This window comes from Sinorhizobium sp. 22678, assembly GCF_052044265.1.
Classification (GTDB): Bacteria; Pseudomonadota; Alphaproteobacteria; order Rhizobiales; family Rhizobiaceae; genus Sinorhizobium; species Sinorhizobium meliloti_A.
The window spans coordinates 399056-442748 of sequence record NZ_JBQEMS010000002.1 but is presented as its reverse complement, the minus strand read 5'-3'; the positions used below and the strand labels follow the sequence as shown (position 1 = coordinate 442748).

The following is a 43693-nucleotide window of genomic DNA, read 5'->3' as shown; positions in this document are numbered from 1 at the left end:
AAGAAGCTGGGCGACCTGTTCGGCAAGGCCGGGCGTCAGCAACTCGCCGCGCTCAATGTGTCGGAGATCGACCGCATCCAGATCAACCGGGGGCTGGAGTTCATCGGCGACATCAACGGGCGGATCAAACAGTCGGAAGAGACGATCCGCGCGATGACGAAGACCAACAGCAATGTGAAGCTCTTGAAGACCATTCCTGGCATCGGGGAGTTCTTTGCCCGCCTAATTGACGCCGAGATCGATGACATTGGTCGGTTCCGTAGCCCGAAGAAACTGGCGGCCTATGCCGGGCTTGTGCCCTCGACCTATTCCTCCGGCGGCAAGACGTACCATGGCAAGATCATCAAGCAGGGCAACAAGTGGCTGCGCTGGGCCTTCGTCGAGGCGGTCGCGCCCGCCGTCGCGACGGACTCGCAGCTTCGAGCTCAGTATGAGCACCTGAAGTTCCGAGGAACGAACAAGGCGCGCGTTGCGATCGCGCGCAAGCTTTTGACGATCGCCTTCCAGATCCTGCGTGACCAGCGTTCCTACGAACGGCGCGGCGCAAATGGTGAGGAAAAGACATCGTCCACGATATCCCGGCTGTCCTGATGAGATGCTAGCGAGCCCGGCAAGACTGGGCTGCGCTCTTAAGGAGAATGGGAAGCCGGGAGCCGAACGCCACTATGTGACCGAAGCCGAAAGCAGACCGGCGTTAGGGTCACGGATTGGAGAATGGTTCAAGACCGAAGGACGGAACACCCCGTCCTTCGAAAGGAGAAGATTCGCCGATCGGCGAGAACGTCGGTCAAAAACCTAAGCGAACCAGGGAAAGCCACGCAAAACAAGCGTTTTTGTCCTTGTGTTCTTTCATTGGAGAGTCTCATGCTTTCAATCAATCGGCGAGCCGCGCTCGGCCTCATGGGCGCAACTGCGGGCAGCTTGATCTTGCCGCGCTTCGCGTTCAGCCAAGGCAAGCGCCCGTCCGTTACCGTCGCGGTGCAGAAGATCACCATCAACAATACGCTCGACGTCTGGAACGAGCAGTCGAATGTCGGTGAGCGCGTGTTCTTCCCGAACCTTTGGGAGGGCCTGATCCTGCGCGACTGGATGGGCAATCAGGGTCCGGTCCCCGGCCTTGCGACGGAATGGAAGCGTATCGACGACAAGACTCTCGAGCTGAAGCTGCGCCAGGGTGTGAAATTCCACAATGGCGACGAACTCACGGCCGACGACGTCGTGTTCAGCTTCTCCGCGCAGCGCGTGTTCGGGGACACTCAGCCCGCAGGCGGCAAGACCGTTTTCGAGGATGAGCACAAGCCCGCAACCGCCAAGGAGCTGCCGGCAGTCGTGCCGGGCACCGGGCGGCGCCTGTGGCCGGCGCTTGCCGGCGTCGAGGCCGTCGACAAATATACCGTTCGCTTTCATAACGCGACGCCGGACGTCACCATCGAGGGCCGCCTTTATGCCTTCGGCAGCCAGATTGCCAACCGTCGCGCCTGGGACGAGGCGGCGAGCTATATGGACTGGGCACGCAAGCCGATCACCACCGGCCCCTATATGGTCGGCGAACATAAGCCGGACGTTTCCTTGACGCTCGTCGCCTTCGACGACTACTGGGGCGGCCGCCCCCCGCTGGAGCAGATCCGTTTCGTCGAGGTTCCGGAGGTTTCATCCCGCGTCAACGGCCTGCTCTCCGGCGAATACGACTTCGCCTGCGACCTGCCGCCGGACCAGATCGCCGCGGTTCAGGCCGCACCCGGATATGAGGTCCAGGGCTCGACGATCCACAACCACCGCATTTCCGTCTTCAATGTCCAGAACCCGACCCTTCAGGACCCGCTCGTCCGCCGGGCGATGACCCATTCGATCGACCGCCAGGCGATCGTCGATGCGCTCTGGTCCGGTCAGACGACCGTGCCGGCCGGCCTGCAGTTCCCCTTCTACGGTGATATGTTCGTCGAAGGCTGGGCGGTTCCGGAATATAATCCGCAACTCGCCAAGGACCTCCTGAAGCAGGCCAATTACAAGGGCGATGCGATCCCGTTCCGGCTTCTCAACAATTACTACACGAACCAGACTGCGAACGGCCAGATCATGGTCGAGATGTGGAAGCAGGTCGGCCTCAATGTAGAAATCCAGATGAAGGAAAACTGGGGCCAGATCCACGACCCGTCCGGCACGAAGGGCGTGCGCGACTGGTCGGCCGGCGCCTCCTTCAGCGATCCGGTCTCCTCGATCGTCGCCCAGTTCGGGCCTAACGGCGAGGTTCAGCAGAAGAAGGACTGGGCAAATGCCGAGGCCAACCAGATGGCCCAGATCCTCGAAACGGAAACCGATCATGCGAAGCGCAAGAAGGCATTCGCCCGCATGCTCGAGATCTGCGAGCGCGAGGACCCGGTCTATCAGGTGCTTCACCAGAACGCGGTCTTCACCGGCATGAAGTCTTCGTTGAAGTGGAAGGCGGCGCCCGCCTTCGCCATGGACTTCCGCGCCGCCAACTGGGCGAGCTGAATTCGACCAAACCGTGTTCCGGCAGCCCGGCGGCTGCCGGAATTCCTTGAGGACCGAGCGGCGATACCGCGGTCGAAACACCGGGAATGAGAAATGGGCGCTGCCAAACCGGATCTCGTAGCGTTGCGGGACCTGAAGGTCGCTTTCGATGGAGTTCAGGTTCTGCATGGCATCGATCTCAATGTTGCCAAAGGAGAGGCTGTCGGCCTCGTCGGCGAGTCGGGATGCGGCAAGTCCGTGACCTGGCTCGCGGCTCTCGGGCTGCTTCCGGGCAAGGCGGCGGTCACGGGTTCTGTCCGGATCGACGGCCGGGAACGGTGCGGGGCACGCCGCGCGGCTCTCGAGGAGGTCCGCGGCGGGCGGATAGCAATGATTTTCCAGGACCCTTCGAGCTCTCTCAATCCCGTATTGCGCATCGGCCGCCAGATCGCCGAGGCGCTTTACATTCACCGCGGTCTTCGCGGGGGTGCGGCGCGCCTCGAGGCCCTGCGGCTGATGGACATGGTCGGCATTCCCGATGCGGCGCGGCGCTTCGACCTCTATCCGCACGAATTTTCCGGCGGGCAGTGCCAGCGCCTGATGATCGCGATGGCGCTCGCGGGCCAGCCGGACCTGCTGATTGCCGACGAGCCGACCACGGCGCTCGACGCGACCATCCAGGCGCAGATCCTCGATCTTCTGAACACGCTTCGGGCCGAGACCGGCATGGCGCTGGTCTTCATCAGCCATGATCTGGGCGCGGTCTCGCAGGTTTGCGATCGCGTATGCGTCATGTATGCCGGCCGGATCGTGGAAGAGGGAAGCGTGGCGCAACTCTTCTCGGAGCCGCGGCATCCCTATACGCGGGGACTGTTCGATGCCATTCCGCGCATCGACGGGCCGCGCGACCGGCTGATCCCTATCCGGGGGACCGTACCGAACCCGAAACATCTGCCTGCGGGCTGTTCCTTCTCGCCCCGCTGCCCCCGCGCCGTCGACGCCTGCGGGAGCGATTACCCGCATCTCCAGCCCCAGGGCGACGGGCGCCGCCTTGCCTGCATGCGCCCCGTACCGACGGTCACGCGCGGCGACGCCGAGAGAAGAATTCCCGAAGGGCTGATGTCGTGACTGCGCTCATCGAAGCGGACGAACTCGTGCGCATCTACGAAGTCCGGCGCGGGCTCTTCGGCCGCCCAAATCCCGTGCGCGCCGTCGACGGAATTTCGCTCGCGGTCATGCCCGGCGAGACGCTCGGGATCGTGGGCGAATCGGGGTCCGGCAAATCGACATTGGGGCGGATGCTTCTGGGGCTCGATCCGGCGCAGACCGGCGAGGTGCGCTTCGCGGGAAGCCCTATGCCGAAATACGGTACCGCCGGGTGGCGGGCGCTGCGCGCCAAGATGCAACTCGTCTACCAGGATCCGCTTGCGGCACTCGACCGGCGCCTGACGATTGCCGCGCAAATCGGCGAGCCGCTCGATATTCACGGGCTCGTCCCGAAAGAACACCAGGCCGCCCGCATTGCCGAGCTGATGGCGGCTGTCGGGCTTCGTCCCGACCAGGCCGGGCGCTTCCCGCACGAGCTTTCCGGCGGCCAGCGGCAGCGGGCCGTCATCGCCCGCGCCCTTGCTTCGCGGCCGAAGCTCCTGGTCTGCGACGAGCCCGTCTCCGCCCTCGACGTTTCGATCCAGGCGCAGGTCGTCAATATGCTGCGCGACCTCCAGGAAAAGAACGGCATCGCCATGATCTTCATCAGCCACGATCTGAAGGTCGTACGCAATATCGCCGATCGCGTCGCGGTCATGTATCTCGGCCGAATCGTGGAGGAGGCTTCTTCCGACGTGATCTTCCGGTCGCCGCAGCATCCCTATACGAAGGCGCTGGTTTCGAGCGTCCCGGTCCCGGGCAAGCCGCTCGAAGGCCGGGTGATCCTGCAGGGCGAGCCGCCGAACCCGGCCGACCGTCCCTCGGGCTGCGCCTTCCATCCCCGCTGTCCCGTTGCGCGTGACATTTGCCGCACGAGGGTGCCTTCGCTTCTCCGGACCGGCAACGGCCGGACGGCCGCCTGTCATGCCGTGGCGGGCGAAACCGCCTCGGTCGAGACCCTGAGGAGACGGGCATGATCCGCTTCGTTCTCGTGCGTCTGATGCGCGCCGTGATTACGATCCTGGCCGTGGTGACCTTCGCTTTCGTCGTGCTGCGCATGTCGGGCGATCCGGCCCAGGTGATGCTCGGTCCCGATGTGCCTCAGGACGCCGTCGGTGCGTTCCGCAAAGCCTGGGGCCTCGACCAGCCGATCTGGATACAATACCTCGCCTATATCAAGTCGATCTTCACCGGAGATTTCGGCGTGTCCATGCGCGACAAGGCCTCGGCGCTCCACCTGGTTCTGGAGCGGGTGCCCGCGACGCTGCAATTGACGCTTCCGGCGCTGATCCTGAAGCTGATGATCGGTATCCCCGCCGGCGTCTATGCCGCGCTCCACCGCCAGAGCTTCGCCGATCGCGGCGTGATCACGCTGGCGATCATCGGCTTTACCGTTCCGTCCTTCGTCATGGGCCTCGTGCTCGTACTGATCTTTTCGGTTCTTCTCGGCATGCTGCCCTCCGGGGGCCAAGATACCTGGATGCATGGAATTCTGCCCACGATCACGATGAGCATCGGCGGGATCGGCATTCTTGCCCGTTTCTCGCGCAGCGCCATGATCGAGGTGCTTGGGCAGCCTTATATCCGCACGGCCTCGGCGAAGGGGCTGAAATGGCGCGACGTCATCTGGAGCCATGCGCTTCCCAACGCCGCAGTCCCGATCGTCACCATCGTCGGCTTCATGGTCGGCTCGCTGATCGCCGGTGCGGTGGTGGTGGAGTCGATCTTCTCCTGGCCCGGTATCGGGCGGCTGCTGATCGTCTCGGTCAGCAACCGCGACCTCGCCGTCGTTCAGTGCATCCTGCTGATCATCGCTGCAGCAATGGTGATGTCGAACCTCGTCGTCGACCTGCTCTATGGCTGGCTCGACCCGCGGCTGCGTTCGCATGCCGGGCATTAGATCCAAGGAGATGCGCTATGGCTTCCGTTGATCTGGCAGAGAGATCGCCTCTTGCGGGATGGCTACGAGGCTCCCTTTCCTTCCTTCGCCGCAAGGTGCCGCTTTCGGTGGCCTTCGGCTTCCTCTGGCTCGCAGCGATGATCGTCATCGCGCTTTTTGCCGGCTATCTGCGGCCCTACGACATCACGGCGATGGATCTGACGAGCCGGCTGTCGGCCCCCGGAACGCTCAAGCACTGGCTCGGCACCGACGAGCTCGGCCGGGACGTGCTGTCGCGGCTGATCCAGTCGATCCGCGTCTCGCTGATCATCGCCTTCGGTGCGACGCTGCTTTCGGCGGTCTTCGGCACGGCGCTCGGCTTCGCGGCAGCGCGGTTTCGGGGCATGACCGAGCATCTGGTCCTCGCGCTTGCCGATTTCCAGGCGGCCCTGCCATTTCTCATCATGTCGCTGGCGGTGCTGGCCTTTTTCGGCTCCTCCATGGTGCTGCTCGTCTGTCTCATGGGCTTCTACGGCTGGGAGCGCTACGCGCGCATCGCCGCGGGCTTGCGATCTCGGCCGGGGCGCAGGGCTATGCTGCCGCGGTGGTCCAACTCGGCGCCACCCCGGCGCGGGTCTATCTCCGCCATATCCTGCCCAACGTCGCATCGACGCTGATCGTGTCGATGACGCTGACGTTTCCGGAGATCATCCTGATGGAAAGCGGGTTGTCATTCCTCGGTCTCGGCGTGCAGCCGCCGGAAACGAGCCTCGGCAACATGGTCGGCTTCGGGCGCGAATATCTGACCCGCGCTCCCTGGATCATGCTCGCTCCGGCTGCCGTCATCATGCTCACGACCCTTTCCATCTCGCTTGTCGGCGACTGGCTTCGCGACAAGCTCGATCCCACCGTGCGTTAAGGACCAATCCCATGACGAAAATCATCGGCCACCGCGGCGCCCGCAATCTCTGGCCGGAAAACTCGCTGACGGGTTTTCGCAATGCGCTGCGGCTCGGCGTCGATGCAATCGAGTTCGACGTGCACCTGACCGATTCACAAGAGCTGGTCGTCATCCACGACGCCACGCTGGACAGGACGGTACACGCGACCGGGCCGGTGCGCCGGATGACACCCGCGGTGCGGCTCGCGACGCCGTTGCGCGATTCGGACGAGAGTATCCCGACCTTGAGCGACGTGCTGGGCATACTTGCAGCCAGGGACGGACTTCACTTGCATGTCGAGATCAAGTCCGACGAAACGGGAACGCCTTACCCTGGCATCGCCGCCCGAGTAGCGCAGGAGCTGCGGCGCTTCGGCGTCGACCACCGCTCCCATCTCACGTCTTTCGACAGATCGGTCCTCGAGGATTGCCGCCTTCATGCGCCGCATGTCGCGCGTCTCGTCTCCGTCAATGCCGACTGGGCGGCGCCGCAAGGCGGTCTCGCCGCCGTTCTCGCGGCTACCCACGACCTCGTGGATATCGTAGCGATCCACCACGAATTGATGGCGGACGAGTGGGAACTCATCCGTAGCTCGGTGCCTATGGAGCGGCTTTGCGTGTGGACCCTCAACGAGGAAGCGGGCGTCCGCCGCTGGCTCGAAAGGGGAATCGGGCATCTGACCTCGGACAGTCCCGATCTGGCGCTCGCTCTACGTGACGCCGAAGTCGTATCGATGCGCTTAGAGGAAAAGGTGTAGCGGTTTCCGACAGCGTGTATTTTCCAGTCCGGTCGCAGCCGGTCATCTCAATGGGGACAGTCAATGAGCAATATCATCGCAACCGGCTTCAGTTCGGGTTCCGTCGACGGCGGACTGGAGAGCCTCGAGGCCGACCTGCGCCGACTGGGGGAACTCGGCGTCGACACGGTCGAGCTTGGCCTGACCAGCATCGACCTCATCGCCGGCGGAAGATTGATCAAGGAGCGCGTGGAGCGGCTTGTGGCGCTGACCCGCCGGTTTCCCTTTCGCTACACGGTTCACGGTCTCGTTTCCTCGAACTTCATGGATCCGGCAACGGCGGGCTATCAGCTGGAGGCGGCAAAGGCCCTGGTCGAGATCTGCGATCGCATCGGCGCCGGCATCATCGTCCAGCACGGCGGTCACCTGCGTGCCGAGCAGCTTTTCGAGCGGGCGGAGGCAGACCGGCGCGAGCGTGACGCTTTGTTCGAGCTCGCGGAATTCGCACGGCCCTACGGCGTGCGCATAGCGCTCGAAAATATCTTTTCGACGGCACCGGGACAGTATCGCCAGACACCGGCCGAGATCGCCGAGACGGTGAGAGCCGTCGACCATTCCAACCTGGTGGCGCTGATCGACTTCAGTCATGCCTATATCGAGTCCACCTATCGCGGTTTGAATTTTCGCGATCAAATCCGCGCCATGGCGCCCGTTGCCGGTCATCTCCACGTCCACGATTCCTTCGGCCGCCCGCAGGCCTTTTACCAGGCGTTCTATCCGCAGGAGGCGACGGCACTCGGCATCGGCGATCTGCACATGCCGCTCGGCTGGGGCGACATCGACTGGGAGGAAATTTTCCGTGAACTGACGTTCCTCCCGGAGACCGTGTTGATGATGGAGATCGGGCCGCGCTACCGCAACGAGCAGGCCGAATGCCTGAAACGTGCGCAAGGCCTGATGCGGTCCAATGGCGGCCGTACCGCAACGGCCGCCGAGTGATCGCTATGTGAAGTGCTCGTCACATGCGAGGCGGGGCTCGGGCGGAAGCCGTCCCCCGCCTTCCGCGTCCACTCCTTGGCGCGCTTTCGGGACAGTGTGTAGAGCCTGGCTCCACTCCGTCGCTCTCAACACCGCCTTATCCTTCGCGCTCCGGCGGAGTCCATCACCGATTCGCATCGTCTCATCATTTCGTTTCATGGACCCGTGCGCCATGCGGCCTTGACACCGCGTCAGTAGGATTTACTAATTCAGTTGTCAGACATCTTATAACTGGGAGCACGCTGCATGTTCCGCAGATCATGCAGCAAAGTCGACGTGCTACAGCGACTTTTCCGTGCTTGCGAGGCAAGCGACGCTGTAGGACTGACCGATCGAAGAGGAGGATTGCGTGAAAGGACTAATTGCAAAGGTCGCTATCGGCGTTGCCGCACTGGCGTTCGTAACCGCCGCACAGGCGGGTGAGACGCTCGACCGCGTCATGGGCAAGAAGGCCATGGTGGTCGCCACCAATAGCGGCTGGCCGCCCCAGAGCTATCTCGACGACAGCAACGAGCTGGTCGGTTTCGATATCGACGTCTCGAAGGAGATCGCAAAGCGCCTTGGTGTCGAAGTGAGCTTCGAAACGCCCGACTGGGCGACCTTGACCGGCGGCCGCTGGCAAGGGCGCTACGATTTGGGTGTTGGCTCCGTCACCCCGACAAAGGCGCGTGCTCAGGTCATCGATTTCGTCGGTATCTATTACTTCAGCCCCTATGTTTACGTGCTGCACAAGGACAGCCAGGCGAAATCCGTCGCAGACCTGAACGGCAAGATCATCGGCGTCGAAACGGCGACCACGTCGGAAGATTTCATTCGCCGCCGGCTCGAGATCGATGCGCCGGGCCTGCCGCCGATCGAATACAAGATCGAGCCGGGCGAGGTCCGCACCTTTGCCGATTCCATGCTGCCCTTCGACGATCTGCGTCTTGGCGACGGTGTGCGCCTCGATGCCGTCATCGCGCCGGAGCAGACAGCGCTCAACGCGATGAAAAACGGTTATCCGCTGCGCGTCCTCGAGGGCGAATATGCCTTCAGGGAGCCGTTGGTGGTCATCGCCGAAAAGGTCGATCCGGAGTGGACGAAGAAGGTTGGCGCCATCATCGACGAGATGAAGAAGGACGGCACGCTCGCGACGCTGACCACCAAGTGGTACGGCAAGGACTATAGCGCCGACTGAACCGATACCTGCGGGGGGCGGCTCGCTGCCCCTCCGCCTTGCCACCGCGGTCGACGGGCGAGAGAAAATGTCCTATCCCAATACCTATTACAAACAGACAATAGCCGAAACGAATGTCAGACCGGCCCTCTCCGGGATGGTCGAATGCGATAGCGTAATCATCGGCGGCGGGCTCGCCGGCCTGACGACGGCGCTGCAGCTGGCGCGCGCCGGACAGTCGGTCATCGTTCTCGAAGCCGAAAGCGTCGGTTTCGGGGCCTCCGGCCGCAATGGCGGTTTCGTCAGCCCGGGTTTTGCCACCGGCAGCGACAATATCGCCCGGATGGCCGGGACCGAAGCGGCGCGACAGATACACCGGCTTTCGATCGAAGGCGTCGAATTCGTTCGCGAAACGATCGAGACGCTGAAGATCGAGGAGGCGAGGCCGCAGCCCGGCATCACGAGCGTATTGCGCTACGACGAGGGCGGCAGCCTGAAGGCGCATGCCGACGAGATGAGACGCGTTTACGGCTATGAACTCGACTATCTCTCCACCGACGAGGTCCGTTCGGTGTTGAAGTCGAACCGGTATTTCCACGCATTGCGCGACCGCAAAGCCTTCCACATGCACCCGCTCAACTATCTTCGCGGACTGGCGCGCGAGATCGAACGCCTTGGCGGCCGGATCTATGAGGGGTCGGCCGCGACCGGAAGCGTGCTCGACAGTGCCGAGAAGACGGTGTCCACGTCGGGTGGAAGTGTCAGAGCGCGTCATGTCGTGTTCACCACCGGCGGTTACACGGGTCCTTTGAACGGCCGGCTGAAACGTTCGTTCCTGCCGATCGCGACCTACGTCATGCTGAGCGAGGAAGCGCCGGAACTCATCCGTACCGCCATCGCCACCACGGACGCGATCGGCGACAACCGCCGCGCCGGCGACTATTATCGCGTCGTCGAAGGCGGGAAACGCCTACTTTGGGGCGGGCGCATCACCACCCGCGCGGCTTCGCCGGCAGCTTTGGCCGGCGAACTGCGGCGCGAAATGGTCGGGACCTATCCGCAGCTCAAGGATCTGAAGACCGAGCTCGCCTGGTCGGGACTGATGTCCTATGCGCGCCACCTCATGCCACAGATCGGCGAGATGCAGGCCGGAGTATGGCATTGCACGGCCTTTGGCGGTCACGGGCTGAACACGACCGCCATCGGCGGAAAGCTGGTGGCCGAAGGCATCCTGGGTCAGTCCGACCGCTATAAGCTGTTCAAGCCCTTCGGGCTCGTCTGGGCCGGCGGCTATGCCGGGCTGGCGGTGGCCCAGCTCACCTATTGGAAACTGCAAGCTCAAGACTGGTGGCGCGAGCGCGCGGCCTGAATGCCGGAGAGAACCAAATGATCGGTCGTATGATTCTGACGTATCCGGATGCAGCGCGGCGCACCGGGACGTTTCTCCTGCTCGCGCTGATAACCCTGACGATCTACAGCCTGGGTGTAAGCCCGGCCTGGATCGGGCTCGTGCTGCCGACAAGCTCGGAGTGGCTGGCCGCCAATCCCGCGCTCGGGCGGCTGGTCAGCGCGGTGATGATCGCCGTGATAGCGGCGCTGAACTGGAAGGCCCTGCGGCAGCTGCCTCGCCCCTGGCAGGTGGTCGGCGTCTGGCTGGAGCTCTTCGCGCTGCTGATGCTCTTCTTCTATTCCTTCAATCTTTCCTTTGCCTTCATCGCAAAGAAGATCAGCTTCCTGATTTCGCAGGGCGTCGTCACCACGCTCTACATCTCGGTGATCTCGATCGCCGTCGCGACCGTCATCGCGCTTGTGGGCGCGATTGCGAAACTGTCGAAGAACGGTGTCATCTACGGCCTCGCCACCTTCTACACGTCGCTGTTTCGCGGCCTGCCGCTCCTGATGCAGATCTATATCATCTATCTCGGTTTGCCGCAGGTGGGCTACGTCATCAGCGCCGTGCCGGCCGGCATCCTCGCGCTCTCGCTGTGCTACGGCGCCTATATGACCGAAATCTTCCGGGCCGGGATCGAGAGCATCCCGCGGGGGCAGACGGAAGGCGCGACCGCGCTCGGCTTGAACCCGAGCCAGACGATGGGCCTGGTGATCCTGCCGCAGGCGATGCGTGTGATCATCCCGCCGACCGGAAACCAGTTCATCGCGATGCTGAAGGATTCCTCGCTGATCTCCGTCGTCGGCGTCTGGGAGCTGATGTATCTCGCCCGCACCCAGGGACAGACCGAGTTCCGCCACATCGAAATGCTGATCACGGCCTCGATGATCTACTGGATCCTTTCGATCGGCCTCGAATATATGCAATCGCGCATCGAAGCACGGTTCGGACGCTTCAATGTCCGTTGACGCGACTGTCGCGCCGGCCGCGGCCGGCATGCCGCGCAACCTGCGCGCTGCCGCCCTGGGCCTCCTGGCGTTCGCCGTCTTTTCGGGCACGGATGTGCTGGTGAAGCTTCTCGCAGAGCGCTTCGACGTGCCGCAGGTGACCTTCATGGTGACGCTCGCGGCGCTCGCGATGCTTGCCGTCTACGCCGGCGTCACCGGCACCACGGCATCGCTCAGACCGCGTCATCCGGGGCTTGCGCTCTTGAGGGCGTTCCTGCTCGCCGTCGATACGCTTCTGATCCACTACGCATTTTCGGTGCTGCCGTTATCGGAAGCCTATCTGCTCGCCTTCCTCACTCCGGTTCTTGTGGCGGTGCTGGCCTTCGCCCTGCTTGCGGAACGCCTGTCCATCGTTGCCTGGTGTGGCGTGGTCGTCGGCTTCCTCGGCGTTGCGGTTGCGCTCAGGCCGGGGATCGCGCCGCTCAATCCGGGCCACGCCGCGGCGGCGGGGTCGGCTCTCGTCTTTGCGCTCTCGCTCGTGCTGCTGCGGCGCGCCAGGGCGACGGAGAGCGACCTTGCCCTCGTCTCGACGCTGCTCGTCGTGCTCGCGGCGGTCGCGCTGGCGGTTGCGTCGATCGGCGGCGGATTGGCGCCGGTCAGGCCGGGCGATCTGCTGATCGCCTTCTTCGCCGGCCTCTTCATGCTCGGCGGTCATCTGCTGCTGGTGCGCGCCTTCCGCATGGGCGACGCCTCGGTGGTTGCGCCTTTCCAATACAGCCAGATCGTCTGGGGCTGCCTCTACGGGGCGCTGTTCTTTGCCGCCCCCATCGAACTGCACACGGTCGCGGGCGCCCTCGTCATCGTGCTTTCCGGCTGGCTCGTCCTGAAATAATCCTGGAGACAACAATGCCCACATCGATCGACATCGCTTCGCCGGAGATCACGCTCAGCGGCGTACATAAGTGGTACGGCCAGTATCATGCCCTTGACGATATCAACCTGTCCATCGCGCCGCGGGAGAAGGTCGTCATCTGCGGACCCTCCGGTTCCGGCAAGTCGACGCTGATCCGCTGCGTCAACCGGCTCGAGGCGCATCAGCAGGGCCGCATCGTCGTCGGTGGCGTCGAAGTCGGCGAAGATGAGCGCAAGGTGGATGCCATCAGGCGGGAGGTGGGAATGGTGTTTCAGCAGTTCAATCTCTTCCCGCACCTGACGATCCTCGAAAACTGTATTCTGGCGCCGATGTGGGTCAAGCGCTTGCCGCGCGCCCAGGCGACGGAGATCGCGATGGACTATCTCAACCGCGTGCGCATTCCGGAGCAGGCGAACAAATATCCGGGCCAGCTTTCGGGCGGACAGCAGCAGCGCGTGGCGATCGCGCGGGCGCTCTGCATGAATCCGAAGGTCATGCTCTTCGACGAGCCGACCTCTGCACTCGACCCTGAAATGGTCAAGGAAGTGCTGGACACCATGGTGGCGCTCGCAAACGAGGGCATGACGATGGTCTGCGTCACCCACGAAATGGGCTTCGCACGCCAAGTCGCCGATCGGGTGATCTTCATGGATCAGGGCCGCATCGTCGAAGAGGGCGAACCGGACGAATTCTTCGCGCATCCGAAGACGGATCGGGCGAGCCTGTTCCTCAGCCAGCTCCTGCACTGATGCATATCGCAGGACTGTGCGCTGCCGTCGCCGCTGGCGGTGCCGGTTGTCGGTGCAGGCACAGAGGGCGATACGGGGTCACGCATCGCCTCCCTCAGACCATGGGTTGAACAAACGCACTCCGGTCGTTTCAAAGTCTTTGGTGTTGCGGGTGACCAGGGTAAGTTGGTGTTGCGCGGCGATGGCGGCGATGAAGGCGTCCATCGCCCCGATGGGTCTTCCATCGGAGTCGGCGAGGGCGACGATGCGACCCCATTGATCCCCCGTTCCCGGCGATGGCACCGGCAACGCAGGCAAGCCGACGTCAGATCGATTGCGGTTCCTGCGGGAAGCCGCCGACATGCGTGCAGGTATTCGCGGCCAGGTCCCTGCCGGCTGCGAGGCATGCGGCAAGGGTGCGCCCTTCCAGGCGGGCGGCGATGAAGCCGGCGATAAAGCTGTCGCCGGCGCCGGTCGTGTCCACGACTTCGACCGGGCGAATGCCGGCAGACGCGATATTGGTGCCGTCGCTCGCCAGCGAGCCGAGCGCACCACGCGTCACCACCGCAAGGCGGGCTCCCCGCGCGAGAAATTCGCCGGCCAGCCTCTCTGCACTGCTTTCGTCCTCGCCGGCCGAACCGAAGGCGATCGAAAGGCCGTCGACGTCGAGATCTGCTGCTGCCGCATTGACCGAGACGTCCTGGGAGATGCTGACGCCTGCGGCAGATAGCGCACGGCGCAACAGGCCGCCGTCGTCCAGCCAGCCGATATGCACATGGTCCATGGTCTTCAGCAGCTCGATCTCGCCGGCATCGGGGCGGTATCCGGCACAGGCGCCGAAATCTTCATGGACGAAGATGCGGTCGCCGGCAGGTGTCACGTCGATATCCGTGTAGGCCGTGTTGGTGTCGCGCGCGAGCAGGTGGTCGACATTGACGCCGTTCGCGAGCAGCAGGCGGCGAACATGGGCGCCGTCGGAATCGCGGCCGACGGCGCCGAAATAGAAGGATCCGTGGCCGAGCCTTGCAAGTTGAACGGCGACATTGATTGCGTTGCCGCCGACATAGGATTGGCTAAGCGGCGCGCGATAGCGGTCGATGCAATTGTCGCCGACGGCCGCAAATCGGAATCTGGTCATGGAATTCTCTTGTTTCGCCATCAGGGCCGCGAATGCCGGAGCAGTCGCGGCCGTGCTAGTTCATTGGGCGTCTATGCTCAATAGGCTACGCGCTTGTAGTAACGCCGCGTCGTCAGCGGGTGGTTGCGCATCACTTCGAGATGCGCGCTGATGCGCTCGAGCACGGTTGCGAGAACGATGGGCGAAACGAGGCCGCGCACCTCTTGCGAAATGCCTGGCAGCGCAAAGTCCGCCGTGTCGAGGACGGTCAGCCTGTCCGTGTAGTTGGGCGCGAAATTCTGCACCCGGTCGGCCAGCGGCCGCAGCGCGTCCTCGCCCTTGAAGAGGATGACGCTGACGCCCTTTTCCACGAGCTCGAGCGTTCCATGGAAAAAGTCCGAGGCATGGACCGGGCGTGTCCGGATCCACTGCATCTCTTCGAGGATGCACATGCCGTAGTAGAATGCCTCGGGCCAGGCGTTTCCGGCGCCTGTGATGATGTGGTAGTCGGAGCCTGCCAGAACACGGGCGAAGATCTCGGCCTTGTCCTCGTAGCCGCGCTTCACTTCGAGGAGAAGCTCAGGAAGTCGTTCCAGTTCAGCGGCGATCTGGTCGTAGTTCTCGATCTCGCCGCGGTGACGCATGATAGACAGCGCGATGAACAGGGACTGCAGGTAGAAGGACTCGCAGGACGTGTCGTCTTCGGCGAAGTTGACGAAGGCATGGGTGCCACCCTTGCCGAGGGGCGTTTCCTCGTGACCCACCAGCGACAGGACTGTCGCGCCGGCCTCATTCGCCTTTGCCAGCAGAGCCACGCTCTCCTTGGTCGTGCCGGAGAGCGACGGTATGACGACGATCGACTTTTCCGTCAGGTTGACCGAACCGGTAATGAAGAGCTCGGCCGGCAGGTCGATAAAGGCCGGAAAGCGCGACCTGCGCTGGAGCAACTGGGCGGCCGGCTGCATGAGAATGGCGGCACCGCCGGTCCCGAGGAAGAAGACGTTCTCCGCGCCCTTTTCAAGGCAGGAGACGACGACGTCGTCCAGGCGTTGACGCAGGGCGACGGCGCCCGACTGGATGCGTAGAAATCTCTGTTCGTCAAAATTCAGCATGGTTCTCTCTCGACAGGTGGTGGCGATCGTCGGCTGCCGCCGACAATGTTGTAAGACAACTGACAACATTGTCTGAAAATGTCAAGGGAGATAATCGCCCGGATGCGCCTTCTGCCAGCGAGCTCCCGCAAGGATATAGGGTAGATGAACTGTCCCTTGACCTTCCTGGATTTGTCAGACAAGAAGGATCATATTTTGCAGTCATTTGGAGAGAGGAATTGCCCGAGCCGCTTCGCGACACGCGCACCCTGGTCATACAGCTTCGCGACCGCATCGCCGATCTGATCCGGGAGCAGGGGCTCGCTCCGGGCGACAAGCTTCCGACGGAGGCGCAGCTCACGGAGCGTTTCAGGATCTCCCGCCCGGCGTTGCGGGAGGCATTGAAACTACTGGAACAGGATGGCGTCATCTATGTCGAGCACGGCCGTGGCCGGTTCGTGTCGGCGATGTCTGCGGTCCATGTCGAAAGGCCGATCACCGTCTTCGAGAGCGTCACCGACATGACGCGCCATTATGGCTATGCGACCGTCAACAAGGTACTCTCGATCGCCGAGGAAATGCCCGACGCGGTCACGGCGGGGCAGTTGCAGCTTGCAAATGGCGAACGCGTCATCCGTCTCGAGCGGCTGCGTCTGCACAAGGACGAGCCGATACTCTATTGTCTCGACTACATTCCGCGCAGCATCATTCCGAACCGCCTTTATGACATCGAATGGGGCGGCTCGCTGCTCGATCTGCTCGAGCAGTACAGACACCGGCCGCGCATGTCCGCTGCTACGGTCACGGCAGTGATGCTTCCTGACGACGTGGTGGAGCGCAACGATCTGCGGGATTTCGGGCCGGCGCTGCTGATCCGCGAGACCTGTTTCAATGCAAGCGGCGTGCCGGTCGTTTATTCCGTCGACTACCACCGCGGCAGCCATTTTTCCTTCAGCCTCGCGCGGAAGTAGCGATCCGCGGTCGTACAGCGGTTGCGAAGATGATGGGGGAAGCGTCCCCTCCGCCCTTGCCCGTCGGCCCGATCAATGCGGCCCCGCGCGGGTCCGGCGCTTGTCCGTCGGTGGGGGCGGCTGGAAATTTCGCGCAGGCGCGGGTCGCCCCACATGGAAACCCTGGACGTGGTCGATCCGGAATTGACGCATGAGCGCGAGCTGTTCCTCCGTCTCGACACCCTCGACCAGGATCTTGTGCCCGCGGTTTCGCACCAGGCCGATAATGTCCCTGAGCATCGCCTTGCCCTTGGGCGTGTCGCAGTCGTGAAGGAACGATCGGTCGATCTTCACCGTATCGAAGTCGATCAGGCGCAGCCATGACAGGCCGGCGAAGCCGGTTCCGAAATCGTCGAGCCATATCCTGATGCCCAGCGTCTTCAAATCGGCGATGCAACGCAGGATATCGGAATGCATCTCCATCTCGAGCCCCTCGGTGATTTCGAAGGCGAGCCTGCTGCCGGCCACGCCGGTATCGCCGAGAATGGCTGCGACCGAAGCCGCGAAGCCCGGCGATCTCAGCTGGATCGGCGAGACGTTCACGCTGACGACGGGCACATGCTCGCTTGCCAGGAGTTCCTGGCACACCACGCCTATCACCCAGCGGCCGAGATCGAGGATAGCCCCGGTCCGCTCGGCAATCGGCACGAAGAGGCTCGGAGGGACGGACGTGCCGTCCAGCATCTTAAGCCGCATCAGGGCCTCGACCGCATCGACGCGGCCGGTGGCGACGTCACGTATGGGCTGATAGACGAGTGAGACGAGATTCTGGTCGATCGCAATTTTCAGGAGCGCGGCGATGTTCTCGCTCTCGTCGCTGCTTTGCGGGTCGTTCGGATCGAAGAGACGCGCACAGTTGCGGCCGTTCGCCTTTGCCCCGTAGAGAGCGCGATCCGCCTCATGGATCAGTCTCTCGAGCTTCGAACCGATCTGGTTGCGGGTGAAACCCGCGCCGACGCTCACCGTCACGATCGACATGCCGTCGCGCCGCTGTTCGTGCGGCAGAGCGAGGGTCTCGACGCTGTGCCGTACGGCTTCCGCCAGATCCGCCGCCTGCTCGCGCGTCTTCAGCCCTGCCAGCACGATGAATTCCTCGCCGCCATAACGGCCGATCGACCCATCGTAGGGCGCTATCGACTCCTTCAGCGCATTGGCAACGAGAACAAGGCAGCGATCGCCTTCCTGATGGCCGTAAAAGTCGTTGTACCTCTTGAAGAAATCGACGTCGATAAGGATTGCCGCAAAGCTCTTCCCGCCTCTTTGCCAGTCGCTCCAATAGTCCCGGAGCTTCTGGTCGACCGCGCGGCGGTTGTCGAGGCCCGTGAGCGAATCGGTATGCGACAGCCGAAGCAGCGCTTTTCCGCGATCCGAGGCCTCCTTCTGCTGGATCTTCGCCTCGAAGGCATTGAGAAAGACCTTGTAGCGCTCCCGGTTGAGCTTCCAGTTCACATAGGACGTGAAGACGAAGCACGAGACGTAGAAGGTTCCGAAGGCGACCTGATAGGATACGCTTTTCGGTATATAGAATGCCAAGGCAAGAAAGAACGTGGCGAGGACGATTCCTGAGGTTACGACCGACAGGCGAAAGTGAAAACTGAAGAATAGATTGGCGCCCATCATGAATATCGCGCCAAAGATCATATAATAGGAGATACTCTCGGCCTGGCTGGTCATCAGCGACGGGAACAGCCAACCCCAATAACCCGCCACCAGTGCGCTTGCGCAGGTGAGATCGAACCACTTCGTCTCGGCACCCAGCCGAAACAACACCTCGATGGCGGCAATCGCCGTCGCGCCCACCGCAAGGCGCGCCAGGATCGCATAAAACGCGACGTCGGGAACGAGCAGGATATCCGTGGCCGCAAACAGCAGATAGACGGCCACGGCCACCCAGAGGCCCTGGCGGCTTGCCGCCCGGCGCGCGACGTCGCCTTCTCTCCGATAGAGCGTTTGCAGCTCCACAGATTGCAGTCTGGGCGGCTGCGCCTGCAGATCGATCTCAATTCCCTCGGCCAACGTGTGCCTCATGCACCGGTCCCAATCGCTTTGCGCCGCCCGCCGCGAGGCTGAAACTCCTTGCGGCGATCGACGCGTCCTGGATCACGATGATTTAGATCGGTTCGACCTGAAACCATGAGCGTAATCGATTCCAAAAAGTTGAGACGCGGGATGCGGGCGGAAAACCGCACACACTTTTCCTTTTCCGGCTCTTGTCGCTTCACGCCCCATCCAATCCCAACAAGCACCCTACGAAGACAGTCAGGAACGTCCGGCACAATAGTCGAGGCAAATTAAGTTTTGCTGAATTGTCAAAGATCAGAAGAGTGCTCAATAGTGTATTGAAACAATCCAATACCTGTTTTTATTAACCATATTATTCGAAAACTTGAAACCCGGCTGGCGCGGTGCCGGGTCCTGGCATAATGTTAACAAACAGTTAACGGATGAGTAACGCGTGAGCCAATTTCAGATCGTACTAGACGGCGAGAGCCTCATTACGCCCGCCGCCATCGCAACCGAATTCAATTCCCAGAGAATCGAGTTTTACGAAGAACAGCTGGCGACAGCAAAGGCCGAGATTGCGCTGATTCTGAACATCGCGCAGCAACAGTTCGGACAGCGGCGAGACCCTGCGGAGATAATACATCGGATTGCCGGGTCTCTTCATGATGTGCGCAATAAATATCAGCCGAGCGTCTGGCAGGAGCTGATACCACTGATCCAGAATCACACGGTGTCGGACTTCTTCCTGCAGGACCCGTTTACGCGCTGGTCGTTCGAAAAGCCCCGGGGTTATTCCGGCGATGCCCAGTTGCTCGACTTCATCTATGGACATCCGAGCATTGCCGGGGATGTGGCAAGGGCCACGCCGCTCGGGCGAGCGCTCTACGATTACACCAAGGACGCCTCATCTTCGGTGGCCGTGCGGGAGCGGCGCGACCTGCTGACGCGCCATGTCGACGAGATCGCGGCGACACGGGGAGGGGAGGCCGAGATCCTGACGATCGCCGCCGGGCACCTGCGTGAGGCCAACCGCTCGGCAGCCTTGCGGGAGGGGAGCCTGAAACGGTGGGTCGCCCTCGATCAGGATCCGCTGAGCGTCGGTTCGATCGCGCGCGACTTCATGGGAACTCGCATCGAGGCAGTCGACGGGTCGGTCAAAAGTCTTCTGACCAGGTCACAGGAGCTCGGCCAGTTCGATTTCATCTATGCCGCCGGGCTTTACGACTACCTGACCGAAAAGGTGGCGGTGAAGCTCACCCGGAGATGCCTGGAAATGCTGAAGCCCAACGGGGTCTTCCTTTTTGCCAATTTCGCGCGCGACATCCATGTCGACGGCTACATGGAAACCTTCATGAACTGGGCGCTGCTGCTTCGATCGGAGTTCGACATGTGGCAGATCATTCATGCCAGCGCCGACAGGGAAGCCATCGAAGCGCGCGTGCAGTTCGGTGCGAACCGCAACGTCGTCTACGGGATCATTCAGAAGCGTCCCTAAAGCTGAGCGGGATGCGGAAAAAGCGTGTGCCGTTTCCGCCCGCATCCCGCTCCAACCTGTTGGTTTCGGATCAACATGATCGAGATGCCACAGCGACGGGCGCGCCCCGGCAGCACGCGCCGCTGTGGCGGGATGCAGACAGAAACCGGTTTCAGTGCTTCAATTTCGAGGCCTTCCAGCCATATGTCGACGGTTTCGCATGCAGATGGGCGGATGAGCCCGCGGGCAGCAGAGGTGTCAGGAGCGGCTGCGCAGCTGCCGTCAACCGAATCGCATCCTCCTGCGCCTGCATCTCCTGCTCCGGCTCGGGCTCCTGCTCCTCATCCTGCTCCTCCATGCCGGCGACACCCCTCAGGCGGATCAGGATCTCCTCTGCTCTCGTCTTGCAGAGGACGTGGTTCGCGTCGTCGGATACGATGTCGTGGAAGCTCTGGAAGGTGGCGATAGCGGCATCCCTTTGGCCCGAAGCCAAGCGCGCGACCGCGAGTTTGTAGCGCAGGATGCCTCGATGCGGGTAGCGGGCAAGCAGCTCTTGAAACGTCTTGCCCGCCTTGCGGTAGAATGCCTGCGCCATTTGCGTGTCGCCGAGCCAGTGGAGAACGTCGTCCGCGTTCGGCACTGCCGGCAGCAAGGTGCGATAAAGATGCTCCGCCTCCCCATATTCGCCCACGTCGCTCAAGAGATGCGCAAGGCGACAGCGCGCCTCGACATGTCCCGGAACGGTGCGGATCAACTGCCGATAGCCCGCTTCGGCTCCGTCGAAGTCGCCAAAGGCGTGCAGCGCCACCGCCCGCTCCAAGACGATGACCAGGCTGCGGCGATTGAGGCAGTCGCGCAGGTTCCTGCCCGTGAGGGTTCTGAGAAGCATACTGCGGAGGCGACGCCCACAGGCGTCGATCCTCTCTCCCTCGTCGGCGGGGTCGACGCGCGCAAACTCCCCTTCGGGAAAGGCATCGAGCAACCGTTCGAGCCGCGCCGAGGCCGCGCCGCAGCGGTCGAACCGGATGCTTGTCCAGTTTTCGGACGCGAGGATGCCGGCGAATGCGTCCGCCGCCTCGCTTTCAAGGCCAGGTGCGCAGAGAAAGCCGGTGCGTCCGGTTCCGTGATTGCCGATCATCAGAATTTCGTCGACGAAGAGACCCGTGTCCTCGTCCTGAGAGGTCGCCAGCTCGAGCGGCAGGAACGCGTCGTACCGTTTTCCGGCGGCGCGGCGTTTCCAGGCCAGAATGAGCCACCTCTCGCGGTGCGGAAGGTATTCCTGCAGCCAGGGCCAGGAGAGAAAAGCGTGCGCTTCCGGATCTGAACGATATATCTTGTTCCAGTTTCTATGATTTTTTTTAAATTCTTCGATGCAGTCGATAACGTGGACTGTCATTGTCGTCTCTTTGCGGCAATATACTCGATACGCGCCAAAATCGTTACGTTAGTGAATAATTGAATACAATAATGCTTCTGTTCAGTATACACCGTCCAACTGCGAAGGACAACTACCGAGTGCCGGTATTCGGCTGCTCCCCTATATCGAGCGCTCGTCGAAGTTCGGCCTCGATCGAATGAACGTCCACAGACGTCTGCTGATATCGGTGATCTCGCGAACCGCATTGTCGAGACGCGCCAACTCGCGGGCATCGAGCTGCTCGACCTTGCCGTAGCGCACGTCCTTCTCGCCTTCGACGAGCCGCATCAACTGCGTGCTCGAAATCTCGCCCTGCTCGTCGACGGAGTAGATGCAATGATTGTACTTGTTGCGCATCTTCGATTGCTGCTTCAACCGCACGGTAATGGCGAGCACCTCGTCGCGAGTCGCCGCCGGGATCCGCGGCAGCTTCGCCAGGCGCTCTGTCAGATCGATACGGGCGCGCGTCGTATTCAGCGTCAGGAAAACGACGATGGCCGCGTCCTTTTCCACCCCCAGAAGGTGGGCGATCACGTAGATGAGCAGGCTTTCGGTGTTGGTCCACACGTAGTTCAGGCGACCAACGAGCAAAAGCACATCCTGTGCAGCCGCCATGGCGATCTCCAAGCGGTCCCGAGAAAGATGCGCCGGAACCGGATTTGCGCACTTGCATATTCCGCCGATCGAAACCGGCTTCCATAGACGTCCTGCATTCAGGTCTCCTTGAACGCGCGCGACATGCTGTCTGTGATGGGCTTCGTCAGATACTCAAAGAAGGTGCGCTCCGATGTGGTGATCAACACTTCGGCGGGCATTCCGGGCACGGGGTGAAAGCCGTGGATGCGCCCGATCTCGCTCGCCGGCACTTCGACGCGCACGATATAGACGTCGCGCTGCTGGCCGCCGGCTACTTCCTCCTCGATCGAATCCGCCGAGACGTAGAAGACCTTGCCTTTCAGCACCGGCGTCGTGCGGCGGTTGAGTGCCGAAAGCCGGATCGTGGCGTCTTCGCCGACCTTGAGCTGATCGATGGCGGTGCGCAGCAGCTGCGCCTCGATGATCAGCGGCACATTGGCCGGCAGGATCTCCATGATCGGCTTTCCGCTTGCGATGACGCCACCGGCCGTGTGGAAATAGCTGCGTACGACGGTGCCGTCGACAGGCGAACGGATGGTGGCGCGGCCGAGCACTTCGGACGCCTCCCGAACCTGCTCGCGTACGCTGTCGAGATCGGCCTCGGCCGCTTCGAGGCCGTCGAGCGCCGCCTGTTTGTTGGTATTGACGGCGATGACCGCCTCCTGTCGGTAGCGGTCTATCTGCGTGTAGCTCTCCTTGACCTCGGATTCGAGCCGGCCGATCTCGCCGATCGCATCGGCGATCGCGCGGTCCAACGCCATGAGTTCCGGGCGCCGGATCAGGCCCTTGTCGGCGAGCTTGCTCTTGGCCTCCCGCTCCTCGTTGAGAATCTCCAGCTGCCGGTTGAACGATGCCTGCTGCAGAGCGTATCCCCTGGCCCGGAATTCAAGCGAACGAATGTTCTGGTCGATCAGGTTCAGCTGGTCGCGCAGCTTGATCTTCTTGCTCTGAAAATTGACGTTCTGGCTTTCCATGATGGCGCGAATGTCGGGGTCGTCGGCCTGCCGGGCGACGATTTCGGGTACGCTGAAGGCATCTTCGCCCACCGCCTCCGCCCTCAGCCGCCCGACGACTGCCTCCAGGCGGAGGCGCTTGAGGTTGAGCATACGGGCGTTGGCCCGGGCGACCGTCTGATCGAGCTTCACGAGAATGTCGCCGGCCTTGACCTTGTCGCCCTCGGCGACCAGCAGTTCCTCGATGATGCCGCCCTCCAGATGCTGGACGATCTTGTTGTTGCCGTTGGCGACGAAGCTTCCCTGGGCGATGATTGCCGCGGCGAGCGGTGCCGCGAAAGCCCAGTAGCCGAAGCCGCCGAAGGAGATCGCGATCAGCGCCAGGCCAACCAGACTGTGGCGCCTGATCGACCGGGGGACCTCGGCATACCACTCCGCCGGATTTCGAGGTTCGGTGCTCCGCCTGTCGCTTTGCATCGTCAGTCTCCGTGAATGCGGGATTGCCCGCGGTCGCCTTCGGCCTTTGCGCCAAGCGCGGCGAGCACCTCGTTTCGGGCGCCGAACATCGCCACGGTGCCTTCGTGCAGCACCATGATCTTGTCGACACATTGCAGGAGAGCAGGGCGCTGCGTGATGGTGACGGTGGTGATGCCCTCCTTCCTCGCATGCACCAGCGCGCGGGCAAGTGCGGCCTCGCCATTGCTGTCGAGGTTCGAATTCGGCTCGTCGAGGACGACGAATTTCGGGTTGCCGAAGAAGGCGCGCGCCAGAGCTATGCGCTGTTTCTGACCGCCCGACAGCGGGGCGCCGTCAGCGGCGACCACGGTCTCGTAGCCTTGCGGAAAAGTTGCGATCAGTTCGTGCACGTCGGCGAGCACCGCCGCCTCATAAACCATGCTATCGTCCACATCCTCGCGCATGCGGCAGATATTGGCCTTGATCGTTCCCGGAAAGAGCTGAACGTCCTGGGGAAGGTAGCCGATGCTTTCGCCGAACTGGCGCTGATCCCAGTTGCGCAGATCCATGAGATCGAGGCGTACACTGCCGGATGTGGGCAGAATCGAGCCGACCAGCATCTTGCCGAGGGTGGTCTTGCCGGAGCCGGAATTGCCGATGACCGCAAGCGATTCCCCCTTTGCCAGCGAAAAGGAGATGCCGTTCAGGATCACCCGCTTCTGCGGCGGCGGGACGAAGAGGATGCGCTCGACGTCGAGCCTGCCTTCCGGCTTCGGCAGGCGCAGCCGCGGGAAGTTCAAGGGCGAGGTGAGCAAGAGCTGCCTGATGCGCTGATAGGCGGCGCGGGAGTGATTGAGCTGGTTCCAGCCCTCGATGGCTCCTTCGACGGGCGCGAGCGCACGCCCGGCAATGATCGAAGCGGCGATCACCATGCCGCCGGTCAGTTGCCCTTCCATCGCCAGATGCGCTCCCCAGCCGAGAAGCGCCACCTGGGTGAACATCCGCACGGCCCTGGATGCGCCGGTGAAGATTATGTTGCGGTCCTGGGCGTAGACCTGCGCCTTGAGCGAGGCCGCCGTCTCCTGGCCCCACATTCTGACTGCTTCCGGAATCATCGCCAGCGCATTGATGATCTGGGCGTTGCGGGCCATCGAATCGAGATGGAAATTGGCCCGGCCGAGGGAGGCATTGGCTTCGCTGAATGGTTTTGTCGTCGCTTTCTGATTGAGATAGGCGATGACGATCAGAACCGTACAACACAGGATGACGATCATGCCGAGTTGTGGCTGTATGAGGTAGACCACGACCACGAAGAGCGGTGTCAGTGGAGCGTCGAGGAAAGCGGTGAGCGTGCCGGAGGTGATGAAGGCGCGAAGCTGCTGCAGGTCGCCCAATATCTGGTAGTCCCGGCCGCTTCCGTGCAGCGAGGCCCGGGCTGCCGCACTGAGGATCGGTGTGCCGAGCTGGACCTCGATTTCGACGGCGGTGCGCATCAGGATGAAGCGGCGGATCGCGTCGAGAATGACCTGGAGCGCCACGGCGCCGAGCACGGCGACCGTCAGCATGACCAGCGTGTCCTGCGAGCGGCTCGTCAGGACCCGGTCGGAGATCTGGAACAAATAGATCGGGATGGCCAGGACGAGGACGTTGATGGCCAGGGTGAAAGCGATGACGATCAGCATGTTGCGCCGGACAGCGGCCATGCCGTTGTGCAGGCTGGCAGCGAAGTTCGCCGGTCCCATGCGCTTGTGAAGCGTGCTCCTGCCGCCGCCGTCTTCGCTCGCTTTCCCTTCACCTGTTGCGCTGCGTTCAACCGGGCGAAGGTCGCCCTGCTTCATCGGGCCCGGGTCATTTTCGATCGTTCGCGGCAGTCCCGGGGCCTGTCGTCTTTCCACCTTGGGAACGTCGCCCTCGTCGCGGCACGCATCGGCCGATGCCGATGCTTGCTTTTGCTCCGAGAACCTTGCCGCGTCTGCCTTTCCGTTCGGCCCTGGCGGCCTTTCGAAGGGTGCCACAGCCTCCGCTTCGGCTATATCGGGCAGCTCCAGCCGTGCGACATCCTGGCGCTGCGGCTTGCCTCGCCCGGCATACCACTTCGACATGTCGTTCATGCTCGCTCCCCTGCGCTTGGCCCTTGAAGTTTCGGTCAGGACCGTCCAACGGATCTCCGTTCGAAGCTGTGCAACCCTGAGAGCTCGAAGCGGATCGGCTTCAAGCCAGTATCGTATGCATGACGTCGCTCCACTGGCTGCCGGACAGGTCGGTGCCGTGATCGCCGTCCATGTCTCCGCCCTGCGGCGCCGTATCCTCGCCGATAAAGGCGATGAGTTCGGTCGTCAGACCGCCACTGTCCCGCTGAAGGTCCGGCATTCCGTCGACTATTCCCGATTGGATGAGCACTGCGTCGGAATAGGTCTCGCCGCCGACATAGGTCGTCCCGCCGGAGTCGATGATCTCTGCGACGTTGAAGACGCCATTGTTTCCCGTATGCACCGCGACCGAGGCCTCCGGTCCGTCTTCGAGCAACTTGCCCGCGGCAAACGAGACGGCGTCGGCGTCGCCGAGAATGCTGACCTGTTGGACGATCGTGACGTCATAGAGATTGCCGGTGATGAACAGGATGTGCAGGTCGGCATAGCCTTCGAAAGCATTGTCGCGCAGGAGTTCGTCCGGCAATGTGCCGTCGCCCTCGTGCATCTGGTCGGCGGCCTCATGAAAGTAGTCCGGCATCGCCTCGAAGCGGACGCCGGAGCTCACGTTTCCGATCGAGGCCATGTTCCAGACGAGATTGCCGCCCGTGTCCAGCGCGATGCCTTTGCCGGCGGATACGCCCGCGATGTCGTCATTGTCGTAGAGGATGGAGATCTGGCTGATGACGTCGAGATCGATCAGCCGGCCGCCGACGAGGATCAGATCGTAATGCTCGGTAATGCCGAGAAACGATGCGACGTTCACTGCCGTGTTGCCGCCGCTGAGCACGGTCGTCTCCGCACCCGTCCTGGTGACGGTCAGGCTGTCATTGTCGCTGGCGAAGTTGTACTGCTCGACCCAATGGACGATGGAAAGATCGCCTTCGACGACGTTCACGCGCCAGCTTGTCGGGAATGTCGAAGATTCGGCCGGAATCTCCGCTTCCTCGGGCAGGCATGCCCCGGTTTCTCCGCCACCGAAGCTTGCTATGTTCAGTGCGACGGTCGTGGTCATCGTCGCGCATGTGCCGGAGATCGCGCCGTCGAGCGTGTCCCTGTCGGCATAGACGTAGGATTGCGAGATGACATCGATTTGGTGGTAGTCACCCATCACGGCGGTCACGGGCGGGGCCTCGACTGCGCCGACAACGCTGGCAACATTGGCGACGACATTGGTCCCCGCATGGATGTCGAGGTCGCCGTTCTGGAGCGGCTCGTCGAGGGGCGTCCCGGCGGGGTGAGCAGTGTGCTCTCGCCCCGGAAGGTTGTCGCGCAGTTCCGGCGCGGCGTCGGCGCGGGTGCCGTTGACATAGGTGCCCTCGATGCGTTCTGCGACGAGAACGGCATCGCCCGCCTCGTTCTTCACCAATTCGTCCGGAGAGGCGGATTGCGGAAGGTTCTCCGGTCCGCCTGTCGCGGGCGCGGTCGGAACGGCCTGTTGGCTGGCGTCCGCCATGGAGGCAAGTGCTTCAAGGTTCGCAGCCACTGCGGCGAAAGAGGCGGGCGCATCGGCGGCGCCGATCTGCGCGAAGGGCGAGGCTTCAAGGGCTTCCGCGAGAAAGCCTTCGAGCGTCTGGTCCACATGCGTCAGGTTGCGCGGCTCCGCAAGCATGCCGGTCAGGTTCACGACATCGTCGTCATGAAGGGTGCTTGCCTGATAGATATGGCTGAAGCCCGCGTCGGGAGCCGCAGGAGGCATCGTATCCGACGCTTCGGGGCCGTTGCCGGAAATGCCGTGGTTCTCCGTGGACCGGACATCCACCTGTCCGGCTTGCGCCGCGGCGGCCGGTTGGTCGAGGTGATGCCGTGACGGGGCGGCATGATCGGCGGAGTCGAGCCGGGCGATGTCGTAAGCCCGGAGTTCGTAGGAGATCTCGGGGTCGTAGCTTTTCAACGCGAAGTCAGACCGGAAATCAGGCGACTGCACGTAGTCGGAGTCCTCCTTTTGCGCAGTCTTCGGGGTTTCATATCCCTGCAGGTATTCAAATCTTATACGCGCGTCATCGATCGCCGTGTTGAACAGCCCTATGAAATGCGCAACGATCTCGTTGATCTTCTCCGAATGCATCGTCCAATCCTTCCCCTTTCCGCAGCAAAGGGTGCCTTAAACCTCATTTTTTCTTCAAGCGGATACGATTGAAGGAAACGTGCTGGCGTTCGCCCGCGGTCGATATCCAGCACGGCCGGTGCATCCCGTCGTTCATTCGAGGTCGCTATCCGACCCCGCCGGGGTCACGCCCGGATCGCCAACGGTGGTGCTGACGTCGGCGTTGCTGAGAAGGTTCGCGCCCTGGACGATTTCGTGGTGGAAGTCCGGACTTGCCGGGCCTGGCGGCGTCGCCGTCGAGGGGTGGGATGCACCCTCGTCGCTCTTGAGATCCCAACCGTCCGTGGTGAGGCCGTCGCCACCAGGTTCTCCGCTGCCTGTGCCGGGATCGGTATTGCCGCTCTTGCCGACGTCATAAGCGCGGTCCTGATCGGCCAGGCTATTGGCCTGGGCCAGGCTGAACCCGGCTTCGTAGATGCTGGCGCCGTTGCCCAGAACATTGTCGACATTCAGGGAAAAGGAAAAGCCGTCGCCGAGGGAGAAGGCAAAGTCACCCCCGGCGGTCTCGGTGAGACTGGTGCTGCCACCGGCAACCGACCTGCTGGACGTGTTCATCGCTACGCCATCGGCAAGCGCACCCGTCTTCAGCTCGTCATCGGCACTGAAGTTGTCGTGGAGCCCAAGATTCTTCTGTGAGGAATCGGGCATAAGCACTTCCTCATAAGAGGGGGAGCCAGCACCGAAACCCTTCATCTTTTATAGGATTCTTGAGGCGCTGGCTCTTTTGGCGGTTTAGCGGAAATGAATGTTCCGTCTCTGCTTGCAATGTCATTTCAGCGCGATACTAAGCGCCTAAATTCCTACGTATGGTAACGAATAGTCATAATATTTGTGATATAAACGTAAGTATCTATATTTCCGATCTTCTACGAGAAACAATGATCGAAGACGCACAGAATGTTGGTGCGACCATTGGAGTGTGATCTGGAACGCAGTCGAGTGAAAGCTACCTATTGTGGTTATGAGACTCGGCACCGGCCCCTCTCGGATTTGTCGCTCATTATTCGCTGCGCGGCGACCGACGCACTCGTCTCGAGTGCAGCTCGCGATCGACTCGCCATGCCTGCGCATGTACCTCGATCGAGGCGCTCAGATAAAGGACTGAAAATACTCGACAATCGCGATCTCAAATGTGCAGTTCGTTTGCCCCGGCACGCTTGGATTGCTGAGCGAAGGCCGGCTGCAGGGTTCCTTGGCGGAAAGTGCGTCGGACATCTGCCTCAGCACGCGATCGACCGAATTGGCCGCGCCCGCATTACCTTCGTGATAACCCGATGTGAGTATCGACCTCGTCAGACTGAGTGGCGAATGCTTGTCCGAGTTACTACGAAGACCATCCGGGTCTGACGAGGCGCAGGGTGCGGTGCACCCCTCAAAAGCGAGGGTAGGGCGAAAGGCGCGAGGTGGCGTCGCCGATCCGGCACGAATTTCGCGGATTCGCCCAAAATTGGTTCGTTCTTGAACGATTTAGACAGGATTGTGGCCGCCACCTAATCCTTTTGGGCGGTTTTACATCCCCCATATTTACGATACATTAGCCAATATAAATTCTTTTTTTTCGAGAAATTTTTTTAATCCAAGCAATTTTCACAACGCGGGCCTTTCTCCACCATGGGTAAAAAACCCGTAAAAACCAAGGGGAAGTCCGAGGAGGGGATAATGTATCGTGCGAGTTCGGGGTTGGGCGGGTTCGAAGACAGCAAAAGTGTTTTACCGAAAAAAAGCAAAATAGTCATGCTAGCCAGGACGGACCTCTTCGCCGAGTGTCTGACCCAGGCGATCGGCGCACGCTTTCAGGACCAGGAAGTGGTGCGGCTTTCGGACGCCGACAGCCTTCTGGACGGCAACCTCGTAGGTGTGATGCTGGTCATGCTCTACCGCGTGCCCATGGCGAACTTTCCATCGATCATCAGGATGATTCATGAGTTCCACCCGAAAGCGGCCGTCGGTCTGCTGGTCGAAAACGCGGAAGGGATCGACGCGTCGGTTTCGCATCTGGTCGAGGAGGGGATGATCCACGGCGTGTTGCCCCTGAATCTCCACCTCGACGTTTGCCTTACCGCCATCGACCTCCTGATGAAGGGCGGCGAACATTTTCCCGCCGCACTGCTCAGGCGCCTTGCGCCGAAGAATCCCGGAGAGCGGGACCTCGCCACCCCGAACGAGACGGCTTCTGAAAGTGTCGATCCGGAGCGCGGGAAAGGATTTGGCGGCCAGGTCGTCCTCACGACACGCGAAATCCAGATTCTCGATCTCATCTGCATGGGCACGCAGAACAAGATCATCGCAGATCGCCTCGGACTGTCCGAAAACACCGTCAAGGTGCATGTGCGCAACATCTACAAGAAGATGAACGTGCGCAATCGCACCGAGGCGGCCTCCCGCTATTTCAGAAACGACGGAGGCGTGGGCCCTTCCCGCACGCCGTCGCCGACGCGCTGGCGCAACTGACCGTCAGAGCCTTGAGCAGTCCAAGGTGCTAACAGCGACCTTTGCGCGTCTGACAAGACGCGCGGCGCTGTAGAAAAGTTTTCGGAGGACTGCAATCTCTCCTCATCCTCATCCCTGTGCTCGTCACAGGGATCCAGCAGCGCCGCGTCTGCGGCGCGGGAAGCGTTCTTTCAGCCCAAGGACTTGGTCTGGCTGGATTCCTGTGACAAGCACAGGAATGAGGGATCGGGATGTGCGGCTACTACATCGAAGCGAAGCGGGACGCTGTACACGGGCGTGACCCGCGACCTTCCGCGCCGCCTCATTATCTTCGCGGTTTATGAAGCGCGCCGAGGGACCGCACCCTCTCCGCCCTTATCCCTGTGACGAGCACAGGGATAAGGCGATCAAGCAAGCGGCGGCGGGTGGCCGGAATCTCAACAGGCCTTGACGCGCGGGCTGCCGCGCGGCGTCTCTACGGCACGGCAGCTTATTCCGCGGCCTCGTGGCCAAGGGCGCCGCGCCGGATCTGGTCGGCTTCGATCGATTCGAACAATGCGCGGAAATTGCCCTCGCCGAAGCCTTCGTCGCCCTTGCGCTGGATGAATTCGAAGAAGATCGGACCGATCACCGTTCGCGAGAATATCTGCAGCAGGATCTTCGTCATGCCGCCATTCACCACGCCCTCGCCATCGATCAGGATGCCGTGTGTCTTCATCCGGTCGATCGGCTCGTCGTGTCCGTGAACACGCTGATGGGACATTTCATAATAGGTTTCCGGCGGCCCTGGCATGAACTTCAGACCGTTTGCGGCGAGCTTGTCGGTCGCATCGTAGATCGCCTCGGTACCGACGGCGATGTGCTGGATGCCTTCGCCTTTGTACTTCTTCAGATATTCTTCGATCTGGCTCGTGTCGTCCTTCGATTCGTTCAGGGGAATGCGGATCTTGCCGCAGGGCGAGGTAATCGCCCGGCTGACGAGGCCGGTGATGCGGCCATCGATGTCGAAGAAATGGATCTGCTTGAAATTGAACAGTTCGCGATAGAACGCCCACCACTTGTCCATGTTGCCGCGATAGACGTTGTGGGTCAGGTGGTCGAGATAGTAGAAGCCGACTCCGGCCGGCTTCGGATCACGCTCGCTCAGCCATTCGAACTCGGCGTCGTAGGCTGATCCCTTTTCGCCGTAGGTTTCCACGAAATAGAGAAGCGAGCCGCCGATGCCGACGATCGCCGGCACGTCCAGGCACTTGTCGCTGCCGGTATAGGCTTCGGCGCCTTTGGCAACGGCATGTTCGAAGGCATGCTTCGCGTCGACGACGCGCCAGGCCATCGAGGGGGCGCAGGGCCCGTGCTCGCCAACGAAGCGCATGGCATGCGATCCGGCCTCCGCGTTCAGGACATAGTTGATATCGCCCTGCCGCCAGACGGTGATGTCCTTGGTCTTGTGCCTGGCGACCGGCGAATAGCCCATGCGTCCGAAGAGCTCCGCAAGCTTCTCCGGCTCGGGGTGGGCGAACTCCACAAACTCGAAACCGTCCGTCCCGGCGGGGTTTTCCGCCGAAATCGCCGGCGGCGGTGCGTCATGGGGGAACGGGCCCATCGTCAGTCTCCTCTTATCCTCCAAACTCTGCTGGATTATGGCGCAGTTCCGATGCATGGTGCTTGTATTCTTGCGCGATTCGCCAAGATCGGCGCATGAATTGTGCAGAGAATGGTTCGAGGGTGCATGAATGGAGCTGCTTGACGGATTCGACCTCAAGATCCTGAGTGAACTGCAGCGCGACGGTCATCTGACCAACAATGAATTGTCCGAGCGCGTCGCGCTGTCTCCTTCGCAATGTTCGCGCCGGCGTACGCGCCTGGAGGCGGAAGGGTTCATCACCGGCTATCAGGCGCAGATCGACCGTCAGAAGCTGGGGCTTGATCTGATGGTGGTGATTTCGGTCACGCTGGCCACGCATAATCGCGACAATGCCAAGCGTTTCGCCAACCTCGTCTCGGCTCTGCCGGAAGTGCTGGAGGCCTATGCGCTGACCGGTGAAATGGACTACCACCTGCGCGTCGTGACGCCGGATCTTGCCGGGCTCTCCCGCTTCGTCAACGAGGTCCTCCTGCCGCATGACAGCGTGCAGCACGTCAAGACATCGATCGTGCTGGAGACGCTCAAGAGTTTCGAGGGTCTGCCGATACCGGCGCGGATGAAGGGGTAGGCGGCAGCGCTAGGGAAGGGCCTCGCTAGAGATTATTCATCGCCCGTTCCACGGCGCCCAGGCCCTGCGAAAGCGCCTCCATATTCTCTGCTCCAAGCACGGAATGCAGTTCCGTTTGATAGTCGCTCGCAAGCTCCGTCAGCTCCCTAAAGGCCTGCCGACCCGCCGGCGTCAGCGCCAGATGCTCGAAACGACGGTCTCGTCCGTCCTGCTCGCGCTTCAACCAGCGGCGCTGCTCGAGGCTGAAGACCGCGCGGCTTACTTTCGTCTTGTGCATGGCGGAGTGCGCGCCGATTTCGGTTGCCGTCATGCTGCGGCGGGAGCTGCCGAGTGCCGCAAGCGTTCGCCATTCCGGCCGCGTCAGCTGGTAACGCGCTTTGTATTGTGCGGCAAAGCGCAAGGCGACGAATTCCGCCGCCCGGTTCAGCCGATAGGGCAGGAAGTTCTCCAGTTCGAACCGCTCTTCGGCCATGGCCTTCCTTCCTTGATAGTTACAAAATCGATAGTTACGATTGTAACTAATATAGCGAAGAGAAGAGGAGGCTCAAGCCATGTTGGAGAAAGCGGAAAAACAGCGGCGGGTAGGTTCGGGTCAGCAGCGCACAGCCGGCTATATGCCTGGATTCGGCAACGACTTCGAGACGGAAAGCCTGCCTGGGGCGCTCCCGCAGGGGCAGAACAGCCCGCAAAAATGCAATTACGGCCTTTATGCCGAACAGCTGTCCGGCTCACCCTTTACGGCACCGCGCGGCACCAACGAGCGCTCCTGGCTCTACCGTATCCGACCGAGCGTCCGCCACACCGGGCGTTTCCGCAAGATCGACTATCCGCATTGGAAGACGGCGCCGCATGTGGGCGAGCATTCCCTGGCGCTCGGGCAGTTGCGCTGGAGTCCTTTGCCGGCGCCCTCGGAGAGCCTGACCTTTCTTCAAGGCATCCGCACCATGACGACGGCGGGCGACGCGCTGACGCAAGCCGGCATGGCTGCGCATGCCTATGCCTTCAATGCCGACATGGTGGATGACTACTTTTTCAACGCCGACGGCGAGCTGCTGATCGTTCCGGAAACGGGTGCGATCCAGGTTTTCACCGAGCTCGGCAGGATGGAGGTGGAGCCGTCTGAAATCTGCCTCGTACCGCGCGGCATGATGTTCAAGGTCACGCGCCTCGGAGAGGAGAAGGTCTGGCGCGGGTACATCTGCGAGAATTACGGCGCGAAGTTCACGCTCCCGGATCGCGGCCCGATCGGCGCCAATTGCCTCGCCAATCCGCGCGACTTCAAGACGCCGGTCGCCGCCTACGAGGACAAGGAAACGCCCTGCCGGGTACAGGTGAAGTGGTGCGGCTCCTTCCATATGGTCGAGATCGGCCATTCGCCGCTCGACGTCGTCGCCTGGCACGGCAATTACGCGCCCTACAAATACGACCTCAAGACCTTCTCGCCGGTCGGCGCGATCCTGTTCGACCATCCCGATCCGTCCATCTTCACGGTGTTGACGGCCCCTTCCGGAGAGGAGGGGACGGCCAATGTAGACTTCGTCCTATTCCCGCCCCGCTGGCTGGTCGCCGAGCATACGTTCCGCCCGCCCTGGTATCACCGCAACATCATGAGCGAGTTCATGGGGCTGATCTACGGGCGCTACGACGCCAAGGAGGAAGGATTCGTTCCGGGCGGCATGAGCCTGCACAACATGATGCTGGCGCACGGACCGGACTTCTCCGGCTTCGAGAAGGCGTCGAACGGCGAGCTGAAGCCGGTGAAGCTCGACAACACCATGGCATTCATGTTCGAGACCCGCTTCCCCCAGCAGCTGACGACGTTTGCGGCAGAGCTCGAGACGCTGCAGGACGACTACATGGATTGCTGGTCCGGCCTCGAACGGAAATTCGACGGCACGCCGGGAATCAAGTGACTTCCGCCGCCGAACCGTGACATGCTGCAATATCCGCGCCGCCCCGGCGAGAATCAACAACGCATCGGGAACACCACTCCATGAAACTCGCAACGCTGAAAGATTCCACCCGCGACGGCAAGCTCGTCGTGGTCTCGAAAGACCTGACCCGCTGCTCGGAGGTGGGTCATATCGCCCGCACGCTGCAGGCGGCGCTTGACGACTGGGCGCATGCGGGTCCGCGGCTGGAGCGCGTCGCCGAGGGGATCGAGACCGGGGCGCAGCCGACCATGCGATTCCATGAGCACGACGCCGCCTCGCCGCTGCCGCGCGCCTTTCAGTGGGCGGACGGATCGGCCTATGTCAATCATGTCGAGCTCGTCCGAAAGGCGCGCAATGCCGAGATGCCGGCAAGTTTCTGGACCGATCCGCTGATCTATCAGGGCGGTTCCGACAGTTTCCTCGGCCCACGAGATCCGATCCTTATGGCCGACGATGCCTGGGGCATCGATATGGAAGGCGAAATTGCTGTCATCGTCGACGACGTACCCACGGGCGCGACGCTCGAGGAAGCAAGGGCCGCGATCCGCCTCGTCATGCTCGTCAACGACGTCTCCCTGCGCGGCCTCATTCCTGGAGAACTCGCCAAGGGATTCGGCTTCTATCAATCGAAGCCTTCTTCCGCCTTCTCGCCGGTCGCCGTGACGCCGGAGGAACTCGGCGAAGCCTGGGATGGCGGGAAGCTGCATCTGCCGCTCCACGTCGATCTCAATGGCGAGCCTTTCGGGCGAGCCAATGGCGGCATCGACATGACCTTCGATTTCCCGCAGCTGATCGTGCATGCCGCGCGAACGAGGCCCCTTTCGGCCGGCACGATCATCGGCTCAGGCACCGTTTCCAACAAGCTCGAGGGCGGGCCGGGCAGGCCGGTTTCCGAAGGCGGGGCCGGCTATTCGTGCATCGCCGAATTGCGCATGATCGAGACGATCGAAGGCGGGTCACCGAAAACGCAGTTCCTGAAATTCGGCGATGTCGTCCGCATCGAGATGAAGGATCGTACCGGCCATTCGATTTTCGGTGCGATCGAACAGAAGGTCGGAAAATACCAGCGCGGATGAGGTCGGACAGCGTGGAGACGGGTGTGGCGAACGAAACCGTGCTTTATGACTATTGGCGCTCGTCGGCGAGCTACCGGGTGCGGATCGCGCTCAACCTGATCGGCGAAGCCTATCGCTCCGTACCGGTCGACCTGCTCGCAAAGGCTCATGGCGCGCCGGAGCATCTCGCCCGGAATCCGCAGGGACTGGTGCCGGTGCTCGACATCGACGGAGAGCGCCTCACCCAGTCGCTCGCCATCATCGAATATCTTGCGGAGACGCGGGATGGGACGGGTTTCCTCCCGTCCCATCCCGTCGACCGGCAACGCGTCCGCGCGCTTTCCTATGCCGTGGCGATGGATATCCATCCCGTCTGCAATCTCGGCGTCGTCGCTCATGTGATGGCGGGCGCGGGCGACGGCGGGGCCGCGCGGCGCGAGTGGATGCAGAAATTCATCGGCGAGGGTCTCGCTGCCTTCGAGCGTATGCTGGACCGCCCCGCGACCGGTGAATTCTGCCATGGCGATCGTCCGACGATGGCGGATCTCTGCCTCGTGCCGCAGGTCTACAATGCGCGGCGCTGGGATGTCGATCTTTCGGCGTGCCCGCGGATCGTTGCCATAGATCGCCGCTGCGCCGCCATCGACGCCTTCCGCAGGGCGCATCCCGACCGCGCCAAACCTTGACCCCCGTTTCGGATGCGATTTCGTCATTCGCACATCGGTGTGGCCTGTTCCGCCAAGCCGATGTCGCGAATGGATCGGCGGGCCGCAGATCGCCAAGCTAGTTTTTGCGCGACTGCCCGTGTAAGGGCGTGGGAACACCTCAAAACGAGAGATTCATCGATGAAAAGCTATGTGCTGACCGTCAGCTGCAAATCCACTCGCGGCATCGTCGCCGCCATCACCGGCTATCTCGCCGAAAAGGGCTGCTATATCAGCGACAGCTCGCAGTTCGACGATTTCCAGACGGGCCTGTTCTTCATGCGTCTCACCTTCATCAGCCAGGAAGGCGCCAAGCTCGAAGAGCTGCGCGAAGGCTTCGAACCGGTGATCAAGCGCTTCGAGATGACGATGGAGATCCGTGATTCCGAGGAGCGCATGAAGGTGCTGCTCATGGTGTCGCGCTTCGGCCATTGCCTGAACGATCTTCTCTACCGCTGGAAGATCGGCGCCTTGCCGATCGACATCGTCGGGGTCGTCTCCAACCACTTCGACTACCAGAAGGTGGTCGTCAACCACGACATCCCCTTCCACTGCATCAAGGTGACGAAGGAGAACAAGCCCAAGGCCGAAGCCCAGCTGATGGACGTCGTCGAGCAGACCGGCGCCGAGCTGATCGTGCTGGCCCGCTACATGCAGGTGCTTTCCGATGCGCTCTGCAAGAAGATGTCGGGGAAGATCATCAACATCCACCACTCCTTCCTGCCCTCGTTCAAGGGGGCGAACCCCTATAAGCAGGCCTATGAGCGCGGCGTGAAGCTGATCGGCGCGACGGCCCATTACGTCACCGCCGATCTCGACGAGGGTCCGATCATCGAGCAGGATATCGCCCGCATCACCCATGCCCAGTCGGCCGAGGATTACGTCTCGATCGGCCGCGACGTGGAAAGCCAGGTGCTGGCCCGCGCCGTGCACGCCCATATCCATCACCGCTGCTTCATCAACGGCAACCGCGTCGTCGTCTTCCCGCCGAGCCCGGGTTCCTACGCGTCGGAACGGATGGGCTGAGGCCTGGTCGCCGGCTCCGCAAGGGGCCTGGGACGCCGGGTCCGCTCACATATGCAGAGCGTGCCCGAGCGTCTTGAAGGCCGCCTCCTGGAAGGCTTCCGATTGCGTCGGATGCGCATGGATGGTGCCGGCGATGTCCTCCAGCCGCGCACCCATCTCGATCGCCAGCGCAAAAGTCGCCGACAGTTCCGAAACGCCATGGCCGACAGCCTGGATACCGAGGACAAGGTGATTGTCGGCGCGGGCGATGACCCGCACGAAGCCGTCCTCGGCGAGCGTCGTCATGGCGCGGCCGTTCGCCTGGAAGGGAAATTGGCCGATCTTGACGTCGATGCCGGCAGCACGCGCCTCTTCCGGCGAGAGGCCGGAGGAGACGATTTCCGGGTCGGTGAAGCAGACCGCCGGAATGCAGCGCTTGTCCCAGCTCCGCTTATGACCGGCGACGATTTCCGCGACCATTTCGCCCTGTGCCATCGCCCGGTGCGCAAGCATCGGCTCTCCGGCCACATCGCCGATCGCATAGATGCCGCGCATCGAAGTGCGGCATTGGTCGTCGATGCGGATGGACCTGCCCGACCGGTCCAGATCGATCTCTTCAAGCCCCCAGCCGTCGGTCACCGGCCGGCGGCCGACGGTGACGAGAACCTTCTCCGCCGGGACCTCGAAGGCGCGGCCGTTCTCCTCGGCAAGCAGGCCCCGCCGATCGGCGGAGAGCCGTTTGGCCGTGGTGCGGGTGAAGACCTCCACACCGAGTTCGCCGAGCCGCTTCATCACCGGCTTTGAGAGGTCGGCGTCGTATTGCGGCAGGATCCGGTCCAGCGCTTCGAGCACGGTGACCTTGGAGCCCAGCTTGGCAAAGGCGGTTCCGAGTTCGAGACCGATATAGCCGCCGCCGATGACTGCGAGCGTCTGCGGCACGTCCGTCAGCGCCAGCGCTTGAGTCGAGGAAATAATGCTTCCGCCGAAGGGAAGGTCGGGAAGCTCGACCGGCGCCGAACCGGTCGCGATGACGATCGCTTCCGCCCGAATGCGCTGAAGCCCGGTTTCCGTTTCCACATCCACCGTCTTGCCGTCGACGAAGCGTCCCTCGCCGATGACCGCCTTGACGCCCGCCTTCTTCAGGAGCCCCGTGACGCCGCCGTTCAGCCGTCCGACGATGCCGTCTTTCCAGGCGATCGTTCGCCGGAGGTCGATCGCCGGAGCACTTAACGAAAGGCCGAGCGGGTTCTTGCCCGAGGCAGCCGTGCGGAGCTTGTGATATTCGTCCGCCGCGTGGATCAGCGCCTTCGACGGAATGCAGCCGACATTCAGACAGGTGCCGCCAGCCTTCGCTTTCTCGACGATCACCGTGTTGACGCCGAGCTGGCCGGCGCGGATCGCCGCGACATAGCCGCCGGGTCCGGCGCCGAGAACCAGGAGCTTGCAGGAGATTTCCTTCATGGATGCCTATCCTTCAACGAAAATCAGCGCCGGCGTTTCGAGCAGCGTCTTCAGGCGCTGGACGAAGATCGCGGCATCCCAGCCGTCGATGACCCGGTGATCGAAGCTCGACGAGAGATTCATGATTTTGCGCGGGACGAATTGTGCGCCGTCCCAGACGGGCCGGACGGCGATCTTGTTGACGCCGACGATCGCCACCTCCGGATGGTTGATGACCGGCGTCGTGGCGATTCCGCCGATGGCGCCGAGCGAGGAGATGGTGATGGTCGAGCCGGTAAGCTCGTCGCGCGTCGCCGTTCCGGTGCGGGCCGCGTCCGCCAGCCGGTTGAGCTCGGCCGCGCAGTCCCATATCCCGCGCGCCTCGGCATGGCGCACCACCGGGACAGTCAGCCCGGCGGGCGTCTGGGTGGCGATGCCGATATGGACGGCAGCGTGGCGGTGAATGACGCCGGCATGGTCGTCGAACGTGGCGTTGACGCCGGGCTGCTCGGCGACGGTCTTCACCAGCGCGCGCATCAGGAAAGGCAGGATCGTGAGCTTGGTCTGCTCCTGCTTGCGGTCGCGGTTCATCGTCGCGCGCAGATCCTCGAGCGCCGTCATGTCCACCTCTTCCACATAGGTGATGTGGGGGATGCGTGAGGTGGAGAGCGACATCTTTTCGGCGATCCGGCGTCTGAGGCCGGTCATCCTGACCTCCTCGACGGCGGTCTTGCGGACGAGGCCGGCCTGCGCCGGCAGCGGCCCGGCGCCGCGGCTGATGAAGAGATCGAGATCCTCATGGGTGATCCGGCCGGCCGGCCCGGTGCCGGCCACCTGCCTGAGATCGATGCCGCTCTCTCTGGCGCGCAGCCGCACCGCCGGGGAGGCGAGTGGCCTTGGCGAAATATCCGTCGTTTCGCGCGGCGCCGGCGCGGTTCTCGGTGCAGGTTTTTCGGGCTGCGGCGGCGCCTTGGCCGCAGGCCGGGAGGAGACGGCGACGGGCTCGTCCAGCACGTTTTCGGCCAGCGCCTCCGGGACGCTGTCCGGGACAGCATCGCCCGCCTCGCCGGCGGTCTCGATCCTGACCAGCGGCGCCTTCACCGCAACCGTGTCGCCGACTTCCGCTCCGAGCCACAGGACCTTGCCGGTGACTGGCGAGGGGATTTCGACCGTGGCCTTGTCGGTCATGACGGCGGCGAGCACCATATCCTCGCGCACCGGATCGCCGGGCTTCACATGCCACTCGACGAGCTCGGCCTCCGCGACACCCTCGCCGACATCCGGCATCTTGATGATGAATTCACCCACCGGTCAGCCCTCCATCGCTTCGGCGAGCGCACGCCCGACGCGTGCCGGACCTGGGAAATAATCCCACTCCTGCGCGTGCGGATAGGGCGTGTCCCAACCCGTTACCCGTACGACCGGAGACTCGAGGTGATAGAAGCAATGCTCCTGAACGAGAGCGGCGAGCTCTGCACCGAATCCCGAGGTCAGCGTCGCCTCGTGCACGACCACGCACCGCCCGGTCTTCTTCGCGGATTGCACGATAGTCTCGAGGTCGAGCGGCAACAGACTGCGCAGATCGATCACCTCCGCGTCGATACCGGTCTCCTCGGCTGCCGCGAGCGCCACGTGCACCATCGTACCATAGGCGATGACAGTCACGCCTGAGCCCTTGCGGCGTATCTCGGCCTTGCCGATCGGGATCGCATAGTGGCCGTCCGGAACGTCGCCGAGCTCGTGCTTGGACCAGGCCGTGACCGGGCGTTCGTGGTGGCCGTCGAAGGGGCCGTTATAAAGCCGCTTCGGCTCCAGGAACATCACGGGATCCGGATCCTCGATCGCCGAGATGAGCAGGCCTTTGGCGTCATATGGATTCGAAGGCACGACGACCTTCAGCCCGCAAACATGGGTGAAGAGCGCCTCCGGGCTCTGGCTGTGGGTCTGGCCGCCGAAGATGCCGCCGCCCGTCGGCATGCGCACGACGATCGGGCAGGTGAAGTCGCCGTTCGAGCGGTAGCGGATCCGCGCGGCCTCCTGCGTGAGCTGGTCGTAAGCGGGATACATGTAGTCGGCAAACTGAATCTCGACGCATGGTTTCAGCCCGTAGGCGGCCATGCCGATGGCCGTGCCGACGATACCGGACTCGCTGATCGGCGTATCGAAGCAGCGCGTCTTGCCGTATTTCGCCTGAAGCCCCTGGGTGCAGCGGAAAACGCCGCCGAAATAACCGACATCCTCGCCGAAGACGACCACATTTTCGTCGCGCGCCATCGAGACGTCCATGGCGCTGCGCACCGCTTCGATCATCGTCATTCTGGCCATGTCAGTACCCCGCCTTCTGCCGTTGACGGCGGATATGCGGCGGCATCTCTGCATAGACGCCTTCGAAGATATCCCGCACCGACGGCCTGCCGCCGGCATGCAGCGTTCCGTGGCGTTCCGCTTCCTTCTGCGCCTGGATCACTTCGTCCATGATTTCGGCCTCCGCCTGCGCATGCCGCTCCTCCGACCAGGCGCCGCGTAGGATCAGGTGTTTCTTCAGGCGCAGGACCGGGTCGCCGAGCGGCCAGGCTTCCGATTCGGTTTTCGGGCGATAGGCGCTCGGATCGTCGGAAGTCGAATGGGCGCCGACGCGGTAGGTCACGTATTCGATCAGCGTCGGACCGAGATTGAGCCGCGCCCGCTCGGCCGCCCAGCGCGCCACCGCATAGACGGCCAGGTAGTCGTTGCCGTCCACCCTGAGCGCCGGAATGCCGAAGCCCAGACCCCTTGCGGCGAAGGTGCCGGAACCGCCTCGGGCGATGCCTTGGAAAGTGGAGATCGCCCACTGGTTGTTGACGATGTTGAGAATGACCGGCGCCTTGTAGGTGGAGGCGAAGACCAGCGCGGAGTGAAAATCCGACTCGGCGGTCGAGCCGTCGCCGATCCAGCCGGCGGCGATCCGCGTATCGTTCTTGATGGCGGATGCCATGGCCCAACCGACGGCCTGGACATATTGAGTGGCGAGGTTGCCCGATATCGTGAAGAAGCCGTGCTCCTTGGAGGTGTACATGACGGGCAGCTGCCGACCATGGCAGGGATCGAGTTCGTTCGAGAAGATCTGGTTCATCATCTCGACCATCGGGTAGTCGTCGGCAATCAGGAGCCCCGCCTGGCGGTAGGTCGGAAAATTCATGTCGCCCTTGCGAAGCGCCTTGCGGAAGGCGCAGCTCACCGCCTCCTCGCCGAGATGCTGCATATAGAAGGATGTCTTGCCCTGGCGCTGCGCCATCAGCATGCGCGCGTCGAAGGCGCGCAGCAGCATCATGTGCCTGAGACCCCTCAGCAACTCTTCGTCGGAAAGAAAACCGGCCCAGGGGCCGACTGCCTCGCCCTCGCGGTTGAGAACCCGGATGATCGAATAGGCGAGGTCGCGGATCTCCTCGGGGTCCACATCGACTTCCGGCCGCGGCACCGAGCCCGCCTTCGGTATCTTCACGTTGGAGAAATCGGGCAGATCGCCCGGCCGGACGGCCGGTTCGGGGACATGCAGGCTCAATCGGCTGAATTCATCCATGCGGATTCCGGCCTCCCTTCCGGATTGCGCGTCGCGCAACTCCATTCCCGGAAGAACGGCGCCGCCGCCCGGCGGTTCCCGGCCGGCGCCTGGGGTGTCCTCCGCCCCGCCTGCCATACCGCTACGGCATCCCGCTCTCCCGACAGGATATGGGCACAGACTGCCACGAGTCAGGGGCCAGATGAAGCGCTTTCGCCGCCGCGCCCGGCTGCTGCGCGAAGAAAGACAGATTCGTGCCGGCACGCATGCGGCACCGAACGCCGGGCCGGTGCCGGCGCTGGCGGCGGGCAATTTTCTTTCGTGAGGCGGGCGGGCGACCCGGCCTTCGGACCGGTGGCGCGATCTCTATCGGGCTGCCGTCGGAAAAGCGCGAAAGGCGGAACTCGGAGGGATCGACGATGGGCGGATCTCCGGTGACGAGATCGGCGACGAGATGTCCGGCCCCGGGGCCGATGCCGAAGCCGTGACCGGAGAAGCCGGTGGCGATGACGAGGCCCGGCATCTCTTTCGCGTGCGAAATGACCGGGACGACGTCCGGCGTGACATCGATCAGGCCGGCCCAGATCTGAACCGGCTCGACGGTACGCAGCTTCGGAAGAGCCTTTCTTGCTTCCTCGAATGCCTTGAGTACGGATTTCGGATCGGGCCGAGGATCGAGGATGCGGTGGCGCTCGAAGGCGCCGGGCCGATCGAGGGGCACGGATGCGATTTCGAAAAGCTCGCGCCAGCTCTGGGCGCTCAAGCCTGCCTGCACGGCCTCGCCCTCGGCCCTTCTCGCCGCGCGAAAATCGCGGAAGAATGCCAAGGTGTCCGGCACGAGCGGATGCAGATTGGCACCCGCGGTGGCGATCGTGTAGCCGCCGTCGAGGCGTTTGCGATAGGCGTAAGTCGCCGTTGCGCCTGCGCCGGCCGGGCCGCCCTCGACCGGAGCGGTCCTGAGCACGGTGTTGCGCACCTTTAGCTGCGGCAGCCGAATGCCGAGGCCCTTGCAGAAGAGCCGCGACCAGGCGCCGCCCGCAAGCACCACCGTCGAGGCTTCGATGCGGCCCTTTTCGGTGACGACGGCGCTTACCCGACCCGCACTCTTCTCAACCCCCCGCACCGCACAGCCGGTGACGATATGTGCGCCGGCTCGGCGTGCTCCGGCCGCGATTGCGGGCACGGCCTTCTGCGGCTCCGCTCGACCGTCGCTCGGTGTATAGAGCGCGCCTTTGTAGCGGATCGCCGCCCCGGCCATGCGCTCCCGGGTCTCGTCGGCGGTGAGCTGGCGGCTGTCGACGCCATGGGGTTTCGCAAGCGCGAGCCAGGCATCGCGGTTGGCGACGTCCTGCTCCGTTTCGGAAATATAGAGAATGCCGCTTCGGCGAAATCCGGTCTCGCCGCCGACGCGCGCATCGAGGGTGTCCCAGATTTTCAGCGCCTCCATTGCCAGCGGAATCTCGCGCCGATCGCGGCCCATGACGCGCACCCAGCCCCAGTTGCGGCTCGATTGCTCGCCGCCGAGATCGCCCTTCTCGCACAGGACGACTTTCACGCCGCGCTCGGCGAGAAAG

At 62.7% G+C, this 43693-nt stretch carries 36 protein-coding genes and 2 pseudogenes (1 of these 38 only partly in view); 21 read left to right on the top strand and 17 right to left on the bottom strand.

Annotation, left to right across the window (positions count from 1 at the left end; all coding sequences use genetic code 11):
• From ACTJKL_RS05605 to ACTJKL_RS05545, 13 genes and pseudogenes are all read left to right on the top strand, one after another.
• Positions 1 to 591 (top strand): transposase (locus ACTJKL_RS05605; protein ID WP_440852392.1); only part of this gene is annotated, 591 nt, incomplete at its 5' end.
• Positions 592 to 864: 273 nt separating this feature from the next.
• Positions 865 to 2493, top strand: a complete 1629-nt coding sequence (locus ACTJKL_RS05600; RefSeq protein WP_440852391.1) for an ABC transporter substrate-binding protein — start codon at positions 865 to 867, stop codon at positions 2491 to 2493.
• A 93-nt stretch (positions 2494 to 2586) separates the two neighbouring features.
• Positions 2587 to 3600, top strand: a complete 1014-nt coding sequence (locus ACTJKL_RS05595; protein WP_440852390.1) for an ABC transporter ATP-binding protein — start codon at positions 2587 to 2589, stop codon at positions 3598 to 3600.
• A complete protein-coding gene (locus tag ACTJKL_RS05590; protein ID WP_440852389.1) occupies positions 3597 to 4595 on the top strand; it encodes an ABC transporter ATP-binding protein in 999 nt (332 codons plus the stop codon). The genes ACTJKL_RS05595 and ACTJKL_RS05590 overlap by 4 nt, the downstream gene beginning before the upstream one ends.
• Positions 4592 to 5518 carry an ABC transporter permease gene (locus ACTJKL_RS05585; protein WP_440852388.1) on the top strand — a complete coding sequence of 309 codons (927 nt, stop codon included), beginning with the start codon at positions 4592 to 4594 and terminating at the stop codon, positions 5516 to 5518. Before ACTJKL_RS05590 ends, ACTJKL_RS05585 begins: the two co-directional genes overlap by 4 nt.
• Positions 5519 to 5535: 17 nt before the next feature.
• Positions 5536 to 6416 (top strand): annotated as a pseudogene (locus tag ACTJKL_RS05580) (ABC transporter permease).
• Positions 6417 to 6427: 11 nt separating this feature from the next.
• Complete coding sequence (locus tag ACTJKL_RS05575) at positions 6428 to 7195, top strand: glycerophosphodiester phosphodiesterase family protein (protein WP_440852387.1); 768 nt, start codon at positions 6428 to 6430, stop codon at positions 7193 to 7195.
• 63 nt (positions 7196 to 7258) lie between these two features.
• Complete coding sequence (locus tag ACTJKL_RS05570; protein WP_411923587.1) at positions 7259 to 8173, top strand: TIM barrel protein; 915 nt, start codon at positions 7259 to 7261, stop codon at positions 8171 to 8173.
• A 388-nt stretch (positions 8174 to 8561) separates the two neighbouring features.
• Entirely contained in the window at positions 8562 to 9389 is an 828-nt protein-coding gene (locus ACTJKL_RS05565) for a transporter substrate-binding domain-containing protein (protein ID WP_100672821.1), read from the top strand.
• A 67-nt stretch (positions 9390 to 9456) separates the two neighbouring features.
• Positions 9457 to 10737 (top strand): NAD(P)/FAD-dependent oxidoreductase, encoded by a 1281-nt coding sequence (locus tag ACTJKL_RS05560; RefSeq protein WP_275597272.1) that lies wholly within the window; start codon positions 9457 to 9459, stop codon positions 10735 to 10737.
• Positions 10738 to 10754: 17 nt separating this feature from the next.
• Positions 10755 to 11726, top strand: a complete 972-nt coding sequence (locus ACTJKL_RS05555; RefSeq protein WP_026169099.1) for an amino acid ABC transporter permease — start codon at positions 10755 to 10757, stop codon at positions 11724 to 11726.
• On the top strand, positions 11716 to 12597 hold the full coding sequence (locus tag ACTJKL_RS05550) for a DMT family transporter (RefSeq protein WP_411933296.1): 882 nt from the start codon (positions 11716 to 11718) through the stop codon (positions 12595 to 12597). The genes ACTJKL_RS05555 and ACTJKL_RS05550 overlap by 11 nt, the downstream gene beginning before the upstream one ends.
• Positions 12598 to 12611: 14 nt before the next feature.
• Positions 12612 to 13367: an amino acid ABC transporter ATP-binding protein gene (locus ACTJKL_RS05545; RefSeq protein ID WP_018099340.1), complete on the top strand. Its 756-nt coding sequence runs from the start codon at positions 12612 to 12614 to the stop codon at positions 13365 to 13367.
• Positions 13368 to 13445: 78 nt separating this feature from the next.
• Here ACTJKL_RS05545 and ACTJKL_RS05540 read toward each other — a convergent pair whose 3' ends face one another.
• The 3 genes from ACTJKL_RS05540 to ACTJKL_RS05530 all read right to left on the bottom strand — a co-directional run bounded on the left by ACTJKL_RS05540 (position 13446) and on the right by ACTJKL_RS05530 (position 15575).
• Positions 13446 to 13571 carry a PIN domain-containing protein gene (locus tag ACTJKL_RS05540; protein ID WP_440852386.1) on the bottom strand — a complete coding sequence of 42 codons (126 nt, stop codon included), beginning with the start codon at positions 13569 to 13571 and terminating at the stop codon, positions 13446 to 13448.
• A gap of 100 nt (positions 13572 to 13671) precedes the next feature.
• Entirely contained in the window at positions 13672 to 14484 is an 813-nt protein-coding gene (locus ACTJKL_RS05535; RefSeq protein ID WP_411923583.1) for a PfkB family carbohydrate kinase, read from the bottom strand.
• Between the two features lie 77 nt (positions 14485 to 14561).
• A complete protein-coding gene (locus tag ACTJKL_RS05530) occupies positions 14562 to 15575 on the bottom strand; it encodes an SIS domain-containing protein (protein ID WP_440852385.1) in 1014 nt (337 codons plus the stop codon).
• Between the two features lie 218 nt (positions 15576 to 15793).
• On the opposite strand from ACTJKL_RS05530, the gene ACTJKL_RS05525 reads away from it, so the two are divergent.
• Positions 15794 to 16525: a GntR family transcriptional regulator gene (locus ACTJKL_RS05525; RefSeq protein WP_275597277.1), complete on the top strand. Its 732-nt coding sequence runs from the start codon at positions 15794 to 15796 to the stop codon at positions 16523 to 16525.
• 72 nt (positions 16526 to 16597) lie between these two features.
• Here the strand turns inward: ACTJKL_RS05525 and ACTJKL_RS05520 are convergent, their stop codons facing one another.
• Positions 16598 to 18592 carry a putative bifunctional diguanylate cyclase/phosphodiesterase gene (locus tag ACTJKL_RS05520; RefSeq protein WP_440852384.1) on the bottom strand — a complete coding sequence of 665 codons (1995 nt, stop codon included), beginning with the start codon at positions 18590 to 18592 and terminating at the stop codon, positions 16598 to 16600.
• 427 nt (positions 18593 to 19019) lie between these two features.
• Here ACTJKL_RS05520 and ACTJKL_RS05515 point away from each other — a divergent pair, with 427 nt between their 5' ends.
• Positions 19020 to 20063 (top strand): class I SAM-dependent methyltransferase, encoded by a 1044-nt coding sequence (locus ACTJKL_RS05515; RefSeq protein ID WP_440852383.1) that lies wholly within the window; start codon positions 19020 to 19022, stop codon positions 20061 to 20063.
• A 151-nt stretch (positions 20064 to 20214) separates the two neighbouring features.
• Here ACTJKL_RS05515 and ACTJKL_RS05510 read toward each other — a convergent pair whose 3' ends face one another.
• From ACTJKL_RS05510 to ACTJKL_RS05485, 6 genes are all read right to left on the bottom strand, one after another.
• Positions 20215 to 21438 carry a tetratricopeptide repeat protein gene (locus ACTJKL_RS05510; RefSeq protein ID WP_440852382.1) on the bottom strand — a complete coding sequence of 408 codons (1224 nt, stop codon included), beginning with the start codon at positions 21436 to 21438 and terminating at the stop codon, positions 20215 to 20217.
• Between the two features lie 141 nt (positions 21439 to 21579).
• The gene (locus ACTJKL_RS05505; protein WP_018099348.1) at positions 21580 to 22074 is read right to left on the bottom strand and encodes a hypothetical protein; all 495 of its coding nucleotides are present in this window, start codon (positions 22072 to 22074) and stop codon (positions 21580 to 21582) included.
• Between the two features lie 98 nt (positions 22075 to 22172).
• Positions 22173 to 23525 (bottom strand): HlyD family type I secretion periplasmic adaptor subunit, encoded by a 1353-nt coding sequence (locus ACTJKL_RS05500; RefSeq protein WP_275597281.1) that lies wholly within the window; start codon positions 23523 to 23525, stop codon positions 22173 to 22175.
• 2 nt (positions 23526 to 23527) lie between these two features.
• On the bottom strand, positions 23528 to 25615 hold the full coding sequence (locus ACTJKL_RS05495) for a type I secretion system permease/ATPase (RefSeq protein WP_440852381.1): 2088 nt from the start codon (positions 25613 to 25615) through the stop codon (positions 23528 to 23530).
• 100 nt (positions 25616 to 25715) lie between these two features.
• Positions 25716 to 27761: a hypothetical protein gene (locus ACTJKL_RS05490; RefSeq protein ID WP_440852380.1), complete on the bottom strand. Its 2046-nt coding sequence runs from the start codon at positions 27759 to 27761 to the stop codon at positions 25716 to 25718.
• A 132-nt stretch (positions 27762 to 27893) separates the two neighbouring features.
• Positions 27894 to 28448 carry a hypothetical protein gene (locus ACTJKL_RS05485; protein WP_440852379.1) on the bottom strand — a complete coding sequence of 185 codons (555 nt, stop codon included), beginning with the start codon at positions 28446 to 28448 and terminating at the stop codon, positions 27894 to 27896.
• A gap of 1011 nt (positions 28449 to 29459) precedes the next feature.
• On the opposite strand from ACTJKL_RS05485, the gene ACTJKL_RS05480 reads away from it, so the two are divergent.
• Positions 29460 to 30251 (top strand): helix-turn-helix transcriptional regulator, encoded by a 792-nt coding sequence (locus ACTJKL_RS05480; RefSeq protein ID WP_440852378.1) that lies wholly within the window; start codon positions 29460 to 29462, stop codon positions 30249 to 30251.
• Between the two features lie 469 nt (positions 30252 to 30720).
• Here the strand turns inward: ACTJKL_RS05480 and hppD are convergent, their stop codons facing one another.
• Positions 30721 to 31833, bottom strand: coding sequence for a 4-hydroxyphenylpyruvate dioxygenase (hppD, locus tag ACTJKL_RS05475; protein ID WP_100672836.1), 1113 nt, complete (start codon positions 31831 to 31833; stop codon positions 30721 to 30723).
• A 130-nt stretch (positions 31834 to 31963) separates the two neighbouring features.
• Here hppD and ACTJKL_RS05470 point away from each other — a divergent pair, with 130 nt between their 5' ends.
• On the top strand, positions 31964 to 32443 hold the full coding sequence (locus ACTJKL_RS05470; protein WP_003536762.1) for an Lrp/AsnC family transcriptional regulator: 480 nt from the start codon (positions 31964 to 31966) through the stop codon (positions 32441 to 32443).
• A 25-nt stretch (positions 32444 to 32468) separates the two neighbouring features.
• On the opposite strand, the gene ACTJKL_RS05465 is transcribed toward ACTJKL_RS05470, so the two are convergent.
• Positions 32469 to 32915, bottom strand: coding sequence for a MarR family winged helix-turn-helix transcriptional regulator (locus ACTJKL_RS05465; protein ID WP_275597286.1), 447 nt, complete (start codon positions 32913 to 32915; stop codon positions 32469 to 32471).
• 79 nt (positions 32916 to 32994) lie between these two features.
• On the opposite strand from ACTJKL_RS05465, the gene hmgA reads away from it, so the two are divergent.
• From hmgA to purU, 4 genes are all read left to right on the top strand, one after another.
• Positions 32995 to 34356, top strand: a complete 1362-nt coding sequence (hmgA, locus tag ACTJKL_RS05460; RefSeq protein WP_379937909.1) for a homogentisate 1,2-dioxygenase — start codon at positions 32995 to 32997, stop codon at positions 34354 to 34356.
• Positions 34357 to 34436: 80 nt separating this feature from the next.
• On the top strand, positions 34437 to 35453 hold the full coding sequence (locus tag ACTJKL_RS05455; protein ID WP_100672840.1) for a fumarylacetoacetate hydrolase family protein: 1017 nt from the start codon (positions 34437 to 34439) through the stop codon (positions 35451 to 35453).
• Positions 35454 to 35464: 11 nt separating this feature from the next.
• Complete coding sequence (gene maiA / locus ACTJKL_RS05450) at positions 35465 to 36118, top strand: maleylacetoacetate isomerase (RefSeq protein WP_198516781.1); 654 nt, start codon at positions 35465 to 35467, stop codon at positions 36116 to 36118.
• Positions 36119 to 36277: 159 nt separating this feature from the next.
• Positions 36278 to 37162 carry a formyltetrahydrofolate deformylase gene (purU, locus tag ACTJKL_RS05445; protein WP_100672842.1) on the top strand — a complete coding sequence of 295 codons (885 nt, stop codon included), beginning with the start codon at positions 36278 to 36280 and terminating at the stop codon, positions 37160 to 37162.
• Positions 37163 to 37207: 45 nt separating this feature from the next.
• Here purU and lpdA read toward each other — a convergent pair whose 3' ends face one another.
• From lpdA to ACTJKL_RS05420, 5 genes and pseudogenes are all read right to left on the bottom strand, one after another.
• The gene (lpdA, locus tag ACTJKL_RS05440; protein ID WP_275597289.1) at positions 37208 to 38602 is read right to left on the bottom strand and encodes a dihydrolipoyl dehydrogenase; all 1395 of its coding nucleotides are present in this window, start codon (positions 38600 to 38602) and stop codon (positions 37208 to 37210) included.
• 6 nt (positions 38603 to 38608) lie between these two features.
• Positions 38609 to 39889: a dihydrolipoamide acetyltransferase family protein gene (locus tag ACTJKL_RS05435; RefSeq protein WP_440852377.1), complete on the bottom strand. Its 1281-nt coding sequence runs from the start codon at positions 39887 to 39889 to the stop codon at positions 38609 to 38611.
• Between the two features lie 3 nt (positions 39890 to 39892).
• Positions 39893 to 40906, bottom strand: a complete 1014-nt coding sequence (locus ACTJKL_RS05430; RefSeq protein WP_018096638.1) for an alpha-ketoacid dehydrogenase subunit beta — start codon at positions 40904 to 40906, stop codon at positions 39893 to 39895.
• Position 40907: 1 nt separating this feature from the next.
• Entirely contained in the window at positions 40908 to 42140 is a 1233-nt protein-coding gene (locus ACTJKL_RS05425) for a 3-methyl-2-oxobutanoate dehydrogenase (2-methylpropanoyl-transferring) subunit alpha (RefSeq protein ID WP_026168781.1), read from the bottom strand.
• Positions 42141 to 42468: 328 nt separating this feature from the next.
• Positions 42469 to 43693 (bottom strand): annotated as a pseudogene (locus ACTJKL_RS05420) (NAD(P)/FAD-dependent oxidoreductase); its annotated part runs 110 nt beyond the window's last position; the annotation flags it as partial.

Coding starts and splice junctions, on each gene's coding strand:
- ACTJKL_RS05600 (WP_440852391.1), top strand. CDS start 865: ATGCTTTCAATCAATCGGCGAGCCGCGCTCGGCCTCATGGGCGCAACT.
- ACTJKL_RS05595 (WP_440852390.1), top strand. CDS start 2,587: ATGGGCGCTGCCAAACCGGATCTCGTAGCGTTGCGGGACCTGAAGGTC.
- ACTJKL_RS05585 (WP_440852388.1), top strand. CDS start 4,592: ATGATCCGCTTCGTTCTCGTGCGTCTGATGCGCGCCGTGATTACGATC.
- ACTJKL_RS05575 (WP_440852387.1), top strand. CDS start 6,428: ATGACGAAAATCATCGGCCACCGCGGCGCCCGCAATCTCTGGCCGGAA.
- ACTJKL_RS05570 (WP_411923587.1), top strand. CDS start 7,259: ATGAGCAATATCATCGCAACCGGCTTCAGTTCGGGTTCCGTCGACGGC.
- ACTJKL_RS05560 (WP_275597272.1), top strand. CDS start 9,457: ATGTCCTATCCCAATACCTATTACAAACAGACAATAGCCGAAACGAAT.
- ACTJKL_RS05555 (WP_026169099.1), top strand. CDS start 10,755: ATGATCGGTCGTATGATTCTGACGTATCCGGATGCAGCGCGGCGCACC.
- ACTJKL_RS05550 (WP_411933296.1), top strand. CDS start 11,716: ATGTCCGTTGACGCGACTGTCGCGCCGGCCGCGGCCGGCATGCCGCGC.
- ACTJKL_RS05545 (WP_018099340.1), top strand. CDS start 12,612: ATGCCCACATCGATCGACATCGCTTCGCCGGAGATCACGCTCAGCGGC.
- ACTJKL_RS05540 (WP_440852386.1), bottom strand. CDS start 13,571: ATGGACGCCTTCATCGCCGCCATCGCCGCGCAACACCAACTTACCCTG.
- ACTJKL_RS05535 (WP_411923583.1), bottom strand. CDS start 14,484: ATGACCAGATTCCGATTTGCGGCCGTCGGCGACAATTGCATCGACCGC.
- ACTJKL_RS05530 (WP_440852385.1), bottom strand. CDS start 15,575: ATGCTGAATTTTGACGAACAGAGATTTCTACGCATCCAGTCGGGCGCC.
- ACTJKL_RS05520 (WP_440852384.1), bottom strand. CDS start 18,592: ATGAGGCACACGTTGGCCGAGGGAATTGAGATCGATCTGCAGGCGCAG.
- ACTJKL_RS05510 (WP_440852382.1), bottom strand. CDS start 21,438: ATGACAGTCCACGTTATCGACTGCATCGAAGAATTTAAAAAAAATCAT.
- ACTJKL_RS05505 (WP_018099348.1), bottom strand. CDS start 22,074: ATGGCGGCTGCACAGGATGTGCTTTTGCTCGTTGGTCGCCTGAACTAC.
- ACTJKL_RS05500 (WP_275597281.1), bottom strand. CDS start 23,525: ATGCAAAGCGACAGGCGGAGCACCGAACCTCGAAATCCGGCGGAGTGG.
- ACTJKL_RS05495 (WP_440852381.1), bottom strand. CDS start 25,615: ATGAACGACATGTCGAAGTGGTATGCCGGGCGAGGCAAGCCGCAGCGC.
- ACTJKL_RS05490 (WP_440852380.1), bottom strand. CDS start 27,761: ATGCATTCGGAGAAGATCAACGAGATCGTTGCGCATTTCATAGGGCTG.
- ACTJKL_RS05485 (WP_440852379.1), bottom strand. CDS start 28,448: ATGCCCGATTCCTCACAGAAGAATCTTGGGCTCCACGACAACTTCAGT.
- ACTJKL_RS05480 (WP_440852378.1), top strand. CDS start 29,460: ATGTATCGTGCGAGTTCGGGGTTGGGCGGGTTCGAAGACAGCAAAAGT.
- hppD (WP_100672836.1), bottom strand. CDS start 31,833: ATGGGCCCGTTCCCCCATGACGCACCGCCGCCGGCGATTTCGGCGGAA.
- ACTJKL_RS05470 (WP_003536762.1), top strand. CDS start 31,964: ATGGAGCTGCTTGACGGATTCGACCTCAAGATCCTGAGTGAACTGCAG.
- ACTJKL_RS05465 (WP_275597286.1), bottom strand. CDS start 32,915: ATGGCCGAAGAGCGGTTCGAACTGGAGAACTTCCTGCCCTATCGGCTG.
- hmgA (WP_379937909.1), top strand. CDS start 32,995: ATGTTGGAGAAAGCGGAAAAACAGCGGCGGGTAGGTTCGGGTCAGCAG.
- ACTJKL_RS05455 (WP_100672840.1), top strand. CDS start 34,437: ATGAAACTCGCAACGCTGAAAGATTCCACCCGCGACGGCAAGCTCGTC.
- purU (WP_100672842.1), top strand. CDS start 36,278: ATGAAAAGCTATGTGCTGACCGTCAGCTGCAAATCCACTCGCGGCATC.
- lpdA (WP_275597289.1), bottom strand. CDS start 38,602: ATGAAGGAAATCTCCTGCAAGCTCCTGGTTCTCGGCGCCGGACCCGGC.
- ACTJKL_RS05430 (WP_018096638.1), bottom strand. CDS start 40,906: ATGGCCAGAATGACGATGATCGAAGCGGTGCGCAGCGCCATGGACGTC.
- ACTJKL_RS05425 (WP_026168781.1), bottom strand. CDS start 42,140: ATGGATGAATTCAGCCGATTGAGCCTGCATGTCCCCGAACCGGCCGTC.